General features: G+C 71.9%; 55 protein-coding genes and 2 tRNA genes (2 of these 57 running past the window's edge). 30 read left to right on the top strand and 27 right to left on the bottom strand.

All coding sequences use genetic code 11. The features are described 5' to 3' along the window. Positions 1-1,198, bottom strand: the 5' portion of a protein-coding gene (locus ABD999_RS21930) for an ATP-binding protein (protein ID WP_271275374.1). Its footprint begins 533 nt before the window's first position; the window shows 1,198 of its 1,731 coding nt (coding positions 1-1,198); the start codon lies at positions 1,196-1,198; its stop codon lies off the left edge, out of view. Between the two features lie 157 nt (positions 1,199-1,355). Here ABD999_RS21930 and ABD999_RS21925 point away from each other — a divergent pair, with 157 nt between their 5' ends. From ABD999_RS21925 to ABD999_RS21890, 8 genes are all read left to right on the top strand, one after another. Next, entirely contained in the window at positions 1,356-2,207 is an 852-nt protein-coding gene (locus ABD999_RS21925; RefSeq protein ID WP_271275375.1) for an alpha/beta fold hydrolase, read from the top strand. A gap of 32 nt (positions 2,208-2,239) precedes the next feature. After that, on the top strand, positions 2,240-3,127 hold the full coding sequence (locus ABD999_RS21920; RefSeq protein ID WP_148029604.1) for an SseB family protein: 888 nt from the start codon (positions 2,240-2,242) through the stop codon (positions 3,125-3,127). Next, the gene (locus tag ABD999_RS21915; protein ID WP_271275376.1) at positions 3,124-3,531 is read left to right on the top strand and encodes a hypothetical protein; all 408 of its coding nucleotides are present in this window, start codon (positions 3,124-3,126) and stop codon (positions 3,529-3,531) included. Before ABD999_RS21920 ends, ABD999_RS21915 begins: the two co-directional genes overlap by 4 nt. Positions 3,532-3,621: 90 nt before the next feature. Further along, positions 3,622-4,020, top strand: a complete 399-nt coding sequence (locus tag ABD999_RS21910) for a YbaB/EbfC family nucleoid-associated protein (RefSeq protein ID WP_261808343.1) — start codon at positions 3,622-3,624, stop codon at positions 4,018-4,020. Continuing rightward, positions 4,017-4,358 carry a hypothetical protein gene (locus tag ABD999_RS21905; protein ID WP_271275377.1) on the top strand — a complete coding sequence of 114 codons (342 nt, stop codon included), beginning with the start codon at positions 4,017-4,019 and terminating at the stop codon, positions 4,356-4,358. Before ABD999_RS21910 ends, ABD999_RS21905 begins: the two co-directional genes overlap by 4 nt. Before the next feature lie 10 nt (positions 4,359-4,368). Next, positions 4,369-13,842 (top strand): WXG100-like domain-containing protein, encoded by a 9,474-nt coding sequence (locus tag ABD999_RS21900; RefSeq protein WP_271275378.1) that lies wholly within the window; start codon positions 4,369-4,371, stop codon positions 13,840-13,842. A 54-nt stretch (positions 13,843-13,896) separates the two neighbouring features. Further along, positions 13,897-14,409 (top strand): hypothetical protein, encoded by a 513-nt coding sequence (locus tag ABD999_RS21895; protein WP_271275379.1) that lies wholly within the window; start codon positions 13,897-13,899, stop codon positions 14,407-14,409. Further along, positions 14,402-14,932, top strand: coding sequence for a hypothetical protein (locus ABD999_RS21890; protein ID WP_271275380.1), 531 nt, complete (start codon positions 14,402-14,404; stop codon positions 14,930-14,932). The genes ABD999_RS21895 and ABD999_RS21890 overlap by 8 nt, the downstream gene beginning before the upstream one ends. 80 nt (positions 14,933-15,012) lie before the next feature. On the opposite strand, the gene ABD999_RS21885 is transcribed toward ABD999_RS21890, so the two are convergent. Then, entirely contained in the window at positions 15,013-15,582 is a 570-nt protein-coding gene (locus ABD999_RS21885; RefSeq protein ID WP_271275381.1) for a TetR/AcrR family transcriptional regulator, read from the bottom strand. A gap of 114 nt (positions 15,583-15,696) precedes the next feature. On the opposite strand from ABD999_RS21885, the gene ABD999_RS21880 reads away from it, so the two are divergent. Then, positions 15,697-16,086 (top strand): VOC family protein, encoded by a 390-nt coding sequence (locus ABD999_RS21880; RefSeq protein ID WP_271275382.1) that lies wholly within the window; start codon positions 15,697-15,699, stop codon positions 16,084-16,086. A 244-nt stretch (positions 16,087-16,330) separates the two neighbouring features. Here the strand turns inward: ABD999_RS21880 and ABD999_RS21875 are convergent. Further along, a tRNA-Lys gene (locus ABD999_RS21875) sits at positions 16,331-16,407 on the bottom strand. Positions 16,408-16,507: 100 nt separating this feature from the next. Here ABD999_RS21875 and ABD999_RS21870 point away from each other — a divergent pair. Beyond that, positions 16,508-17,341, top strand: coding sequence for an AAA family ATPase (locus ABD999_RS21870; protein ID WP_148029597.1), 834 nt, complete (start codon positions 16,508-16,510; stop codon positions 17,339-17,341). Beyond that, on the top strand, positions 17,341-18,693 hold the full coding sequence (locus ABD999_RS21865; RefSeq protein WP_271275383.1) for a vWA domain-containing protein: 1,353 nt from the start codon (positions 17,341-17,343) through the stop codon (positions 18,691-18,693). The genes ABD999_RS21870 and ABD999_RS21865 overlap by 1 nt, the downstream gene beginning before the upstream one ends. Positions 18,694-18,712: 19 nt before the next feature. Here the strand turns inward: ABD999_RS21865 and ABD999_RS21860 are convergent, their stop codons facing one another. After that, positions 18,713-19,477: a nuclease-related domain-containing protein gene (locus tag ABD999_RS21860; protein WP_271275384.1), complete on the bottom strand. Its 765-nt coding sequence runs from the start codon at positions 19,475-19,477 to the stop codon at positions 18,713-18,715. Positions 19,478-19,649: 172 nt separating this feature from the next. Between ABD999_RS21860 and ABD999_RS21855 the strand changes: the two genes are divergently transcribed. Then, positions 19,650-20,240, top strand: coding sequence for a TetR/AcrR family transcriptional regulator (locus ABD999_RS21855; RefSeq protein WP_148029594.1), 591 nt, complete (start codon positions 19,650-19,652; stop codon positions 20,238-20,240). Here ABD999_RS21855 and ABD999_RS21850 read toward each other — a convergent pair. Genes ABD999_RS21850 through ABD999_RS21840 form a run of 3 tightly spaced genes read right to left on the bottom strand, consistent with a single transcriptional unit; the run spans position 20,211 to position 23,642 of the window. Further along, positions 20,211-21,257 (bottom strand): acyl-CoA dehydrogenase family protein, encoded by a 1,047-nt coding sequence (locus ABD999_RS21850; protein ID WP_148029593.1) that lies wholly within the window; start codon positions 21,255-21,257, stop codon positions 20,211-20,213. The two genes, ABD999_RS21855 and ABD999_RS21850, sit on opposite strands and share 30 nt — an antisense overlap. Beyond that, a complete protein-coding gene (locus tag ABD999_RS21845; protein WP_148029592.1) occupies positions 21,254-22,417 on the bottom strand; it encodes an acyl-CoA dehydrogenase family protein in 1,164 nt (387 codons plus the stop codon). Before ABD999_RS21845 ends, ABD999_RS21850 begins: the two co-directional genes overlap by 4 nt. Positions 22,418-22,439: 22 nt before the next feature. Continuing rightward, positions 22,440-23,642: an acyl-CoA dehydrogenase family protein gene (locus ABD999_RS21840; RefSeq protein ID WP_271275385.1), complete on the bottom strand. Its 1,203-nt coding sequence runs from the start codon at positions 23,640-23,642 to the stop codon at positions 22,440-22,442. A 106-nt stretch (positions 23,643-23,748) separates the two neighbouring features. On the opposite strand from ABD999_RS21840, the gene ABD999_RS21835 reads away from it, so the two are divergent. Beyond that, positions 23,749-24,327: a GNAT family N-acetyltransferase gene (locus ABD999_RS21835; RefSeq protein WP_219543764.1), complete on the top strand. Its 579-nt coding sequence runs from the start codon at positions 23,749-23,751 to the stop codon at positions 24,325-24,327. Positions 24,328-24,357: 30 nt separating this feature from the next. Here the strand turns inward: ABD999_RS21835 and ABD999_RS21830 are convergent, their stop codons facing one another. Continuing rightward, positions 24,358-24,963, bottom strand: coding sequence for a TetR/AcrR family transcriptional regulator (locus ABD999_RS21830; RefSeq protein ID WP_271275386.1), 606 nt, complete (start codon positions 24,961-24,963; stop codon positions 24,358-24,360). 76 nt (positions 24,964-25,039) lie between these two features. Between ABD999_RS21830 and ABD999_RS21825 the strand changes: the two genes are divergently transcribed. Continuing rightward, positions 25,040-26,200, top strand: coding sequence for an FAD-dependent monooxygenase (locus ABD999_RS21825; protein WP_271275387.1), 1,161 nt, complete (start codon positions 25,040-25,042; stop codon positions 26,198-26,200). Here ABD999_RS21825 and ABD999_RS21820 read toward each other — a convergent pair. From ABD999_RS21820 to ABD999_RS21800, 5 genes are all read right to left on the bottom strand, one after another. After that, positions 26,103-26,987, bottom strand: coding sequence for a DMT family transporter (locus ABD999_RS21820; protein ID WP_148029588.1), 885 nt, complete (start codon positions 26,985-26,987; stop codon positions 26,103-26,105). The genes ABD999_RS21825 and ABD999_RS21820 overlap by 98 nt on opposite strands. 123 nt (positions 26,988-27,110) lie before the next feature. Continuing rightward, positions 27,111-27,485 (bottom strand): VOC family protein, encoded by a 375-nt coding sequence (locus ABD999_RS21815; RefSeq protein ID WP_148029587.1) that lies wholly within the window; start codon positions 27,483-27,485, stop codon positions 27,111-27,113. Between the two features lie 36 nt (positions 27,486-27,521). Continuing rightward, positions 27,522-29,723: an accessory Sec system translocase SecA2 gene (secA2, locus tag ABD999_RS21810; protein WP_378525186.1), complete on the bottom strand. Its 2,202-nt coding sequence runs from the start codon at positions 29,721-29,723 to the stop codon at positions 27,522-27,524. A gap of 104 nt (positions 29,724-29,827) precedes the next feature. Beyond that, the gene (locus ABD999_RS21805) at positions 29,828-30,715 is read right to left on the bottom strand and encodes a DMT family transporter (RefSeq protein WP_148029586.1); all 888 of its coding nucleotides are present in this window, start codon (positions 30,713-30,715) and stop codon (positions 29,828-29,830) included. Between the two features lie 252 nt (positions 30,716-30,967). Then, positions 30,968-31,564, bottom strand: a complete 597-nt coding sequence (locus ABD999_RS21800; protein ID WP_271275388.1) for a nucleotidyltransferase — start codon at positions 31,562-31,564, stop codon at positions 30,968-30,970. A 79-nt stretch (positions 31,565-31,643) separates the two neighbouring features. Between ABD999_RS21800 and ABD999_RS21795 the strand changes: the two genes are divergently transcribed. Both ABD999_RS21795 and ABD999_RS21790 read left to right on the top strand, forming a co-directional pair. Continuing rightward, positions 31,644-32,129: a DUF1360 domain-containing protein gene (locus tag ABD999_RS21795; protein ID WP_148029584.1), complete on the top strand. Its 486-nt coding sequence runs from the start codon at positions 31,644-31,646 to the stop codon at positions 32,127-32,129. A gap of 64 nt (positions 32,130-32,193) precedes the next feature. Continuing rightward, complete coding sequence (locus tag ABD999_RS21790) at positions 32,194-32,343, top strand: GPGG-motif small membrane protein (protein WP_020543887.1); 150 nt, start codon at positions 32,194-32,196, stop codon at positions 32,341-32,343. Between the two features lie 137 nt (positions 32,344-32,480). On the opposite strand, the gene ABD999_RS21785 is transcribed toward ABD999_RS21790, so the two are convergent. Genes ABD999_RS21785 through ABD999_RS21775 form a run of 3 tightly spaced genes read right to left on the bottom strand, consistent with a single transcriptional unit; the run spans position 32,481 to position 34,491 of the window. Then, a complete protein-coding gene (locus ABD999_RS21785) occupies positions 32,481-33,203 on the bottom strand; it encodes a metallophosphoesterase family protein (protein ID WP_219543759.1) in 723 nt (240 codons plus the stop codon). Further along, complete coding sequence (locus ABD999_RS21780; protein ID WP_148029583.1) at positions 33,196-33,444, bottom strand: BON domain-containing protein; 249 nt, start codon at positions 33,442-33,444, stop codon at positions 33,196-33,198. Before ABD999_RS21780 ends, ABD999_RS21785 begins: the two co-directional genes overlap by 8 nt. 48 nt (positions 33,445-33,492) lie before the next feature. After that, the gene (locus tag ABD999_RS21775) at positions 33,493-34,491 is read right to left on the bottom strand and encodes a DNA topoisomerase IB (protein WP_271275389.1); all 999 of its coding nucleotides are present in this window, start codon (positions 34,489-34,491) and stop codon (positions 33,493-33,495) included. A 56-nt stretch (positions 34,492-34,547) separates the two neighbouring features. Between ABD999_RS21775 and ABD999_RS21770 the strand changes: the two genes are divergently transcribed. The 3 genes from ABD999_RS21770 to ABD999_RS21760 all read left to right on the top strand — a co-directional run bounded on the left by ABD999_RS21770 (position 34,548) and on the right by ABD999_RS21760 (position 37,767). Next, complete coding sequence (locus ABD999_RS21770; protein ID WP_271275390.1) at positions 34,548-34,805, top strand: hypothetical protein; 258 nt, start codon at positions 34,548-34,550, stop codon at positions 34,803-34,805. Positions 34,806-34,812: 7 nt separating this feature from the next. Continuing rightward, positions 34,813-35,826: an SDR family oxidoreductase gene (locus tag ABD999_RS21765; RefSeq protein ID WP_271275391.1), complete on the top strand. Its 1,014-nt coding sequence runs from the start codon at positions 34,813-34,815 to the stop codon at positions 35,824-35,826. A 114-nt stretch (positions 35,827-35,940) separates the two neighbouring features. Then, positions 35,941-37,767, top strand: coding sequence for a transketolase (locus ABD999_RS21760; protein WP_271275392.1), 1,827 nt, complete (start codon positions 35,941-35,943; stop codon positions 37,765-37,767). 105 nt (positions 37,768-37,872) lie between these two features. On the opposite strand, the gene ABD999_RS21755 is transcribed toward ABD999_RS21760, so the two are convergent. Further along, positions 37,873-38,259: a ChaB family protein gene (locus ABD999_RS21755; RefSeq protein WP_148029579.1), complete on the bottom strand. Its 387-nt coding sequence runs from the start codon at positions 38,257-38,259 to the stop codon at positions 37,873-37,875. A 14-nt stretch (positions 38,260-38,273) separates the two neighbouring features. Continuing rightward, complete coding sequence (locus ABD999_RS21750; RefSeq protein WP_148029578.1) at positions 38,274-38,555, bottom strand: DUF6458 family protein; 282 nt, start codon at positions 38,553-38,555, stop codon at positions 38,274-38,276. A gap of 37 nt (positions 38,556-38,592) precedes the next feature. Here ABD999_RS21750 and ABD999_RS21745 point away from each other — a divergent pair, with 37 nt between their 5' ends. The 5 genes from ABD999_RS21745 to ABD999_RS21725 all read left to right on the top strand — a co-directional run bounded on the left by ABD999_RS21745 (position 38,593) and on the right by ABD999_RS21725 (position 43,132). Next, positions 38,593-39,102: a shikimate kinase gene (locus ABD999_RS21745; protein ID WP_261808340.1), complete on the top strand. Its 510-nt coding sequence runs from the start codon at positions 38,593-38,595 to the stop codon at positions 39,100-39,102. A gap of 12 nt (positions 39,103-39,114) precedes the next feature. Further along, positions 39,115-39,666: a GNAT family N-acetyltransferase gene (locus ABD999_RS21740; protein WP_271275393.1), complete on the top strand. Its 552-nt coding sequence runs from the start codon at positions 39,115-39,117 to the stop codon at positions 39,664-39,666. 114 nt (positions 39,667-39,780) lie between these two features. Continuing rightward, positions 39,781-41,046, top strand: a complete 1,266-nt coding sequence (locus ABD999_RS21735; RefSeq protein WP_271275394.1) for a serine/threonine-protein kinase — start codon at positions 39,781-39,783, stop codon at positions 41,044-41,046. A 74-nt stretch (positions 41,047-41,120) separates the two neighbouring features. Then, a complete protein-coding gene (locus tag ABD999_RS21730) occupies positions 41,121-42,137 on the top strand; it encodes a sugar kinase (protein ID WP_271275395.1) in 1,017 nt (338 codons plus the stop codon). Positions 42,138-42,283: 146 nt separating this feature from the next. Then, complete coding sequence (locus ABD999_RS21725; protein WP_271275396.1) at positions 42,284-43,132, top strand: DUF4429 domain-containing protein; 849 nt, start codon at positions 42,284-42,286, stop codon at positions 43,130-43,132. A 19-nt stretch (positions 43,133-43,151) separates the two neighbouring features. On the opposite strand, the gene ABD999_RS21720 is transcribed toward ABD999_RS21725, so the two are convergent. The 4 genes from ABD999_RS21720 to ABD999_RS21705 form a co-directional block, all read right to left on the bottom strand. Further along, a complete protein-coding gene (locus ABD999_RS21720; RefSeq protein ID WP_271275397.1) occupies positions 43,152-44,813 on the bottom strand; it encodes a catalase in 1,662 nt (553 codons plus the stop codon). A gap of 180 nt (positions 44,814-44,993) precedes the next feature. Then, positions 44,994-45,070, bottom strand: a tRNA-Lys gene (locus tag ABD999_RS21715). A gap of 54 nt (positions 45,071-45,124) precedes the next feature. Further along, complete coding sequence (locus ABD999_RS21710) at positions 45,125-46,048, bottom strand: nucleoside hydrolase (protein ID WP_271275398.1); 924 nt, start codon at positions 46,046-46,048, stop codon at positions 45,125-45,127. A 311-nt stretch (positions 46,049-46,359) separates the two neighbouring features. Continuing rightward, entirely contained in the window at positions 46,360-46,749 is a 390-nt protein-coding gene (locus tag ABD999_RS21705; RefSeq protein WP_148029562.1) for an OsmC family protein, read from the bottom strand. A gap of 51 nt (positions 46,750-46,800) precedes the next feature. Between ABD999_RS21705 and ABD999_RS21700 the strand changes: the two genes are divergently transcribed. Together ABD999_RS21700 and ABD999_RS21695 are read left to right on the top strand one after the other, a co-directional pair. After that, on the top strand, positions 46,801-47,307 hold the full coding sequence (locus ABD999_RS21700; protein WP_271275399.1) for a ferredoxin reductase domain-containing protein: 507 nt from the start codon (positions 46,801-46,803) through the stop codon (positions 47,305-47,307). Between the two features lie 80 nt (positions 47,308-47,387). Then, the gene (locus tag ABD999_RS21695; protein ID WP_271275400.1) at positions 47,388-48,161 is read left to right on the top strand and encodes an FAD:protein FMN transferase; all 774 of its coding nucleotides are present in this window, start codon (positions 47,388-47,390) and stop codon (positions 48,159-48,161) included. A gap of 8 nt (positions 48,162-48,169) precedes the next feature. Here the strand turns inward: ABD999_RS21695 and ABD999_RS21690 are convergent, their stop codons facing one another. Then, positions 48,170-48,445, bottom strand: a complete 276-nt coding sequence (locus tag ABD999_RS21690; protein WP_148029559.1) for a hypothetical protein — start codon at positions 48,443-48,445, stop codon at positions 48,170-48,172. A 109-nt stretch (positions 48,446-48,554) separates the two neighbouring features. On the opposite strand from ABD999_RS21690, the gene ABD999_RS21685 reads away from it, so the two are divergent. After that, a complete protein-coding gene (locus tag ABD999_RS21685; protein WP_148029558.1) occupies positions 48,555-48,932 on the top strand; it encodes a phage holin family protein in 378 nt (125 codons plus the stop codon). Here the strand turns inward: ABD999_RS21685 and ABD999_RS21680 are convergent. The 3 genes from ABD999_RS21680 to ABD999_RS21670 all read right to left on the bottom strand — a co-directional run bounded on the left by ABD999_RS21680 (position 48,916) and on the right by ABD999_RS21670 (position 51,887). Further along, positions 48,916-49,914 (bottom strand): LacI family DNA-binding transcriptional regulator, encoded by a 999-nt coding sequence (locus ABD999_RS21680; RefSeq protein WP_148029557.1) that lies wholly within the window; start codon positions 49,912-49,914, stop codon positions 48,916-48,918. The two genes, ABD999_RS21685 and ABD999_RS21680, sit on opposite strands and share 17 nt — an antisense overlap. A gap of 128 nt (positions 49,915-50,042) precedes the next feature. After that, positions 50,043-50,699: a (2Fe-2S)-binding protein gene (locus ABD999_RS21675; RefSeq protein ID WP_271275401.1), complete on the bottom strand. Its 657-nt coding sequence runs from the start codon at positions 50,697-50,699 to the stop codon at positions 50,043-50,045. A 15-nt stretch (positions 50,700-50,714) separates the two neighbouring features. Then, positions 50,715-51,887: a CynX/NimT family MFS transporter gene (locus ABD999_RS21670; RefSeq protein WP_271275402.1), complete on the bottom strand. Its 1,173-nt coding sequence runs from the start codon at positions 51,885-51,887 to the stop codon at positions 50,715-50,717. Positions 51,888-51,958: 71 nt separating this feature from the next. Here ABD999_RS21670 and ABD999_RS21665 point away from each other — a divergent pair, with 71 nt between their 5' ends. Continuing rightward, complete coding sequence (locus ABD999_RS21665; RefSeq protein ID WP_378525188.1) at positions 51,959-52,936, top strand: LacI family DNA-binding transcriptional regulator; 978 nt, start codon at positions 51,959-51,961, stop codon at positions 52,934-52,936. Between the two features lie 250 nt (positions 52,937-53,186). Here the strand turns inward: ABD999_RS21665 and ABD999_RS21660 are convergent, their stop codons facing one another. Beyond that, positions 53,187-54,428 (bottom strand): MFS transporter, encoded by a 1,242-nt coding sequence (locus ABD999_RS21660; RefSeq protein ID WP_271275403.1) that lies wholly within the window; start codon positions 54,426-54,428, stop codon positions 53,187-53,189. A 124-nt stretch (positions 54,429-54,552) separates the two neighbouring features. On the opposite strand from ABD999_RS21660, the gene ABD999_RS21655 reads away from it, so the two are divergent. Both ABD999_RS21655 and ABD999_RS21650 read left to right on the top strand, forming a co-directional pair. Beyond that, positions 54,553-55,569 carry an ArsR/SmtB family transcription factor gene (locus tag ABD999_RS21655; protein WP_271275404.1) on the top strand — a complete coding sequence of 339 codons (1,017 nt, stop codon included), beginning with the start codon at positions 54,553-54,555 and terminating at the stop codon, positions 55,567-55,569. A gap of 82 nt (positions 55,570-55,651) precedes the next feature. Then, positions 55,652-56,356, top strand: partial view of a sugar-binding transcriptional regulator gene (locus ABD999_RS21650; protein ID WP_271275405.1) — the 5' portion only. Its footprint extends 246 nt past the window's final position; only the first 705 of its 951 coding nucleotides appear in the window; its start codon is at positions 55,652-55,654; the stop codon falls past the right edge of the window.

Here is a 56,356-nt window from a genome sequence, read left to right as displayed (position 1 = left end):
GGTCGACGATCGTCACCTGGGCGCTGGAGGTGCTGACCGAGTGGTTGCGGTAGAACGGCAGGTCGCCGCGGATGATCGGCGACAGCGCGCGGACGGCGCTCCTGAGCCGGCGCAGGAAGGCGTTGACGGTGCCGAGCGGGGTCTGCGCGCCGGTCCACTGAGGGCGGCTGCCCTCGTCCTGGAGCTGGTCGGACAGCAGCTCGACCAGGTCGGAGAAGGTGCGGCAGGAGGTGCCCTGGATCATCACGGCGCCGCCGTCGCCGACCGGCTCCGCCCACGCCTTGAGCCGGGCCGCCACCTGACCGACCAGCAGCGAGTAGCCGGCCCGCTCGTCGTCGGCGTCGGCGAACGCGAAGCGCAGCAGCTCGTCCTGGCAGAACTCGACGAGCGTCCAGTAGAAGGAGCTGACGCCGTGGGTGCGGGCGGAGACGTGGGGGACGCCGTTGGGGTCGCCGGGCCGGGGCGGCGCGAACACGTGGACGCTGCCGAACGGCTTGGCCGGCAGCCCGAGCCGGCCGTAGACGGCCTTGGCCGGCTCGTCGAGGCGGACGTTGTCCTGGTCGAGGAAGAGCAGGTCCTCGCCCTTGACCGAGAAGATCAGCGCCTTGGTGTTGGCCGCCTCGCCGCCCAGCACCCCCGAGTTGAAGATCGAGTAGAGCAGGAAGGTGGCGAACGAGGTCTTGGTGGCGACGCCGGAGACGCCGGAGATCGACACGTGGGCGCCGCGGGTGCCGTCGAGGAAGTCGAAGTTGACGTAGAGCGGCTGCCCGTCGCGGCCCACGCCGAGCGGCACCCGGCGCTCCATCACGTCGAAGTAGAGCGCCTGGTCGCGGTCGCCCGCCCCGGCGAGATAGACCGTGGCCCCGGGCAGCGGCGGCACGAACACCTCGGGCTCGACCCGGGTGACCCGCACCTCGGCCACCTCGACCACCGCCGCGGGCAGCGCCCCTTCGGCGATCAGGAACACGTCGGAGTCGTACGCCGCGCCTTCGTGACGCGCCTCCACGGCCGTCACCACGCCGGCCATCACCAGCGGCCCGTGGCCGGGCACCTCGCGCTTGGTCACCACCACGTCGTCGAGCTGCACCACCTTGCCCGGCTCCAGCCCGATCCAGAACGACAGCGGCGAGGCGGCCTGTGTGCCCAGCACCCGGCCGACCGCCCCCGCGGCCACGGAGGCCACATCGACGCTCGTCATCCCGTTGACCGTCACGAAGCCCTCCACCCCCATCAACGCCTCCAAGCAGGGTAATGGGCCAGGGTGACAGAAGTCCCCCGTCAAGGAGCACGCGACCGATGACTTCGCCGCCTCTCGTGGGTCTACATTCCAGGATGACTGGGAAGGAAGCGACGACATGACCCACACCCTTGAGGTGCCCGGCGCGACTCTCGCCTACGACGTGCACCAGGCCGAGGCGGACGACGCGCCGATCCTGCTGATGATCGGATGCCCGATGGACGCCACCGGGTTCACCGCCCTGGCCGGGCGGTTCCGGGACCGTACGGTGGTGACCTACGACCCGCGCGGGATCGGGCGCAGCGAGCGGGACGGCGACGGCGAGTCGACGCCCGAGCAGCACGCCGACGACGTGCACCGGCTGATCCGCGCGGTCGGCGGCGGGCCCGTGGACGTCTTCGCCAGCAGCGGGGGCGCCGTGAACGCGCTGGCGCTGGTGGCCCGGCACCCCGAGCGGGTGCGCACGCTCGTGGCGCACGAGCCGCCGGCCGCGCAGGCCCTGCCGGACCGGGAGCGGGCGCTGGCCTCGGTGGTGGACATCTGCCGGACGTACGATCGCGACGGTTTCGGCGCGGCGATGGCGAAGTTCATCGCGGTCTCCAGCCTGCGGGGCGAGGTTCCCGCCGGCTTCGCCGACCTGCCCGTGCAGAAGCCGGAGGAGCTCGGGTTCCCGGCGGAGGACGACGGCTCCCGCGACGACCCGATGTTCGCCCAGAATCTCATGACCTGCACGCATTACGAGCACGACTTCGAGGCGCTGCGCGCGGCGCCGACCCGGATCGTCATCGGCGTCGGCGCCGAGTCGGAAGGGGAGCTGGCGCACCGCGCGGGCGTGGCGGTCGCCGCGCGGCTCGGCACGGAGCCCGTCGTCTTCCCCAGCCACCACGGCGGATTCCTGGACGGCCAGTTCGGCATGGCGGGCGACCCCGACGGCTTCGCCGCCACGCTCCGCCGGGTCCTGTCCGCATAAGGAGGGCCGACGAACCGGGCAGACTGGGCAGAGTGACGTCGATCGATCATCAACCGGCCACGCCGTTCGAGGAGCGGCTGTGGGCCGCTCATCAGGACGGGCAGACGGCCCTGTGCCTGAGCCTGCTCCGCGACGCCGACCTGGCGCTGCCGATCACCGCCGGCGCGGCGGCCGGGACCGAGGCTCCGGCCTGGGCGACGGCCGCCGACGCCGAACGGACGTGGGTGCTGGCGTTCACCTCGGTGGCGGCGATGCGGCTGGCCACCGGCGGCGTGGCCGCGCACTGCCGGATCGCGTCGCCGGTCGAGCTGGCGGCCGGCTGGCCCGACCCGCGGTGGGGCCTGGCGGTCAATCCGGGGCTGCCCGCCTCCTTCCTGCTGGAGTCGGGCACGCTGGCCAGGCTGGCGGTGCCCACGCTGGCCCAGGACCTGCTGATCGCCCCCGGTTCCGGGGTCCCGGCGGTGCAGAAGCTGCTCTCCCCTGGCGGCGTGCACGACCTGCTCACCGGAGGCGAGCCGAGGATCTCCGGATACTGCCACCACGCGCTGGACGTCTCGCACATCGCGACGCCCGCGGTGCTCGCCGAGGCCCTGGGGCAGCCCGACATGCTGACCTCCGACGGCTCGCTCAACATCCTGCGCTGGCGCCCCGCCGGCCTCGGCCTCTACCGCACCCCGTACGGCGGGACCGACGAGGAGCGCAGGGCCGCGGTGGCCGGATGGGTGGTCGAGGAGCCGCCGTTCACCGGGCTGGGCCTGGCGCCGAACGTGGACCAGGTCATCCGCGAGTACAAGGTGTACGGGGTGATCCTGCCGCACGGCGCGGAGATCTGGGAGCTCACCGAGGCCGGGACCGAGCACCGGCGCGCTCTTTACCACGGCGACCTGCGGCGATGGCTGCTGATCGGGGCGCGGACGTGACAAGCCCTGCTCACTACCGTGCCCGCTGGCGAGGCGCCGACTACGTGGCCAGCCCCGAGCCGCACCCCCTCGAACTGTGGGTGCGGCTGCGCAGCCCCGATCCGGCGGACGGCTTCGAGGAGGTCGAGCCCGGCTGTCACGTGCGCACGGTGCCCGTGGCGGAGTGCGAGGCCCTGGACTTCGTGACGACGGTGTGCCACTGGCGGGGCGAGCGGTTCGACGTGCGCGACGAGCGTGACGGGCTGCTGCTGCTCGAGTATCTGGGCGGGTCCGCGCTCACCGGGCGGGAGCTGGGGCTGGAACGGATCGAGCGCGGCGTGTACCGCCTCTGGGTGCCCCGTGAAGAGGTGAACGATCCGCAGGAGCACGCCGTACCACTCAATGGGGAAGATTCACCACTTTGATGCACCTCTTGCCTTCTGATGTTCATGTGACGGAAACTGATCAGTAATACGGGTGTGTGATCAGATTCGCCGGGGATGGGGGAGGTGTCCGTGGAGTCCCTCCCTGACGTGGCGGCGATGCGCGCGTACGCCGACGAACTGCGCGACATGTTCCGCCAGATCCAGGACGCGAGCCTGGAGTTGCACGCGAAGGCGCGAGAGGTCCAGGTCACCGAGAAGTCGCGCGACGGCCTGGTGTCGGTGACGGTCGGGGCGCGCGGGGAGCTGGTCAGGCTCGATCTCGACCCGCGCATCTACCGGCGTCCCGACGCGCGGCACCTGGCCGACACGATCACCGAGACGACGCGGCGGGCGGTGGCCAGGGCCAGGGAACGCGTCACCGAGATCTTCGAGCCGGTGATCCCCCGCGCGGAGTTCGAGGCGCACCTCGACGGTGACCTCGAAGCCGCCATGAACCGGCTCGCCGACCGGATGGAGGGCCGGACGTGAGACTCTGGGACGGTACGGAGATCATGAAGCCGACCGTGGACCGCGGGCTGACCCAGTGGGACACAATGGCCGGGGACCTCGACGAGAAACTGTCCGACCGGGTCGCCAAGGTCAAGGCGGCCCTCGCCGCCGCGCCGTGGGGCACCGGCGCCGAGGGCGTGGCGTTCTGGAACGCCCACTTCCAGGGCAACGGCCCGAATCTCCTGCTCGACCAGTGCGCGCAGCTGTGTCAGGAGATCTCCGGCGAGCCGGGCAGGGTGCGCGCCGCCGTCGGCAACACCCTGCAGGTGAACACCGCCATGGAAGAGGATCTCTCCGCGATGATGCGGCAGGTCTGAGAGCTCCGGCGTGGCGGTCAACGGCGGCCCGACCAATCCCACCGCACCGGGCGGCGGTGGGCAGCCGAGCGTGTCGGCCCTGGTCACCATCAACAGCGACGTCCAGCCCGTGTGGGAGACCGAGGCACTGCCCGACTGGGTGGTCAACTGGCTGATCCCCATGCTGTCGGCCGGGCAGAAGTGGCCGGAGGCCAGCGAGAGCGGGCTGTCGAAGCTGGCTCACGCGTACGGTGACCTCGGCACGACCGCCGTCGGCAGCACGCAGGACGCGGGCACGGCCGCCCGCACGGTCGCCACCGGCTGGAACTCGCCCTCCACCGCGGAGTTCGTCTCCAGGGCCCAGGTCCTGTACGGCAACGAGGGCGGGCTCGCCGGGGTGTCGGCGAACGCACACGCGTACGGGCAGCAGGCCAACAACTTCGCCGTCGAGACCCAGTACTCGAAGCTCTCCATCAACGTCGCCTTCTGGGTGACGGTCGTGGCCATCGCCATCGCCCTCGTCGCCGCGTTCTTCAGCGCCGGGTCCACCACCGCCATCATCGGGCCGTACGCGGCGGCGGCCCGCGCGGCCATCAGCCGCATCCTCGTCAGGCTGGCCACCGTGGGCGGCCGGTCGCTGACCGCGTCCCGGCTGGCCAGGGTGACCACGCTCAGCGGCGCCACCGGCCGGGGCGTCATCGCCAGGCTGCTGGCCACCTCGCTCGGCCGGGAGCTCGTCGAGGAGATCGGCGAGGAGTTCTTCATCGACGCCGTCGCCCAGTACCAGCAGATCCGGATGGGCACCCGGCAGGAGTGGGACTGGAAGAAGTCCCAGGCCGCGGTCATCGGCGCGGGTGCGGGCGCGGTCATCGGCACCCGGCTGTCCGGGCCGGTGTCCCGGGTGACCGGCTCGGTGCCCGGCTTCGCGGGGCGCGCGCTGACCACCGGCGCGACGAACATGATCGCCTCCCCGGTCGGCAGTTTCTTCGCCAACGGCGCCGTCTACGGCCAGTGGCAGAACCCGTTCACGGCCGAATCCATGATGGGCGGGTTCCTCGGCGGCGCCGGGCGTGCGGGGTCGATCAGCCCGTTCAATCCCGACGTCTACTCCGCGCTGGCCAACCCGGTGTCCACGCTGGCCTCCGCGTACGACTCCGCCGCGCGCACCGACGCCGCCCGTTCCCCGGGTGGCGACCCTCCGGGCCCGGCGGCGGGGAACCCGTCGAACGGCACGCCCGACCCCGACGGGGCTCCGGGTTCCGCCCGTACGGCCGAGCCCGCGCGCGCCGGCGCCCCGGCGGCCAACGGCGGTACCACTAGGCCGGCCGGCAACCCCGACACCGGGCGCCCGGACACCGACCCGGCCACGCAGCGGCGCGCCTCCGCCCCGGCGGAGCCCGGCGACCGGAACCAGCCGGACGCGCGTACCGACCGCACCGCCAGAACCACCGCCACCAGCGATACGACCCCGGGGCAGGACAGCACGGCGGAACCCACGGGCGAGTCGGCCCCCACCGCGACGCCCGACGCCCAGCCCCAGGGCGAGCCCGCGCGAACCGCCGACCCGACCGCGCAGAACCCCAGCGGGACCACGCAGAACCCCGGAGAGGCGACGCAGAACCCCGGGGACACCAGCCAGACCACCCAAAATCCTGGAGAAACCAGCCAGACAGCCCAGAATCCCGGCGAGCCCGCCCAGAACCCCGAGAACCCCGCCGACCAGACCGCGCAGGGCGACGTCCGTGCGGACGGGATGCCCACCACCGAAGGCACGCCCGACACCACGACGCCGCGGGCCCCGGAAGACACCACGGTCACCGCCGACGGCGCGACCACCACGCCCGCGAACCCGGCCCAGGCGGCAGGCCCCGCCCCCACCGCCACCACCGGCCAGGACCCCGCCGCGGGCGCGTACACGAGCAAGCCCGGCACCGTCACGTCGAGACCCATCCCCGGCACCCGGTACGTGACCGACGGCCGCCAGGGCCCCGACCTGACCCTCGCCGAGGTGCGGGCGGCCACCGACGAGCTGCTCACCAAGTACTTCCTCGACGGGACCGTGACCGGCCTCACCTGGTCGCAGGACGGCACGACGCTGGCGGTGCACACCACCGACGGCACCCACTACTTCCGCCCCGTCGTGGACCGGAGAAGCAAACGCGACGAGATGGCCCGGACCAGGGTCAGGAACGACTCCGACGAGAACCGCCCCCACAAGGTCAGCTTCAACCCGCGCGTCGCCGGCGATCAGCTGTCCAGGGTCTGGCTGCACGAGATCACCGACACGCTGCAGCGGCTGCGCGCCGACCGGCTGCCGGTCCTCCGTCGCCCCGATCCCGAGCAGGCCAGGCGGGACGCGTGCGTGGACGCCCGGCTCAACGAGATGGCGATGCTGGCCGACAAGTGGGACAACGCTCCGACGATGCCGGAGAAGCGGCTGCTCGCCCTCGACATCGACGGCGTGGCCCGCGCGCTGCGCGACAGTAAGCACACCCCGCCCCTACCGCCGTGGGCGCCCAAACAGGGCACCCGGCGGCAGCACACGCCGCCGCTGCCGGAGGGACGACCGTCCGCCGAGGAGGTCGCGTCCATCATCGACACGCTGACCAAGGCCGAGCAGGATCTCCAGGTCCAGGTCACGGCGTTGCGGGCCAGCGCCGCCGAGGAGCGCGAGCAGGCGCTCAACTCCACCCAGGAAGCCCGGAAGGCGCTGCGGCAGCATGACTCGGGCCGGTTCGAACGAGCCAGGGCGGCGCGTAAGGAGCACGTGCTGCACCGGGCCGCGCAACGCCGGCACCTCCGCATCGCCAAGGCGTACGAGAGTGCTCTGACCCGGGCCACCGAGTCCAGGCAGTCGTACGAGCAGCTCCTGTCGGCGTTGCAGCAGGCGCCCAGGCCCAACCATCGCGGAGAGCCGGGCCCGGCCAAGAGCGCCCGGCGGATCGAAGCCTTGGCCCGGCGGCGCCACCTGAGCTACCTCAACACGATGACCATGGCGTTGCCGCAGCAGGCCGCCCTGGGCACCGCCATGCCGGCGGGCACGCTCGCCCACCTGACCGCCCTCACCACCACGGTCAACGAGCTCCTGGAACGCAACGGGGCGAGGCACCGGTTCACCCCGGACGAGCTGGAACGCGCCGTGCGGGCGGACTTCCACCGGATCGTCTCCCCCGACGGCCTGGTGCTGCGCCTGGGCCACGGCTCCACGGCGGCGGAGATCCGGCTCAAGCTCACGCTCTCCGACCTCTTCGAGGTGCTCGACTCCGGCGTCAAGGCGTCGGAGATGATGGTCGGCCTGTTCTTCCAGGCGGCCCGTACGGTCTCCGCGACCCAGTCGAGCAGCGGCGGCATGTCCGGCGGCTTCGACACCAGCGTGCTGGCGAAGCTCATGCCGGAGGGCGAGTGGTACCGGACGCTGACCCAGGTCCTGGGTGTCAGCATCGGGGGCGCCGGCGGGCGCGGCAACTCCACGACGGGTGGCGCCGGCATGTACGCGCAGGGGGGTTCCGTCGCCGACAACAGGAGCGAGTCCCTGCTCTTCGACGCCGCAGCCAGGTGGACCGTCGAGATCCGCACCGGGCGGGAGACCGCCTGGCGGGGCACCACCGTGGTGGACACCGGCGCACCCGGAGACCCGGGCTCGCAACGCCTGTGGATCTCGCACTCCTACGCCGACCAGCGGCCGAGCAAGCTGGTCCGGATCCCCGAGCATCAGCGCGACCCGAAGCTCCCCAACCTCGTGGTCAGCGAGATGACCGGTCTGGAGGACGCGTTCGACGCGATCGCGCAGGAACTCGGCGGCGACTACGCCAAGATCGGCGAGGTCTCCCGCGGGAATCTGCACGGTTTCGTCACCAGCGAGCTGCCCCACCGGTTGCGGGACGCGGTCAACACGGGGATCGAGCGCGTCTTCACCGTCGACGGCCGGCCGCACGCGCGGGTGCGCGCCGAGAGCAGGATCGTGCTGGTGACCGCCGAGCCACTGGGCGGCGCGACCTCCGAGGAGTGGGAGGAAGAGGTCCTCGTCGACTTCGTCTCCGCTCCCGGCGGGGTGTCGTCCAACAGGTCGCTCGGCGGAGATCTCTCGGCCGGGCTCCGGATCAACGCGCTGGAGGACGTCGACGGTCCAGGCGATTACGGCCCCACCATCGGGCCGAAGGTCAAGGGCGCCGTGGGCGGGTCGCGATCGTACTCGTCGACGGGCAACAAGCAGACGATCCACCCGGGCGTGCACAGGAAGACCAAGCGCAAGCAGGCCCACCAGTTCGCGGTGGAGACCACGTTCACCGTGGAGCGGTTCGGCAAGCCCCCGATCACGCTGCCCACGACGCGCAGCATGGTGACCGCGAGCATGCGGGAGTCGGCCGCCTACCGCTTCGGGCTGCCCGTCGACCGTCATGCGCTGAAGTACCGGAACGGCGAACCGGTCACCGACGCGGACGGGAACGCGGTGTTGCGGGGCGACCCGGATCCGGATCCCCCGCCTGGGCGCAAGGCCGAGCTGCCCTCGTTCCTCGGCGACGGTCCCGGGCAGATGCGCGGCGCGGGACCCGCCCTCGTCCAGGACATCGAGGGGCTGGACGCGTTCCGGCAGAAGGTGCTGGACCAGCTCGCCGAGCGCGGCCTCGTCCCGAAGACGGTCAACGGCAAGCCGAAGTACGCCTTCGGGGAACTCGCGCGTGCCGCCCAGATCCTCAACCTGCAGGAGGTCACCGAGCAGCTGTCCGAGCACCGGATCAGGAGCGCGTACGACTCGCTCGCGCAGGACGGCATCGTCTTCGACCTGGTGCAGCTGGGCGTCAACAGCGCACCCGAGCACTTCTCGCTGAAGATCTCCTTGAAGCAGGACTTCGCCGGCGGAGTGACCTACGTCGGCCACACGGACTCCGAGACGGTGGTCAATCTCGAGATCAGCTCCGACACCTCGGCCTGGGCCGCCGGCCGGTCCAGGAACGGCGGCGGCGGCCTGTCCGTCGGCGTGAGCGACGGTCCCCCGGAGGGACATGACGGGACGACGCACGAGGTCGCCGGCAAGTACGACTACCAGAACACTCTGACGATCGGCTCCAGCTCCGGCAACACGGACAACGAGGTGCTGCTCCACGAGACCAAGGGCCCTGTCTCGATCTTCCTGCTGGAAGGCGACCTGACGGCCGAGCTCCTGCACGGCAAGAAGTCGACGGTGCTGGCGTCCGATGAGATCACCGCCAAGCTGCTGTTCGCCGCCGACCTCCTGCCACCGGACACCGCGACGCCGCCCGCCCCGCTCGGCAAGGTGTCCGCGGAGGCCCAGGCCAAGATGAAGCTGCTGTATCTGGACGTGCCCGGCAGGATGGACGCGGCGCGCGAGGTGCTGCCCCGGGCGACGCGCAGGAGCTCCCCGGCGTTCCAGAAGATCTTCTCGATGCTCAACGTGCGCAACCTGATCTCGCACGTCAAGCTTCTGACCCGGCCCATCGTCACCGACACCGTCGTCCGCGCCGACGGGATTCCGCTGCGGTCGTCGCTGTCGGTGTCGGGGGAACTGGGCGAGTCCGAGGTCGTGGCGGTGGTCGACCAGGTGAGCGGCGACATCCTCTTCGGGCTCGGCAGCGCCGGCGTGTCCTGGGGCGGGTCGTCCGGCCACACCATCGGCGGCTCGGGAAAGCTCGGCGACCTCGACGACGCCGGGCAGACCGGCGACAGCGCCACGCTCGGCGCGCCCGCCCGCTTCCGTGGCAGTTCCACGTCGGCCTCGGTCCTCGACATCTGGGGCACGGAAGAGCTTCTGATCGAGTTCGGCCGCCAGTACATCATCAAGTCCTCGGTGGATCTCACGCTCACCGGCTCGGAGAGCGCCATGCCCGGGCTGCCGATCGCGGAGCAGATCGGGCTGGGCGGCACGAAGACCGCCGGCGCGGCGGGCACCGCGCTGTTCTCGATCCCCGAGTACGACGCGCTGGTCCTGTACTCGGCGGGCAAGCTGAACCTGCCGGCCCACCTGGTGAGCGACGCCATCGAGCGCCTGCTCAACGGCAGCCTGGACCTGGACGCCACGGTGGCCGTACCTCTCGCGCAGAAGTACCTGAAGGACGTCGCCCAGGCGCGGAACACCGGCCAGGACGTCGGCTACGCCGACCGGCACACGCCGGCCGCGCTGCTCGACAAGATGCACGAGCTGACCGGACTCGGCCCGGCCCCGGGCTCCCCGAGCAACGAAGCGGAGCAGCGGCTCCAGGACGTGCTGAGCGAGGCGGCCGACCTCATCGAGCGCTCCCGCAGCATCGTGGTGGCGCCGTCGTTCGAAGGGGCGACGGGCATGGGGCTGGTGGAGTCGGTCGTCATGACCGACGAGCAGGGCGAGGTGGTCCCCGCGGCCGACGCCGTGGTGGCCGCCATCCGGGCCCAGGCTCCCGACGTGCTGGCCCAGAGACCGAACATGCGGGACCAACTGGATACCGACTTCTCCGACAACGCCATCAGGATCCACATTGACGACGCGTGGTCGCCTCGTGGCTTCGAGAAGACCTACGGGCTGCATACGGACATCACGCAGACGAGGCCGGCCGAGGAACTGACGGTCAGGTACCGGCTGCTGCCCATGAACCCCGAGGGCCTCCGGCAGGCCGAGGCCCTCACGCACTCGTCACTCTCGGGGATCATCAAGCAGCACTACCTCTACAGCGAACACAACCGCTCACAGTCCCGGGCGGGTTCCCAAGCGGCCGGCCTGGATTACGGCGGCAGTGACCACGGCGACGGTCAGGGGGTCGGTCTCTCGTCCGACCGGGGCTATTCGTTCTCTCACTCCAACACCGAAACGGGCGTGCGGCTGAACCGGCTGGGCCTGTTCATCGGCAACGACCGAATCCGTCAGGGCATGATCGCCGTCGTCCAGGTCTCCCGGAACGCGGTGGGCGCCGAGCCGGTCTTCGGCCCGCCGGTCGTGCTCCCCGCCGCGGTCACCCGGCGCCTCCCGTCCGGCATGATCATGCCCGCCGACCAGGACCCGGGACCGGTCTCCACCGTGCGCGACCCCCGACTGGCCGAACTGCGGTCCGGACTCTTCCCGGAGGCGCTGTGGGAGGACCCGGTCAAGCCCGACCTGTTCCAGGTGATCAACCAGCAGCTGTCGAAGATGATCGGCGCCAAGGCCGTCCGGGAAAGCCGGGCGCAGCTGGTCAAGCGTCTGTCACGGTCGGCCCTGCTGCCCGCCTTCGAGCGGATGTCGGGACCGGTGGGCAACGTGATCCGGGTCGCCAGCATGCGGTTCAAGAACCAGGGCGCCCGCGTCACCATCCATGCCCGCACCTCGGACCTCACCGTTATCGCCGGACCCTTCGAGGCGGAGAAGGGCCAGGTCGACAGGAAGGCCGAGGCCCAGAACGTCTCGATCTCCCGCAGCCGGGTGCTGCCCGTCGGCGTGAGCGCCGGCGAGAGCGACGGCGACTCGGGCCTCAACGGCGGCGTGCGCGGCGGCGAGCAGGCGTCGGAGAGCGTGAACGACCATCACGGCGCCCGGCGCGAGCGCAGCAGCTTCGAGCAGGCCAAGCTGTTCATCGTCCGGCTCAGGGTGGACTACGACCTCACGTTCGAGAACGTCGCCCGGCGCCCGGACCAGGAGGAGCGTGCCGTCGGCGACCCCGTCCACATGACGGGCGCCGCGAGCGGCTGGGCGGACGTGGTCCTCACCCAGCAGGAGCTCGAGGAGATCATCTCCCGGATGGAGTCGAACGTACGGCTCGCTCCCGCCTCCGATCCGGGAACGAGGCCGTTCATGTTCGTCCCCGGCCCCGGCCGTCACGGGCTGATCCAGGTGGTGCAGGACGCTCGCCTCGCCGCCCGCGAGCGTGGCATCCCGGCACGTGTGCGGGTCCGGGACGCGGTGGGCATGCACGAGTACGTGGCGTCCCCCGACGGTTCGCTACGCAGCGCGAAGCCGGACGGCGGGTTCGCCGAGGCGTTCGCCACCCTGTCCCCCGCCCTGCTGGAGGCCGCCGACAACGTCCGCCTCGACCTGCGCGACGTGTTCATGAACTCCCCGGTGCCCGGCTCGTTCGTCCGGCAGGTCACCCACGCGCTGAACGAGCACGGCGTCTTCGCGGTGGACGTCGGGAAGCCGGTCTGGCCCGCCGACGTCCGTAAGTCGCACGCGCCGGTGGGCGGCAGCGTCGCCCAGGGCTGGTCCGGCGGCGGCGCGCCCTCTCCGGCCCTGGCGAACACGATCTTCGACAGGGCGGGGCGGCCCGACGGGGACCCGGATCTGGACCTGGCCGAGGTGCGTGCGCAGGACCTGTCCGCGGGCGACCTGGGCGGGGCCGCCGCGCACCTGTCCTGGACGTCCGGCGACCTGCTGACCGTCCAGTTCCCCGCCGCGCCCGACCAGCACGTCCGGGTGCTGATCGAGGATCCCGGCGCGGATCTCAACGGCGCCACCGAGGTGCGCGCGGGCACCCCCGAGGAGCCGCACCTGGTGCGCCTCTGGCAGCGGATCCACCCTGACGTGGTGTCGTCGGTCCTGGTGCACGAGCTCTCGCACGTCGCGCAGGCCGTCTCGGCGGCCGCGGCCGGTGCGCCGCAGGGCGTCATCAGACCGTCGCCGCAGGCTCACGAGGGCGACGACCTGTGCCTGGTCCCCCGCTTGGACGAGCACACCCACCTGGCGCGCAAGTGGCGTGCGGCCACCGACCCCGACACGCGTTCCGGCCTGGCCGACGCGATCGACGCCATCGCGGCCGACCTCGAACAGCGGGGCCACACACCACCGCCGCCCTGGGGCACCGGCTCGCGCACGGCCGCACCGGAGCAGCAGAGCAGGATCGCCAGGCTGCTCAACGGCGGCCCGGCCGTCGACCCGCTCGCGGCCGGGGGCCGGCCGGCCCTTCCGGAGGCGGCCGCCGCGGCCGCCGTCCAGCGCGCCGCCGCCCACCTGGGCGGTCGCGTCCACGCGCCCAGCCCCGGCGTCCTGGACATCCTGCTGCCCGGCCACCCGTCCGTCCGCGTCGAGGTGCGACCGGCCGCGGCCCCCTCCTCGGGGCAGCCCTCCGGACAGCACGTCGTCACGTACCAGGTGGACGGGAGGCTCACGATCGGGGCGAACGAGCGGGCCGCCGCCGCGACGACCGCGCGGGCGATCGCGCAGGCTCGCGGGCAGGCGGCGGCGGACCACGCGGCCCTGGCGGAGCTGAACGAGGCGGTCCGGCAGGTGCGGGCGGCCACCGCGGCGCAGCGGCCCGGCCGGCTGGGCACGCTGTTCGACCTGGTGTCCGCCACCCGCCCGGAGGTGTTGCGGCTCCTGTCCGCGCCGGTGGCCGCCGAGCTCGCCACGCTCGCGAACGGCGCCCGGCCCCGCGACTGGCCCGCACACCTGCAGCGGCTCCGGACACTCGCCAACGCCACCGGCTGGTACCCACCGGAGTGGGAGTGCCGCTGCCCGGAGGACGAGCCGTGCACCTGCGGCCGCGGCGCGGGAGCCCAGGCTCCGGCGGACGCACCCCGGGAGCCCGCCGGCGCGGTCCGGGCGTGATCGGGGTCGTGCATGATGGAAACCCCGGACGAGAGGACGGTTATGGCTTTCGCGGTGGCGAGGACGAGAGACGAGGCACACCTCTATCTCGATCTGCATCCGTGTGCCTGCGGGTCCGCCGACACCACCTGGGAGAGCGGGCTGGTCACCGTGGAAGGCGAGCTGGCCAACCGCTACTCCGGCGCGTGCCAGGAATGCGCGAGCCCGAGGGAATACCTGTTCGGCCTGCCTCAGCGCCCGGTGATGCCGGCCGGCTATCCGACGTTCGGCGGCCCCGAGCCGTCCGAGCTCCTCGACGCGGGCGAGTGGCTGTGGGTGTCCGACCTGTCGGCGGGCAACGTGCCGGTCGACGACCCGGCCGAGGCCGAGCGGGTGCTGCGGGTGGCGACCGCGGCCGTGGCCGAGGTGGTCAAGTTCGTGCCGCCGGGCGCGGACGCGGTGCCCGACGACGGGTTCTGGTCCGAGCGCGGGCAGCGGGTGCGCGCGGCCGAGCCGGGCCGGTTCGAGCTGGACCGGCTGCTGGTCGTCAGGGACGCCTACCAGGGGCTGGTGGGCCGGCATGCCTGAGCAGGGTCTCGCCCGTACGCTCGTGGAGGCGTACATCCACCTCGACCTGGCCGGCCGCTCGCGCGGGGCGTCGACCGAGGAGGTGGACGACGGCTGGCTGGTGCGTCTCGGCGACGCTGAGGTGTTCGTGCCCCAGGAGTCCGAGGCGTGGGCGCGGGAGCAGGGCCTGACCTTCGGCGCGGGCCTGTCGGAGCTGATCGACCCGGGCCAGTGGGTGCTCGTCGCGACCACGTACGCGCGCCGGGCGCTGGAGGGTTCGCTGTCCTTCGCCGCCGACCCGTCGGACGCCGGGAAGTTCGACGAGGTCGCGACCGGCTGGCGGTTCGCCGCCGACGCCGTGGCGGAGGCGCTGAAGTTCTTCCCCGACGGCGCGGCCGAGCTGACCGATGAGGACTTCTGGACCGAGGCGGGCAGGTCGCTGCGCGAGTCGGAGCCCGGCAGGCTCACCCGGGGCAAGCTGGAGCGCGATCTCGCCTTCTACCGCGGGAGCCTGGACGACTTCCTCCGCCTGCACGCCCGCTGACAGCCACCACGCTGACCGAGCCCGTCGGCTGTCTGCTCGACAATCCTCCCGCGCGGCCGGGCGCCGGCGCGCCCTGATCGTCAGGGAGACAGCAGGCCGTAGGAGAGCTGATCGGCGGCCCAGTCCTCCCACTGCGGCGTGGGCCAGCCGCATTCGCGCGTCATCACCAGGAACAGATCCGGCGACAGGATCCCCACGGTGATGTCGGTGGCCCGGCTCTCGGTCAAGCCGGGCCGCAGGGCCCCGAGGCCGGCCAGGATGGCGATGACCGTGCCGTGGGCGGTGTGCCGCTGCTCACTGTTGGCGGCCCATTGGGCGGCCATGCCGAGGTCGCCGCCCGCCGCGTCGCGGACCACCGCCAGGACGGGTGCGACCCGGTCGAGGATGACCCCGCTCTGATGGACCCATCCTCGTACGACCTCCGCCGGGTCCTTCGCCGCTCGCAAGGCCGCGAACCAGGGCCGTTGCAGGAGCGGCACGGGCTCGTCGTCCCCGGCGGAGGCGACGTCGACCACGTGCTTGAGCAACTCGCTCTTGGTCCCGTAATGGAAGTAGACCGTCTGCACCGACACCTCGGCCGCGTCGGCGACCAGCTGGAACGTCGTCCCGGCGTAGCCCCGCATGACGAACAGCTCTTGAGCGGCTTTCACGATGCGGCTTCTGGTCTGTGCCGAGCGACGCTTCGGGCTCTTGACGTCTTCCACGACTTTAGAGTATCACTTTAAAGTATGGCTTTAAAGTACGGCTACAAGGGGTGAGACACGATGCTCTTAGGTGGGTTCCACCACGTCAAGCTGCCGATCTCCAACGTCCACAAGAGCCTGGAGTGGTACCGCCGCGTGCTCGGCCTTGAGGTGGCGATCGAGTTCGTCGAGGACGGCGTGCTGCGCGGCGTGGCGTTGACCGACACGGGGCAGACGCTCATGATCGCGCTGCGCGAGGAGCCCCGGCGAGCCGCGGGGTGGAGCGGGTTCGATCCCCTCGCGCTGGCCGTGCCGACCCTGCAGGAGCTCCACGCCTGGTCCGACCACCTGAACGCCATCGAGGTGAGTCATTCCGGCATCACCGAAGGCAGCGTGGGATGGCTGCTCGGCGGCATCACCGACCCCGACGGCATCGAGATCCGGCTCTACACCCAGCAGAGGCGGCCATGAGCCCACTCCGCCTGCCCGTACTCGCCCTGCTCGCCGACTGAGGACCGCCGCCTGACAAAACGGCGGACGCGGCGGCCGACGCCCTCCAAGCGGGCTCCGATCCGGCGGCATCGCGTCCGGCCGCTGGTCCGCCAAGGTCCCGGTCCGCGTCGGCTGCTCCGTCTACTGAGCCGCCCAGCCGGAGAGCAGCCGCCCCACAACCAAGAAACCCCAGTTCAGCACAGTGAACTGGGGTTTCTCGCGGTGGTACGCCGCCAGGGACTCGAACCCCGGACCCGCTGATTAAGAGTCAGCTGCTCTGACCAACTGAGCTAGCGGCGCTTGCGGGGATGAATATACCGGCGATTCGCATGCTGGTCGAATCGGTTGGACGCGGACATCTCCGGCTAGAATAAAGTTCGGCCACCAGACAGGAGCATCGATGTTCGCATCCCCCGCCGACGTGACCGAGCGGCTCACCGCCGTCGACTATCTCTCCGACGACGCCATCTCCACCTCGGTGTTCCTGGCCGCCGCACTCGGCAAGCCGCTGCTCGTGGAGGGCCCCGCGGGCGTCGGCAAGACCCAGCTGGCCAAGGCCGTCGCCCAGGCCACCGGGTCAGCCCTGGTCAGGCTCCAGTGCTACGAGGGCCTGGACGAGGCGCGGGCGCTGTACGAGTGGAACTACAAGAAGCAACTGCTGCGCATCCAGGCCACCAGCGCCGACGACGACATCTTCACCGAGGAGTTCCTGCTGGAGCGGCCGCTGCTCAAGGCCATCAGGGCCGAGGAGCCGACCGTGCTGCTCATCGACGAGATGGACAAGGCCGACGTCGAGGTCGAGGGCCTGCTGCTGGAGCTGCTGTCCGACTTCCAGGTGACGATCCCGGAGCTGGGCACGATCGTCGCCAGGCGCAGGCCGTACGTGGTGCTGACCTCGAACGCCACCCGCGAGCTGTCGGAGGCGCTCAAGCGGCGCTGCCTCTACCTGCACATCGAGTACCCGACACCCGAACGCGAGCGCGACATCGTGCTCGCGCAGGTGCCGTCGCTGCCCGCCGGCGTGGCCGAGCAGCTCGCCCGCACGGTGGCGACGCTGCGCGCGCTGGAGTTGAAGAAGGCGCCGTCGGTGGCCGAGACCGTCGACTGGGCCCACACGCTGCTGGCGCTCGGGCGGGGCGACCTGGACGAGGAGACCGTGGCGGAGACCTTGGGCGTGGTGCTCAAGCACAACTCCGACCACGAGCGCGCCGTCAAGGAACTCGGGCTGGCCTGATGTCGCTCGTCGACAGGCACATCGGATTCGTGCATGCGCTGCGGGACGCCGGGCTGCCCGTGTCGCTGGCCGAAGGGCTGGACGCGGCGCGGGCGCTGCAGGTGATCGACCTGGTCGAGAGGGAGTCGCTGCGCGAGGCGTACGCGGCCACGCTGGTGAAGAAGCCGGCCAACCGGCCCGGCTTCGACGTGCTGTTCGACCTGTGGTTCCCGCCGGCGACGAGCGGCCTGCGACAGCGCGAGGACGTCGACCTGGACCAGGCCCCGGTCCCCGAGCTGCGCGAGCACCTGGCCGGGCTGCTGATGGACGGCACGGAGAGCGAGCTGCGCGCGTTCGCGCGGGCCATGGTGGGCCGTTTCGGCAGGCAGGAGGCGCGGCCGGGGCGGCAGAACTGGTTCTCCTACAGCGTGCTGCGCGCCCTGTCGCCCGAGACGCTCATGGCCGGCATCCTGCGCGAGGTGCTGGCCGGGCAGGAGCGCGGCGGGCTGGCCGAGAAGACCGCCCGGCAGCGGGTGAACTCGGGCATCAGGCGGTTCGAGGAGGCGGTCTCCGCCGACGTGCGCCGCCGCATCGCCGAGGACTCCGGGATCGAGAAGATCGCCCGCTCGGCCGTGCGGCCGCCGCTCGACCAGCTCGACTTCCTCCGCGTCACCAAGGCCGACCTGGCCCGGCTGCGCCGCGAGGTCCATCCGCTGGCCCGCAGGCTGGCCGCGCGGCTGACGATCAAGCACAGGAAGGGCAGGCGCGGGCGGCTGGACTTCCGCCGCACCGTGCGGGCCTCGCTGCAGAGCGGCGGCGTGCCGATGGACACCCACTTCAAGCCGCCCCGGCCGCACAAGCCCGAGCTGGTCATCCTCTGCGACACCAGCGACTCGGTGTCGTCGTTCGCGCACTTCACGCTGCTGCTCACGTACGCGCTGCGGGAGCAGTTCACGAAGGTGCGGGCGTTCGGGTTCGTGGACACCGTGGACGAGATCACCCGGTTCTTCCAGCCCGGCGCCGACGTGCTGGACGCGATGAGCCGGCTGGCGACCGAGGCCGACATGGTGCGCTTCGGCCGCACCAACTACGGGCACGCGCTGGAGACGTTCGCCGAGCGTTACGGCGACGCGATCGGCCCGAAGAGCTCCCTGCTCATCCTGGGCGACGCCCGCTCCAACTACCAGCCGCCCGCCCTGGAGGTGCTGAAGTCGCTGGCCGGCAAGGCCCGCCACGCGTACTGGCTGAACCCGGAGCCGCGCCGCCAGTGGGACACCGGCGACTCGATCGCCACCGACTACGGCACGGTGGTGCCGATGCACGAGTGCAGGAACGTGGCCCAGCTGACCGCGTTCATCGAGGACATCGCCTGACCCGTCGCCGGGCGGCGGGTCAGACGCGCTGCAGCTCGCGGGCGGCGGTGCGGGCCAGCAGCTCGATCTGCGCGGCGTCCAGCAGGGCCTTCTGGTTGGCCTTGATGTGCCTGGCCACCAGGCGCGGCTTGAGGAAGGTGACGCCCTCGGCCGTGAGCGAGCCGCCGCGCGGCAGCATGCCGCAGTGGACGGCCATCAGCGGGCTGATGGAGATCTGGATGCCGGTCTCGCGGCCGAGCAGCTCGGCGAACGCCTGCGCGGCGTCGCACAGCGGCTTGGCCGTTTTCGTGCCGTACTTCTCGCCGAAGAACAGCCGCCCGTTGTAGGAGGCGATCTCGGTGTCCGGGCTCCACGACTCGTTGTCGACGATCCACACCCCGCCCGGCCCGATCACCAGGTGGTCGATGGACGCCTGGTCCCTGATGGCGCGGCCGTCGAGCACGCGATAGCCCTGCCTGCCGAGGGAGCGCCGCAGCAGCCGGCCCGTGATGGCCTCGCCGCGCCGCCTGCCCCGCCAGACCGCGGTGGCCCGGAACGCGCGCCAGTCGAGCCACCAGTCGATGCCCGCGACGACGCCGCCGAGCGCGACGGCGTAGAGGACGGGCGCCGGAAGGGTGAACCGGAGCGCGATCGCGAACCCGGCGACGGCTCCCACCGCCGCCTTGACCATGCGGGAGCGGCGCCTGCTCTGGGCTCCCTCCCGCCAGAACTTCTCGTACCACCACTGCGGAGACGATCCTGTGAATTTCTCGTCCTGCTGCACGTAGATAGAGCCACCGGGCACGGCAAACTCCCCGAATGAAGATGTCGTGAAACCACAGGATCTGCTACGCCGAAGATCCCTCGCCGAACTAAGAGATACCCCATGCCGAAGCAAGGCGAGCCTAAGGTGACGTAATTGGTACCTCCAGGGCCACAATCAAGACGCTCAACCGACCAGTCGGTATGCTTGCCCCGTGAAAGATGAACCGGTACGCCAGCGGCTCCTCGGCGAGGCCACCAGGCTCTTCGCCGAGCAGGGCTTCGAGAGCACCTCGGTGCAGGAGATCGTCGTCGCGGCGGGCGTCACCAAGGGCGCCATGTACCACTACTTCGACTCCAAGGACGACCTGCTGCACGAGATCTACGCCAGGGTCCTGCGCATGCAGATGCAGCGCCTGACGCAGATCGCCGACAGCGGCGGCACGGTCGTGGAGCGGCTGCACCGGGCGGCCGCCGACGTGGTGGAGACCACGACGGACAACCTCGACGACTCCAAGATCTTCTTCCGCTCGATGCACCTGCTCGCCCCCGAGACCCGCAAGACCGTGCGGGCCGAGCGCCGCCGCTACCACGAGCGCTTCCGCGACCTGGTGCTGGAGGGCCAGCGCGAGGGCGTGTTCAGCGACCGGGTGCCGGCCGAGCTGGTCGTCGACTACTTCTTCGGCTCGGTGCACCACCTGGGCACCTGGTTCCACGCGGACGGGCCGCTGACCGGTGCCCAGGTGGGCGAGCACTTCGCCGACCTGCTGCTCACCTCACTCGGGGCCGGGCACCCCGGCGAGTGAGGCCAGCGCCTCCCGGTGGTCGCCCGGCGTGCCGAGCGCGACCTCCGCGGACTTGGCGCGCTTGAGATACAGGTGCAGCGGGTGCTCCCAGGTCATGCCGATCCCGCCGTGCAACTGCAGCGCCTCCTCCGCGGCGCGTACGGCCACGCCCGCGTTCCACGCCTGGGCCACGGCGGCCGCGACCGGCGTGTCCTCGGTGACGGCGTTGCGGGCGGCGGCGCGGGCGCGCACCACGTCCAACCACAGGTCGGCCAGCCGGTGCTTGATCGACTGGAAGGAGCCGACCGGCCGGGCGAACTGGTGACGCTCCTTGACGTAGGCCAGCGTGGTGTCCAGGCACCACTGCGCGACCCCGTACTGCTCGGAGGCCAGCAGCCCGGCGCCGAACCGCAGGACGGCCACCAGGTCCACGTCGCCCACGCGGGTGGCGCCCGCGCCGTCGAACGTGACGGTGGAGACCGGCCGGGTGAGGTCGAACGAGGTCTCCGCCCGCACCTCGGCGCCCTCCACGTGATACAGGTCGCCCTCGACCGGGACGAGCAGCACGTCGGCCACGTCGGCCCCGGCGACGCCGGTGACCGTGCCGGACAGCGTCCCGCCCGAGTGCCGCACCGACGCGCCGCGGTCGGGCCGGTACGGGGACGCGGCGAACGACACCGCCAGCGCGGCCGTCGAGCGCCCGTCGGCCAGCCGTTCGAGCAGCTCGCCCGCCCCCGCCTGGACGAGCGCGCGGGTGGCCAGCACCGAGCTGGTGAAGAACGGCACCGGCGCGATGCCGCGGCCCAGCTCCTCCAGCACGACGGCGGCCTCGCTGGCGGACGCGCCCGCGCCGCCGTACTCCTCGGGGACGATCAGCCCGGCCACGCCGATCTCCCCGGCCAGCGTCTTCCACAGGTCCGGGTCGTACGGCCGCGACTCGGCGCGCTTGAGCACCGCCGACGGCGGGCAGCGGTCGGCGAGCAGGTCGCGCACGGCGGCCCGGAGCTCCTCCTCGACCTCGGAATACAGCAGGCTCATCGCGGCAGGTCCTTCCAGGGCACGTCCTTGTCGATGCGGGGTTCCGAGGGCAGGCCGAGCACCCGTTCGGAGATGATGTTGCGCAGGATCTCCGAGGTGCCGCCCTCGATCGAGTTGCCCTTGGCGCGCAGGTAGCGGTAGCCGGGGCCGCGGCCGTAGAAGTCGACGGTCTCGGAGCGGCGGAAGGCGTAGTCGTCGTAGCCGAGGTCGCGCAGGAACTCCATCTCCAGGCCGGTCAGCGCCTGGTTGAGCTTGGCGAACGACAGCTTCATGCCGGACCCCTCTGGCCCCGGCTGGCCGGCGGCGAGCTGCTCGCGCAGCCTGGCGCCCGACAGGCGGGTCACCTCGGCCTCCACCCAGAGCGACAGCAGCCGCTGGTGCAGGTCGTGGGTGCGCAGCTCGGGGTGCTCCCGCCAGGAGCGCAGCACGCCGCCCACCATGCCGCCGCCGCGGGCGCCACCGCCGCCGCCGATGGCCACCCGCTCGTTCATCAGCGTCGTCTGCGCGACCCGCCAGCCGTCGCCGACCGCGCCCAGCCGCAGGTCGTCGGCGAGCCGGACGCCGGTCAGGAAGACCTCGTTGAACTCGGCCTCGCCGGTGATCTGCCGCAGCGGCCGGACGTCGACGCCGGGCGCCTGCATGTCGCAGACGAAGTACGTCAGGCCGCGGTGCTTGGGCACGCCGGGGTCGGTGCGGGTGACCAGGATGGCCCAGCGGGCGTGGTGGGCGCCCGACGTCCACACCTTCTGCCCGTCGACCACCCACTCGTCGCCGTCCCGGACCGCCCGGGTGGCGAGCGTGGCCAGGTCGGAGCCGGCGCCGGGCTCGCTGAAGAGCTGGCACCAGATCTCCTCGCCGGTCCACAGCGGCCGCAGGAAGCGCCGCTTCTGCTCCTCGGTGCCGAAGGCGAGGATGGTGGGCGCGGCCATGCCCAGGCCGATGCCCTGCACGCCGCCGTCGATCTGCGGGGTGCCGGCCAGCTCCCGCTCCACGACCGCCTGCATGTCACGGGAGAGCCCGAGACCGCCGAGCCCTTCGGGGAACCAGACCCAGGCCAGGCCGGCGTCGAACCTGGCGCGCAGGAACTCCAGCCGGTCGCCTGCCGGGTCGTTCTCACTCAGGAACGCGGCGACGCGTTCCTTGAGCCGTGCTTCGTCCACTCCAGCTCCTGTCGTCGGGGGATCACATGTGCTTCTTGAGCTCGCGGTAGGCCAGCGACCGCTTGTGCACCTCGTCCGGCCCGTCGGCCAGGCGCAGCGACCGGGCCCCGGCCCAGAGCCCGGCCAGCGGGAAGTCCTGGGAGACGCCGCCCGCGCCGTGCACCTGGATGGCCTTGTCGAGGATCCACTCCACGGTGATCGGGGTGGAGATCTTGATGGCCTGGATCTCGGTGTGGGCGCCCTGGTTGCCGACGGTGTCCATGAGCCAGGCGGTCTTCAGCACGAGCAGGCGCAGTTGCTCGATCTTGATGCGGGACTCGGCGATCCAGTCCTGCACCACGCCCTGCCGGGCGATCGGCTTGCCGAACGCGGTCCTGGCCAGCGCCCTGCCGCACATCAGCTCGACGGCCCGCTCGGCCATGCCGATCAGGCGCATGCAGTGGTGGATCCGGCCGGGGCCGAGCCTGGCCTGGGCGATGGCGAAGCCGCCGCCCTCCTCCCCGACGAGGTTCTCCGCCGGGACGCGGACGTCCTCGAAGAGGATCTCGGCGTGCCCGCCGTGGTCGGCGTCGTCGTAGCCGAAGACGCTCATGCCGCGCCGGATGTCCATGCCGGGGGTGTCGCGGGGCACCAGGATCATGCTCTGCTGGCGGTGCTTGGGCGCCTCGGGGTCGGTCTTGCCCATCACGATGAAGATCTTGCAGTTCGGGTTCATCGCGCCGGAGGTGAACCACTTGCGGCCGTTGATGACGTACTCGCCGCCGTCACGGACGATCGAGGTGGCGATGTTGGTGGCGTCGGAGGAGGCCACGTCGGGCTCGGTCATCGCGAACGCCGAGCGGATCTCGCCGTCGAGCAGCGGGCGCAGCCACTCCTTGCGCTGCCACTCGCTGCCGAACATGGAGAGCACCTCCATGTTGCCGGTGTCGGGCGCGGCGCAGTTGGTCGCCACGGGCGCCAGCCGCGGGCTGCGGCCCATGATCTCCGCGAGCGGCGCGTACTGGAGGTTGGTCAGCCCGGCGCCGTGGTCACCGGGCAGGAACAGGTTCCACAGGCCACGCTTCCTCGCCTCGTCCTTCAGGTCCTCGACGAGCGGCGGGACGCCCCAGCCGCTGGCCTTGGCCTGCTCCTCGAAGGCGGGCTCGGCCGGGTAGACGCACTCGTCCATGAACTGCAGCAGGCGCCGGCGAAGGTCTTCGGTGACGCTGTCGAAAGCGAAGTCCATGCCGGGAGCCTACCGACCGGCCGGTATGGCTGTCGACAGTGGTCTCCGCCAAAACCCGCCAGGTGGCTCTCTCCCGTACGGACCGGTCCCCCGTAAGGTCACCGCCATGACCGCACACCTTCCCGCACCCGTGACGCTGGAGAACGACGTCGTCCGGCTGGAACCCCTCTCCCCCGGCCACGTGCCGGACCTGTTCGCCGCGGGCGGCGGTGACGACGAGGTGTGGCGGTGGATGCCGATCGCCACCCCGCGCGCCGAGGAGGAGCTGGCGGCGGCCGCCCGGGCGCTGATCGAGGACGACAGGCATGTGCCGCTGGCCGTGTTGCTCAAGGAGACCGGGCGGGCGGTCGGCTGGACCGCCTACTGCGACGTGCCGGGGTTCGACGAGAGCGTCGAGATCGGCTGGACCTGGTACGGCCGCGCCCACTGGCGCTCGGCCGTGAACACCTCCTGCAAGCTCCTGCTCCTCGACCATGCCTTCGACAAGCTCGGCCACAACCGGGTGCTGCTCAAGACCGACGCGCTCAACCTGCGCTCCCAGGCCGCCATCAAGCGGATCGGCGGGCTGCACGAGGGCACGCTCCGCCGCCACCGCCGCAGGCCGGACGGCACCTGGCGCGACACGGCCTGCTTCGGCATCCTCGACGACGAATGGCCGTCCCACCGCGCCCGCCTCACCGGCTGACGCCCGGCCCGCCCCGCCGCCGTCCCGGTGTCAGCCCTGCCGCCGCCGGCTCCGGCCGGCGGCGCTCCGGCCGTCGCCCTGGTCGGCGAGCATGCCTCTCAGCAGATCCCGCACGCCGGCCCGCAGGTCGTCCGGCGACGGCTCGGCGCCCGCGCCGGCGATGACGTCGAACATGACGCCCTCGGCGAACGCCACGAGCTGGCGGCCGTGCCGTACCGGATCACGCGAGCCCGCGGCGGCGAGCAGGGCGACGGCGGGATCGCGGAACCGGCGGCCCGCCCGGTCGTAGATCTCCCGCAGCTCCGGCCGCCTGGTCGCCTCCAGCGCCAGCTCGTAGCGGGCCAGCGTGCGCCGCCGGTCGCGCAGCTGGGCCGTCAGCACTCCGGCGAGCAGCTCGGTCAGGTCGGCGCCCGGCGGCGGCCCGTCGCCCATCGCCCCGGAGAACAGCCGCTCCTCCAGGTCGGTGAGCCGCGACAGGGTGAGCTCCAGGAGCGCGGCGCGGGTGCGGGCCACGTTGGACGTGGACCCGGGCGGCAGCCCGGCGGCCTCGTCGACCGCCCGATGGGTCAGCCCGCGCATGCCCCGCTCGGCCAGCAGGGTGATCGCCGCTTCCGCCACGGCCTCGGATCGCTTCACGGACCCCGATACTACGCTTGTAGTCCAAACTACGGGCGTAGTATGTTGCCACTACAGGAGTAGTGAGGGGATGGACATGAAAGCGATCGTCATCGGTGGCGGCATCGGAGGGCTGACCGCGGGTGTCGCCCTGGACCGCAAGGGATGGGACGTCACCGTCCTGGAGCGGACGCCGAAGCTCGAACCGGTCGGCTCCGGGCTGGCCATAGCGGTCAACGCGCTGCGCGCCCTCGACACCGTAGGGCTCGGCGACCCGGTGCGGGCGCGCGCCAGGATGCAGGGGCAGATCGGGATCCGCAGGCCCGACGGCCGCTGGCTCACCCACACCAGCGGCAGCGCGGCCGAGGAGCGCTACGGCGACCGGACGGCCGTGGTGCTGCTCCGCGCCCAGCTGGTGGACCTGCTGGCCGAGGCCCTCGGGCCCGACCGGCTACGCCTCGGCACCACGGTCACCGGCGTGGACGCCGCCACGGGCACCGTGCGGACGGACGCCGGCGAGTTCACCGGCGACCTGGTCGTGGCGGCCGACGGCATCCACTCCCCGACCCGCCGGGCGCTCTTCCCCGGCCATCCCGGGCCGGTCTACTCGGGGGTGACGGCCTGGCGCGGCCTGGCGCCCATGCCGGCCGCGCCTCCGCGCAACAGCGAGACCTGGGGCCGGGGGCTGGTGTTCGGCGCGCACCCGCTGGACGAGAAGACGGTGTACTTCTACGCCACCGACGTCGCGCCCGCAGGCGGCGCCGCCGGTGACGAGAGGGCGGAGCTGGTGCGCAGGTTCGGCGGCTGGCACGAGCCGATCCCCGAGCTGCTGCGCACCGCCGACCCGGCCCACGTCCTGCGCAACGACCTCTACTACCTGCGCGAGCCGCTGCCCGCGATGCACGCGGGGCGGGTGGCGCTGGTGGGCGACGCGGCCCATGCGATGACGCCCCACCTGGGCCAGGGCGCCTGCCAGTCGATCGAGGACGCGGTCGTGCTCGCCCACCTCGCCGGGGGCGACCTGGCCGCCTACACCGAGGCCAGGCTGAGCCGCACCGCCGGGATCGTGCGCAAGGCCATGAGCATCTGCCGGACGACCAAGCTGCGCAACCCGCTCGCCGTGGCCCTGCGCGACCTGGGCATGTCGCTGGCCACGCGGGTCACGCCAGATCTGATGCTGCGGCAAATGGACGGGGTTCTGCGGTGGCGGCCACCGGCGCCGGCCGGGAGTGATCGGGTGCGAGACGGCCGAGCGTGATCGTGCCGGCGATGGTCAGCGCCGCCGCGCACACGGCGGGGATCGCGGTGGACGGGCTGGTCGGCAACGACTCGCCGAGCAGCAGCGCGCCGGCCATCACCGACGTGATCGGGTCGACCACCTGCACGCCCGCGTAGGCGATGCCGAAGTAGCCGACCGCGTAGGAGCGCTGCAGCAGCACCACCGCGAAGATCAGCAGCACCGGGATGGCCAGCGTGAACCAGTGGACCAGCCGCCCGAGGTCGCCCTCCAGGCCGCCCCCCACCACCCGGACGAACGTCGAGACGCTGGCCGTGACCGCGCCCGCGCCGATCGCCAGCAGCATCGCCCTGACCGGCCCGCGCACCCGGGCGGCGGCGACCTGCGTGGCCAGCGCGATCAGCGTGATCACGCCGATGAACCCGAGCGCGGCCCCGTCGCTCAGCCGGGGCGTGACGTCCTGGTGGGGCACCAGCATCATCAGCCAGAGCAGGCCCACCGCCACCGCGATCGAGCCGAAGATCTCCGCCTTGTACGGTTTGCGACCGTACATGAAGGCGGCCAGCGGCACCGCGAACACCAGCGTCGCCACGCTGATCGGCTGGACCGCCACCAGCGGCGCGAAGCTCAGCGCGACCGCGTGGAGGCACGCGCCGGTGAACCCGATGACGCCGCCGATCCACCATCGGGGGCGCCGCATCAGCCTGAGCGACGCACCCTCGGCCACGGCTTCGTACTGCTGCAGCGCCGCCCCCAGCGCGTATCCGAGAGCGCCCGCCAGCGCGATGAGCACGCCGATCCAGGTCATGGGCGTGCTCGGAGGGGAGGAGATCCTTGGAGCATTGCCCCAGCTTAGAGGGTACGCGCCAGCCCCGAATCATCCTTTAGGCCATTCTTCCCCTTAAGGGGGCCGTGATCTGGCCCTCCGGGTTCAGGACTTCTCTGGGCAGACGCAGAACGCGTGGCCCTCCGGGTCCTGCATCACGATCCAGCCCACGCCCTCGTCGGTGACGCCCGGCTGGAACTCCGGCCTGGTGGCGCCGAGCGCGACGTACTCCTCGACGGCCTTCTCCACGTCGGGCACCCGGAAGTCGAAGTGGAACTGCTTGGCGGGGCTGGGCCACGGGACGGGCTCGCGGTCGGGCACCCTGCCGAAGTAGATGTTGGTCGTGCCGTCGCCCACGGCGGCGTACTCGTCCTCCGAGTACTGGATGGGCAGGCCGGTCAGCTGGTGGTAGAACTCCGCCAGCTTCTTCGGCTCCGCGCAGTCGATGGTCGTGGCGAGGAGCTTCGCTTTCGTCGTCATGCTCCGCAGCCTGCCAGGCATACCTGCCAACTACTGTCAGGTACGGGCGGGGCCGCCCTTGATCCGCTTGAGGATGCGGTCCCACTCGGTGCCGAACGGGTTGTCCTGCACCAGGTAGGTCCAGGTGGCCTCGGGACGCTTCAGGTCGGGCTCGGGGGCCTGGAACGCCTCCAGCGACCGTCGCTCGATCTCCGCCTGGAGCGTCTTGTATTCGGCCACCGCCTCCCGCTGGAACTCGTCGATCGGGCTCATCCGGCCCAGCGCCCGCAGGTGGATGCCCTCGCGCAGGTCGTGCAGGAACGCGAGGTGCTCGGTCCAGCAGGTGTCGATGGCGTGCAGCACGATCTGACGGGCCGTCTCCTCGCGGGTGTCCTCCGGCGCCGCCGCCCACTCCTCGGGGTGGGCCGCGGCCAGCGCGCGGGCCGCCGAGTCGGTGTGGAGCACCTTGTCGCGCCACTCCAGGATGAGCTCGCGCTGCTGCTCGAGCAGCCGGGTGTATCGCCAGGTGTTGCGGTGGATCTGCAGGTTGACGCCCTCGGCGATGCGCTGGGCGTGACCGACGATGTAGGCGGCGCGGCGGTGGCGCACCAGGCCGTCGGGGTCGGCGGCGGGCGGCCGCTCGTCGGGCGCGAACTGGGTGACCAGCTCGTCCTCCAGGCCGACGAAGAACACCGAGCCGCCCGGGTCGCCCTGCCGGCCCGCCCGGCCGCGGAGCTGGTCGTCCAGGCGGCTGCTGGCGTGGCGGCCGGAGCCGATCACGTACAGGCCGCCCAGCTCAGCGACGCCCTCGCCGAGACGGATGTCGGTGCCGCGGCCGGCCATCTGGGTGGACACGGTGATCGCGTCGCGCTCGCCCGCCCTGGCGATGATGGCGGCCTCTTCCGCGTCGTTCTTGGCGTTGAGCACCACCGGTTCGAGGCCGCGGCGGCGCAGCAGGTCGGCGAGGTTCTCCGACTCGGCCACGTCGAGCGTGCCGATGAGGATGGGCCTGCCGGTTTCGTGCACCCGCTGGATCTCCTCGACCAGCGCCGACTCCTTCTCCGGCACCGTCGGGTAGATCCGGTCGGGCTCGTCCTCCCTGACGCACGGCCGGTTCGGCGGGATCACCGCGACCTTCAGCCCGTAGAACTCGCCGAGCTGCTCGTGCACCGCGACGGCGGTGCCGGTCATGCCGCACACCCGCGGGTAGCGCCTGATCAGGCCCTGGATGGTGATCGAGTCGAGGATCTCGCCCTTGTCGCTGGCGGGCAGCGCCTCCTTGGCCTCGACCGCCGCCTGCAGACCGTTCGGCCAGCGCTGCAGCACCGCCACCCGGCCGCGCGACGGGTTGATGAGCTGCACCTTGCCGTCGCGCACGATGTAGTCGACGTCGCGGGTGAGCAGGGCGTGGGCGTGCAGGGCGAGGTTGAGCTCGATCAGCGTGCCGGGCTCGTCCTGGTCGTAGAGCTCGACGTCCAGCCGCTTCTCGACGGTCTCGGCGCCTTTGGGCGTCAGGTAGACGTTGCGGGCCTGCTCGTCGATCTCGTAGTGGTAGCCGCGGACGAGTGTGCGGACCAGCACCGCCATCTCGGGCACGGTGTTGCCGGCGTCGGACGAGCCGGCCATCACCAGCGGCACCCTGGCCTCGTCGACCAGGACCGAGTCGGCCTCGTCGACCAGCGCCACGTCCGGCTCCGGCACGATCAGCTCGCTCGCGTCGGTGCGCAGCCGGTCGCGCAGCACGTCGAAGCCGATCTCGCTGACCGGCCCGTAGGTGATGTCCTTCGCGTACGCCTCGCGCCGCTCGGCGGGCGTGGAGTTCTGGTCGAGCCAGCCGACGGTGACCCCCATGGCCTCGTAGAAGGGGGCCATCCACTCGGCGTCGCGCCTGGCGAGGTAGTCGTTGACGGACATGACGTGCACCCGCCTGCCCTTCAGGGCGTAGCCCGCGGCCGCCATGGCGCCGGAGAGCGTCTTGCCCTCGCCGGTGGCCATCTCCGCGACCTTGCCGTCGAGCAGCGCGAGCGTGCCGAGCAACTGCACGTCGTACGGGCGGAGCCCGAGGGTGCGGTCGGCCGCCTCCCTGGCGACGGCGCAGAACGCGGCCAGGTCGCTCATGTCGGGCCGGGGCAGCTCGTCGAGCGTCTTGAGGCGGTCGGCGTGCCCGGCGGCGGCCTTGACGACCTTCCGGTAGGGGCTCAGGTTCGCCCCTCCGGGGCGGTCCAGAAGGTTCCTGACGATTCCTGTTATCGAGGCCACAGTTCCTCCAACGCGCGCTTCGCCGGCGCCGTTCCCTCGCGCCGGGGCGCAGCGGTCCGCCGTACGGACCTTAACCCATACGACGGACCGCACTCGCCCGTCCGCTAGCCCCGTGCCCGCCGGGCCGGGAACACCCCGGCCAGCAGCAGCAACGCGCATCCGGCCCAGCCCGCGGGGCCGGGTCGCTCACCGAGCAACGCCACCCCGATCAGGGCAGCGAAGGCGGCCTCGCCCAGGGAGACGATGGCGACGGTGGTGGCGCTCAGCGCGGTGAGCGCGCGGAAGAACAGCCCGTAGGCCAGCGCGGTGGGCACCGCGCCGAGGAACGCGAGCAGCGCCGCGCTCTCCCAGCTCAGCCGGGGCAGCACCCCGCCGGCCAGCGCGAACGGCAGCACGCACGCGGCCCCCACGAGGAACCCGGCCGCGGCGGTGGCCAGCGGGTCCCCCGGCTCCTCCGCCGTGCCGAGCCGCCGTGACAACAACGTCACCCCGGCGTAACCGAACGCCGACAGCAGCGCGAACCCGGCCCCGCCGAGCGCGCCCCCCGCCCCGGAGCCGCCCGGCGCCTCCGGGGAGCCCGCCATCAGGAGGGCGAGTCCCGTCAGGGCGGCCAGGAGTGCGGCGAGGCCGGACCGGCCGAGCCGCTCGCCGAGGAGAAGACGCCCGCCGAGGGCGGTGAACACGGGCGTCGCGCCCATGGTGATCACGGTGGCCACCGCGACCCCCGAGCGCGCGATGGCCGCGAAGTAGGCGGCCTGGTAGACGGCCATGCCCGCGCCGACGACCAGCACGTGGCGGTCCAGCCGCCAGGACGCCCCGCCGAGCAGGGGCAGGAGGAACGCGGCGCCGAGGAGGAAGCGCCAGAAGGTGACGTCGAGGGCGTCGAAGCCGCCCGCGGCGAACAGCAGGGATCCCGCCGCGCCGCCGGTGCCCCACGCAGCCGCGGCCGTGACGACGTACCCGGTGGCACGCCGGATGGACAGTTGGGTCATGACAGATCGCTCCGGATGGGAGTGGTGGAGAAGGGCCCGGATGCGGGCAGCAGCCACCCCCGGATCGGTCAGACCCGGAAAATCAGGAAATGCCGCCCGCTAGCGGGCGGGAGGAGGGGAGCAGATCAATCGCGGCACGGGCTCACCTTAGCCGGGACGGAAAGCAGCGTTCATCCCGATATCGGCGAGCTCGCCCGGGGACATCGAAAAGGCCACGCCCGACGACGCGGCCCACGGCGGTTCCCCCGTGGCTCACGGCCAGGAGGTGTCACCCGCGGGCTCGACCGGCTTCTCCAGCACGGCCAGCCGTTCGAGCAGGGTCAGGAACGTGGCCGCGTACGGGGAGGACCCGGTCACCGCCGCGACCCTGGACCAGTCCACCTGCTCCCGCAGCGCCCTGACCTGGGGCAGCAGCGCGCCGTAGTCGCAGGCGTGCTCCGACAGCGGCATCAGCCAGGAGATCACCAGGTCCGTGGCCTCCAGGACCGGCACGATCACCGCCGACGCCTTCATCGGCTCGGCCCGGTCCAGCAACTCGTCAGTGACCGGGCGGTCGGACACCTTGAAGATCAGATCCACCAGCTTGCCGTCGTCGTACGCCTTGACCAGCCAGTCCTCGGGCGGCTTGGCCGTCCGGAAACCGATGCCCCGCAGCGCTTCCAGAGCCGCGGGCACGTCGTGCTCGGTGACCACGAAGTCCACGTCGTGCAGGGACGGCGCCGCGCCGCGCGCGTACGCAGCGCACCCTCCCGCCAAGGCGAATTTCACGCCCGCGTCCTTCAAACCGGAGCTCGCCCGTTTGAGCGTGTCAAGGATGGCGTCAGTGACCTCATGACTATGACTGCTCATGAGAGCGGGCTACCCTCAGGCCCTTCGAATAGGCCTGTCCCGGCGCGTGAACCGACGGCCGAAGGGTAGCCGCGACCCCATGACGGAGTACCTGGAAAAGACCGGGCAGGAGTACGAAGGCGAGCATGATCGTCCCCTGGGCACCTACGCCCGCATCATCGGCGTGTACGGGACGGTCGTGGCGGCGGCGGCCGTCGCGGCGAAGCTCACCGGCAGGCGGCCGCCGGAGCGGATCGGGCCGATGGACGTGGCCCTGATGGCGGCCTGCACGCACAAGCTCGCCCGCCTCCTGGCCAAGGATCCGGTCACCAGCCCGATCAGGGCGCCGTTCACCCGGTTCGAGGGCGTGAGCGGGCCGTCGGAGTTGAAGGAGGAGCCGCGCAACACGGTCGGCGAGCTGGTGAGCTGCCCGTTCTGCATCGCCCAGTGGGCGGCCACGGGTTACGCCATCGGCCTGGTGTTCGCGCCGCGCGCGACCAGGCTGGTGGGAGCGGCGATGACGGCGGTGGCCGCCTCCGACTGGCTGCAGTTCGCGTACGCCAAGCTCGCCAGGTCCGCCTCATGAAAGAGGAAAATATCGGCGGCACATCGAATGTTAAAGGTCCCGCCACGAGGGCAGTGGCTGTGTCATGGCTACTTTGCTCTGGATCATCGCGGTAATTCTCGTCATCGCCGGCATCTATGTGATTCTGGCCCGTCGCGATCTCCTCTGGGGGATCGTCCTGATCGTTCTCGGGTTCCTGGTCGGCCCCGGTGGGGTCAGCATCTTCAATGTGTAGGGCGTGTTCTGACGCCCCACACGCTCGTTCGTCGGGCCGGTGTTTATCACCGGCCCGATGAATTGCCATAAATGAAGAAGGAGTTGTACGCCGAAGAAGCCCTTCCCGGTCTCCGGGAAGGGTTTCACCATGAACGGCTACTCGTCGGCCAGGCAGTAGACCGCGTAAGCGGCGCCGAGCACCGGCAGGGCGACGTTGCGCACGCGGATGCCGCCGGAGGTCATGCCCTTCTCGGTGCCCCTGTGCGCGTGGCCGTGCAGGATCAGGTCGGCACCCGCCGTGTCGACCGCCTCGGCGAGCAGGTAACTGCCCAGGAACGGGTAGATCTCCAGCGGCTCGCCCTCCAGCGTCTCCTTGATCGGAGAGTAGTGCGACAGCACCACCCGGCGGTCGGCGTCGATCTCCTTCAGCGCGTGCTGCCAGGACTCGGCGATCAGCCGGGTGTGGCGGACGAAGTTCTTGGTCTCGCGCTCGCCGAACTCGCTCGCGCACTTGCCCGCGAACCCGCCGCCGAAGCCCTTGCCGCCGACCACGCCGAGCCGCGTGCCGTCGCACTCGATGACCGCGCTGTCGTCGTTCAGCACGATGACGCCGGCGTCGCGCAGCTCACTGGCGATCTCGTGCTGCATGTCGGAGTGGTAGTCGTGGTTGCCGAGCACGGCCACGACCGGGATCGGCAGGTCGCGCAGCTCGTCGGCCACCACCCTGCCCTCCTCCAGCGTGCCGTGCCGGGTCAGGTCGCCGGCCACCATGAGGATGTCGGCGCGGTCCCCGATGCCGTCCAGGCTCTTGCGGTACTGGCCGCGCACGTCCTCACCCAGGTGGATGTCTCCCACGGCCGCGATGCGCAGTTCAGTCAAGATGCTCTACCTCCCCTGGCCTGCCGACCTCGACGACGTTGATCTCGTTGTGCACGTGAAGGTCGGGAGCGGCCTCCCTGGCCACCTCGCCGAGCCGTTCACGTTGCTCGGCCCCGCTCACCTGGCCGCGCAGGAAAAGCTGATCGCCTCTCACGTCGACACGGATGCCGAGCTCATGCGTGCGGCGGTCCTCAGCCAGCGCCGCCTGGACGCGGGCCGCGACGTACTGCGGAGCTTCCATCGCTTCCCTCCCTATACTCCCTGCCGCGCATGCCCGGCAAAGAACCGCTCAAACGGTGCGAAGGAGGTTGATGACGGCTCGTTCCACCTTGCCGTGCGTGGCCAGCTTCCCCGGGTCCACGCCGGCTCCCAGCTCGGTCAGCGCGTGACCGATCGTCTTGTCCTCCTCGTACGCGCTGATCACCCGCGGATCCACGTACGAGGCCCGCGCCACGGCGGGGGTGTTGCCGAGATACTCGGCGACCTCCCGCATGACCCGGGTGACGGCCCGCTTCCTGGCCGTGTCGCTCTCGGCCATGCGGGAGACGGCCAGCCCGACGGCGGCCAGCACCGTGGCGTGCCAGGTGCGGAAGTCCTTGGCGGTGAACTCGCCGATGGTCTCGCGCAGGTAGTCGTTGATGTCCTCGCTGCGCACGTCCACCCAGCCGTTCTCGCCCCGGTAGCGGAGCAGCTCCCCCTCGGCGCTCAGGGACTTCAGCGACCGGACCACCCGGCAGGCGCCGGGGTCGGCCACCCGGATCTCACGCGGCACGTCGCCCTTGGCCGGGTACGAGCAGGTGATCGTGTTGCGCGAGCAGACGACGTGCTCCATCCGGAGCGTGGCCAGGCCGTAGGAGTCGTAGCTCTCGCCGCCGACGCGGAAGAAGCCGATGTCGAGCAGCCGCGCGGCGGCGGCCAGCACCCGTTCCTTGGTCAGCCCGCGGCCCCTGAGCTGCTCGTCGACGCTCTTCCTGAACGCGGGCAGCCGGTCGGCCAGCTCCAGCACCCGGTCGAACTTGGCCTCGTCCTGCTGCTGCCGCCACAGGTCGTGGTAGCGGTACTGGCGGCGCCCGGCCGCGTCGGTGCCGACCGCCTGCAGGTGCCCGTGGGGCGAGGCGCAGATCCACACGTCGGTCCAGGCCGGCGGGATCGTCAGCGCCCTGATCCTGGCCAGCGTCGCATGGTCGCGGACGGTCTCTCCGCCGGGTCCGTGATAGCTGAACCCGCGGCCTCGACGGCGCCGGGTGATCCCGGGTTCGTTCTGGTCGCTGGGATGCAGCTCGGGCACGTCTGCCGCGCTACCCGGCGTGTTAGGCGGCAAACGGCTCGGGCAGGTGCAGCTACATGAGCGACAACAAGGATTGGGTCGAGACAAGGGACAAGAAGGGCCATGCGATGGTCCCCGCCACGCCGCGGGACGTGGTCCACATCAGGGTGGGCTCGTTCATCCTGGTGTTCCTGTTCGCGATGTGCGTGCTCAGCCTCATCGCGAAGGCCTGGGTCATGACCGGGATCACCATCGTCCTGGCGATTCTCACGGTGATCAACATCTGGCGGGCCGTACGCAAGCAGAAGGACAGTGACGTCGGAGAGATCGGCTGACTCGCCCATGGCTCCCCACATCCTCCAGGACAGGGTGGTCGTCGTCACGGGCGCGAGCGGCGGGGTAGGCAGGGCGGTGGTGCGCGAGCTCGGCGCGAAGGGCGCCAAGGTGGCGCTCATCGCCCGGGGCACCACGGGCCTCGGCGCGGCGGCGGTCGACGTCGGCGCGGCCGGCGGCGTCGGCCAGGTCTACGAGGCGGACGTCGCCGACTACGAGCAGGTCAGGAAGGCCGCCGAGCGGATCGAGGCCGAGCTGGGCCCCATCGACGTATGGATCAACTCGGCGTTCTCCTCGGTGTTCGCCCGGTTCGCCGACATCTCCCCCGAGGAGTACGAGCGCGCGACCGCGGTCACCTACCTGGGCTACGTCTGGGGCACCAAGGTCGCCCTGGACCTGATGCGCCCCCGGAACCGGGGCACGATCGTGCAGACGGGTTCGGCCCTGGCGCACCGGGCCGTCCCCCTGCAGTCGGCGTACTGCGGCGCCAAGCACGCCATCAGGGGCTTCACCGAGTCCCTGCGCACCGAGCTGCTCGCGGAAGGGAGCGATGTCCGGGTCACGATGGTCCAGCTCCCGGCGGTGAACACGCCGCAGTTCGACTGGGTGCTGTCCAAGCTGCGCCGCCATCCCCAGCCGGTGCCCCCGATCTACCAGCCCGAGGTGGCCGCCCGGGGCGTCGTGTACGCGGCCGCGCACCCGGAACGCAAGGAGTACTGGGTCGGCGGCACCACCGCGGCCGCCCTCCTGGCCCAGCGCGCCGCCCCCGCGCTGGTGGACCGCTACCTGGCCAGGACCGGCGTCCAGGCGCAGCAGACCGACGGGCAGCCCTCGAGCGGCGCCGCGAACCTGTGGGAGCCGGCCGACGAGCATCAGGACCACGGCGCGCACGGCGGCTTCGACGACCGCGGCCACCACCGCAGCCCGCAGCTCTGGCTCTCCCAGCACCGCCGGTCGGTCATGCTCACCCTGGCGGCCGCGGCGGCGGCGGGCGCGGCGGCCCTGATGCGGAAATCCCGCTGAGCGGTCCCTTCTCGGCCGTTCCGGATGGGCCGGAACAAGCGGCCCATCCGGGAATCGCAGCACGATTCGCCCGATCCCCCACGGGTAGGCGCCCGGAAACGATCGGAGGGAATCATGGCTGAACGAGATCTGCGGTTTCTCGGAGAGCTGGCCGCGCAGCTCCGCGTCGACTCGGTGAGAGCCTCCGCCGAGGCGGGCTCCGGCCACCCCACGTCGTCGATGTCCGCCGCCGATCTGATGGCGGTGCTCTTCGCCCACCATCTGCGTTACGACTTCGAGGACCCGGGCAACCCGGCGAACGACCACCTCATCTTCTCCAAGGGCCACGCGTCGCCCCTGCTGTACTCACTGTTCAAGGCGGCCGGCGCGGTCACCGACAGGGAACTGCTCAGGTTCAGGAAGCGCGGCAGCCGGATGGAGGGCCATCCGACGCCCAGGCTGCCCTGGGTCGACGTCGCCACCGGCTCGCTCGGCCAGGGGCTGCCTGTCGGGGTCGGCGTGGCGATGGCCGGCCGGCTGGAGCGCATGCCGTACCGCGTGTGGGTGTTGTGCGGCGACAGCGAGCTGGCCGAAGGCTCCATCTGGGAGGCGGCCGAGCAGGCCGGCGACACGGGGCTGGACAACCTGACCCTGGTCGTGGACGTCAACCGCCTGGGCCAGCGCGGCCCCACCCGCCACGGCTGGGACACCGGGGCGTACGCGCGCAGGTTCGGCGCCTTCGGCTGGCACACGATCGAGGTCGACGGGCACGACCCCGGCGCGATCGACGACGCGTTCCAGGAGGCGCACGGCGTCCGCGGGCGGCCCACCGCCATCCTGGCCAGGACCCGCAAGGGCGAGGGCGTGCGGGCCGTGGCCGACCGCGAGGGCGCGCACGGCAAGCCGCTGAAGGAGCCGGAGCCCGCCGTCGCGGAGCTCGGCGGCGAACGCGACCTGCGGGTGGAGGTGCGGTCTCCGGACCGCGCGGGCGAGCCGTACCGGTTCGAGGGCGGCGAGCTGGTGCTGCCCGAGTACAAGGTCGGCGACCAGGTGGCGACCAGGAGCGCGTTCGGGGAGGCCCTGGCCGCGCTGGGCGCCGCCCGCGGCGACGTGGTGGCGCTCGACGGCGAGGTGGCCGACTCGACCAAGACTGAGGAGTTCGGCCGGGCGTTCCCCGAGCGGTTCTTCGAGATGTACATCGCCGAGCAGCAGCTCGTCGCCGCCGCCATGGGCCTGGCCGTGCGCGGCTGGGTCCCGTACGCGGCCACCTTCGCCGCCTTCCTCACCAGGGCGTACGACTTCATCCGGATGGCGGGCGTGAGCCGGTCGCCGATCCGGCTGGTCGGCTCGCACGCGGGGGTGTCGATCGGCGAGGACGGCCCGTCGCAGATGGGGCTGGAGGACCTGGCCATGATGCGGGCCGTGTACGACAGCACCGTGCTCTACCCGTGCGACGCCAACCAGGCCGCGGCCCTGACCGTGGAGATGGCGGACCTGACCGGGGTGTCCTACCTGCGCACCACGCGCGGCGCGACGCCGGTCATCCACCAGCAGGGCGAGCGTTTCCCCATCGGCGGCTCGTGCGTGCTGCGCCGTTCGCCGTCGGACCGGGCCACGATCGTGGCCGCAGGGATCACCGTGCACGAGGCGCTGGCCGCCGCCGAGACGCTGGCCGCCGAGGGCGTCCAGGTCGGCGTGGTGGACATGTACTCGATCAAGCCGATCGACACGGCGGTGCTGGTCGAGGCGGCGACCACGACCGGCAACCTCATCACGGTGGAGGACCACCGGCCGGAGGGCGGCCTGGGCGACGCCGTGCTGGACGCGGTGTCCGAGCTGGGGCCGCGGGTGGTGAAGCTGGCCGTGCACGGCATGCCCGGCTCGGCCACGCCCGGGGAGCAGCTCGCCGACGCGCGCATCGACCGCCACGCCATCGTCGCGGCGGTCAACAGACTGGTGTGAGCACCGAGAAGGCCGGCCGCCGTCTCCCGGGTGACCGCCCTCACGACACGTACGGGCCGGCCGCCGTCTCCGGTGGCCGGCCCGTACCGCCGCGGCGAGCGCGGATCAGCCGCGGGCCTTCGCGGTCGCTTTCCTGTTCGCCTTCTTGATGGCGTCCACGAGCTCCTGCTTGCTCATCTTCGAACGGCCGCTGATGTCCAGGTCGGCGGCCACGCCGCGCAGGTGCTCCTTGCTGGCGTTGGCGTCGACGCCCTCGGCCGTGCGTCCAGAACGGTCCGTCGCGCCCTTGTCCGACGGCCCCTTCTTCGACTTGGGCTCCCAGTGGTCTCCCACCTTCTCGAAGGAGTGCTTCAGCGCGGCGAAGGCCGTCATGTGGGCGCGCCTGCCCTCGCCGTACGTCTCGACGGCCGAGTCGTGCGCCTTCATCCACGTGTCCTGCGCCTTCTTCGGGGAGCGGCGGATGGTGGACGGGAGTTCCTCTCTGGCCGGCATGTCCGGCTCACCTCCTAGAGCGGCGGCTCGTCGTAGTGTCGACGCTCCTCGTACACGGTCGTCCTGCGCGCCTCGGGCTCCTCGTAGATCTCGTGCCGGTGGACCGGCTCCTCGATCGGGCCGACCGCCCTGCGCGTGACGTTGATCCGGTAGAGGGCGAACAGCAATCCGACCAGTCCGCCGAGCATGATGATCACGCCGACGACGTTGATGTCCACACCGGCGAGATCGAATTCGACGGCCCACGTGAGGATCGCACCGAGCATGATGAGGATGATGCTTCCGGCGATGGTCATTTGATTTACCTCCTTGACACGAGGAACCTCTATCCACATGAAGAAAAACAAACCAATCGTGTTAATCGGGCTGATGGGCAGCGGTAAGAGCACGACAGGTCGCCTCGTCGCCGAGGCTCTCGGCCTTCCGTTCAGCGACAGCGACTCCTTTCTGCGGTCGAGATACGGAGGCCCGTCCGCGGAGATCGCCGCCCGAGAGGGAGCCGACGTGCTGCACGAGCGGGAGGCCGAGCACCTGATCGAGGAGCTCGCCGGCGAGCCCAAGGTGATCGCCGCGGCGGCCAGCACGCTCGACGACGAGCGGGCCCGCGAGGCGATGCGCGCCGCCACGGTGATCTGGCTGGACGCCGACGACGAGGTGCTCACCCAGCGGATGCGCACCAGCGACCACCGGCCCGAATTCGCCCCGGCCGCCCTGCGCGCCCGGCGCGAGCCGTACTTCCGTGAAGTGGCGGACCTGAAGTACGACGTGGGCGTGCTCAAACCGGAGGAGGTGCTGGCGGCCGTGCTGCGCGATTCGGGTTTGCCCGCGCCCGGCCGGGACTGATAACCAGGGGCGATGTTCTCCGACAAACCCGTGCTGACCGGCGAGCGGGTGACGCTGCGGCCGGTGGGGGCCGAGCACGCCGACGGCCTGTTCGCGCTGGTCTCCGATCCCGAGGTGCGGCGGCTGACCGGCTCCCACGCCGCCTTCGAGCTGGAGGCGTGCCGGCGCTGGTGCGCCACGCGGGCCGGCCAGGCGGACCGCCTCGACCTGGCCATCGAGGCCGGCGGCGACTACGTGGGCGAGGTCGTGCTCAACGAGCTCGACGAGCCCAACCTGTCGTGCAACCTGCGCATCGCGCTCATCGGCGACCGGGCCTTCGGCAGGGGCTACGGCACCGAGGCCATCACGCTCGCCCTCGACCACGCCTTCCGCACCACGCCGCTGCACCGGGTGGGCCTGGAGGTGTTCGCGTTCAACGACCGGGCCCGCCACGTCTACGAGAAGCTCGGCTTCGTGGAGGAGGGCCGGCTCCGCGACGCGCTGCGCTGGGACGGCGAGTGGTACGACTCCCTCGTCATGTCCGTGCTGCGGCCCGATTGGCAAGCAAGATCCGGATTGCTGTAATAATGATCTTTACCCACGGGCTCCCCGAGGCGCGCGGGGGGCCTGTGGCGTTCTGGGAGCCGTGCGCAACAAATTCTCGTCGTGGTGCGTCTAAGCCTTTCGATGATGCGCTCGGTGCCTGGTGATCCCGAGAGGCTCGGCGGCTACTGGCTGGCGGGGCGGCTCGGCGCGGGCCGCCACGGCGTGGTCTACGACGCCTACGACGACGAGGGGCGCAGGTTCGCGGTCAGGGTGCCGCGCGGTCCCCTCCCCCGCGTCCGGCCCGTGACCCACCCGCATCTCGCGAGCGTCCTCGAAGTCCGGTCCGGCGGCACGCCCGCCTACGTGGTGAGCGAGTTCGCGAGCGGGCCGTCCCTGCGGGAGGCGATCTCCCTGCACGGCCCGTACGCGGGTGAGGAGCTGGTCGCGCTGGCCACGGCGGTGGCGTCGGCGCTCGCCTGTCTCCACGGCGCCGGGCTCGCCCACGGCGACCTGCGGCCGGGCAAGGTGCTGCTCACCGGCGACGGCCCGAAGGTGATCTGCCCCGGCGTGCCCGGCTCGATCGGCGGCACCCGCACCTACCTCGCCCCCGAGGTCGTCACGGGGCAGCCGGGCGGCGCGGCGGGCGACGTGTTCGCCTGGGGCGCGCTGGTGCTGTTCGCGGCCACGGGCGACGACCCGTTCCGCGGCGGCTCCATGGGCGAGGTCATGCACCGGCTGCTGTCCTGCGACCCCGACCTGACGGCGCTCCCGCCGCGGCTGCGCGACCGGGTGGCGCGCGCCCTGTCCAAGGACCCGTCGTCCCGGCCCCCGGCCTCCGCCCTGCCGCTCCCGACGTCGGCCCGGGTGCCGTCCCTGCCGGGGCCGCCCGCGCTGGGCGAGGTGGCCGAGGAGCTGTACGCGTCCTTGACCGCCGTCGAGCGGGACCGGCTGAGGGACCTCCTGGTCGAGCTGGCCCCCGGCGCGCCACCGGCCGCCGCCCCCTCCCTCGACGAGCCCGTCCTGTCCCGGCTGCTGGAGTCGGGGCTGCTGGTCCGGCCCAGCGTCGCCGTCCCGCCCGCCCGCACCGACGCCGGCACCCTGGTGGCCGTCACCGGCGACCGCCTCGTGCCCGCCACCGCCGCCCTCTTCCACGCCTGGCCGCGCCTGCGCGGCTGGCTCGACCGGCCGCGCGAGGAGACCCGCTCGTGGGCGCTGGCCTGCCTGCCGTCGTCCCGGCCCAGACGGCTCGGGCTCCTGTCGCCCGCGCTGGCGCTGGTCGCCGCCGTCGCCCTGGCCGTCAGCGTGGCCACCGTCGTCAAGGACGCCCGCCGCACGCTCGAATGGCTCGGCGACGCCACCTCCGGAGTCGCCCCCCTCCTCCCCGTCCCCGCACCGGAACCACCACCGAGCCGCCGCTGACGGGTCGCCCCCGGCCGGAGCCCTCAGATCCTGACGATTGGCATACGGGCGCGCGCCGAAATAGGTTTTCATGCGTGCCCGAACTCAATCCGATGACAGACCTGGTGACCTTCGGCGAGACGATGGCCCTGTTCGCGGCCCGCCGCACCGGCCCGCTGCGCTTCGCCCGCGACTTCGACCTGGGGCTCGGCGGCGCCGAGTCCAACGTGGCGATCGGCGTCGCCCGGCTGGGCCGCACGGCCTGCTGGGCGGGCCGGGTGGGCGCCGACGACTTCGGCGACCTGATCCGCTCGGCCCTCGCGGGCGAGGGCGTGGACGTGCGTGCCGTCCCCGACCTGGAGGCGCCGACCGGCCTGATGATCAAGGGCCGCCGCACGGCCGACCACATCGACGTCCGCTACTACCGCGCGGGCAGCGCCGGCTCGCGCATCCGTCCGGAGGACCTGGACCCGGACCTGATCAGAGGCGCCCGCGTGCTGCACGTCACCGCGATCACCCCGGCCCTGTCGGAGTCCGCCCGCGCGACCGTACGGCACGCCGTCGAGGTGGCGCGGAGCGCGGGAGTCCCGGTGTCCCTGGACGTCAACTACCGCAAGGCCCTGTGGTCCCCGGCGGAGGCGGGCGCCTGGCTGCGCGAGGTGATCGGCCAGGTGGACATGCTGTTCGCCACGGAGGAAGAGGCCCGCCTGCTCCTCCCGGACACCTTCCCGGCCCCGCCGCACGAGCCGCGGGAGGACGCGGAGGGAGCCGTCCCGGAAGGGCCGGTCGCGGTGGCGGAGGCGCTGGCCGCGCTGGGCCCGCGCCACGTGCTGGTCAAGCTGGGCTCGCGGGGTGCTGTCGAACTGTCCGACGGCGTCGCGTACCGGGCGCCCGCCTACCAGGTCACCGAGGTGGACCCGGTGGGCGCGGGCGACGCGTTCGCCGCCGGATGGCTGGCCGACTGGCTGGAGGGCGCCGAGCCCGAGCACCGGCTGCGCACCGCCTGCGCCGCAGGGGCGTTCGCGGTCACCTCCCAGGGCGACTGGGAGAGCCTCCCCCGCCGCGCCGACCTGGCACTCCTCGACCGCACCACCGACGGAGTCAGCCGATGACGACGGCGAACTCCAGCGCCTCCACCAGGTGCTCCGGGTACGGCAAGCCGGTCGGTCGCCGCTGGGCGCCACCTCCCGCCCCATGAGACGGGTCTCGCTACTTAAGTCGCGCTACCGGACGGTTTCCCGCTACTAGGCTGGAACGCATGGCTGAGATCGCGCTTGCCGACGGCGTGTGGACCTTCGACGGCGAGACGCTGCGGATCGTGCCGGGCAGCGGGCGCGACGTGCACGAGATCCGCAAGGCGCTGGGAGAGCTGGTCATCCCGCTGGAGGCGATCGCGGGGGCCACGTTCGAGCCCGCGCGCAAGGGCGGCCATCTCAGGCTGCGGCTGCGCAAGGGGGCCGACCCGCTGACCGACGCGGTGGCGGGCTCGCTCACCGCGCCCGCCGACCCGTACCGGTTGCAGATCCCGAAGGACCGCACCGGCGCGGCCGAGTACTTCGCCGACGAGATCCGCGACAGCCTCGCGGTGTGGCAGACGGCTGCGGGGCCGTGCGAGGACTTCGTGCTGCCCGGCCCGGAGGTGCCGATCACGGCGACCGCGGGCGACGGCACGGTGAGCTTCGACGGCGAGCGCGTGCGCGTCGAGTGGACCGGTTTCGCCTCGACGGCCAAGGACGAGGCGGGCCCGCAGGAGTTCGCGGTGGCCGACCTGACCGGCGTGGAGTGGAAGCCGCAGAGCGGCATGGGCTACGGCGTCCTGCGTTTCCATCCCAAGGACGAGGGCCCGCTCAGGCCGCCGCAGAAGGACCCGCGCTGCCTGTCGTGGGGGGTGCAGCGGTTCGGCGGGACGACCTGCCTGGTCGCGGCGGCCGTCCTGGCCCGCATCCCGCGCGGGCCCGCCGAGCTGCCCCCGCCGCCGAGCACGACGGCGGAGACGCAGACGATCCTGGGCCAGTTGTCCGAGCTCGGCGAGCTGCACCGCCAGGGCGTGCTGACGGACGAGGAGTTCAGCGCGGCGAAGCAGGCCCTGCTCCGCCGCCTGGGGTGACTTCCGGGACTGTCCGGGACTACTGCTCGGCGCGCGCGGCGCGCTCGTTCGGCACGCAGTGCGTCATCTTCAGGCCCTGCACGTCGCGCGGCCCGTTCCTGCCGAGGTTCGCCATGCGCTCCCGCTCCTCCTTGGTGAGGTCCTGGGTCGCGAGCGGCTCCAGGTGCGCCACGTCGTCGGGCGTGATGCCGAGCCCCTCGCCGACGCGCAGGCCCAGCTCGTCCTCGGCCATGAGGAAGTGCCAGACCATGCGCTCGGCGATGCGCCGGTCGCACTGCTTGAGGTTCGCCGTGAAGTTGGCCACCAGGTCGTCGCGTTCCCATTCCTCCATGAGCAGGTAACGCTGCCCCGCCTGGGTGTAGTCGTTGGTCCTCGGGATGCGCTTGCGGGTCAGCCGCCCGGAGATGACCGGCCCCTCCTCGTCCACGGTGGGGTACTCGGCCTCGCGCAGCCCGTCGATCAGCGACGGCTCGTAGTTGATGTGCGGCGACTCGCCGGCGGTGTCGACGAAGTACGTCATCTGACCGTCGCGCTGGTTCGTCCGGATCTCCGCGTTCTTCGCCTGGTTGACCGGGAGCTGCAGGTAGTTCGGGCCGACCCGGTAGCGCTGGGTGTCGCTGTACGAGAACGTCCGGCCGACGAGCATCTTGTCGTCGGAGAAGTCCAGGCCGTCGACCAGCACGCCGGTGCCGAAGGAGATCTGCTCGTTCTCGGCGAAGTTGTTCGACACGTTGCGGTTGAGCACCAGCCGCCCGACCGGCCTGGCCGGGAACTCGTTCTCCGGCCACACCTTGGTGTCGTCGAGCGGGTCGAAGTCGAGCTCGGGGTGCTCGTCGTCGCTCATCATCTGCACGAGCAGCTCCCACTCGGGGTAGTCGCCCCGGTCGATCGCCTCGTGCAGGTCACGGGTGGCGTGCCCCAGGTCCTGGGCCTGGACGACGGCGGCGTCCAGCTCGGTCATGCTGCGCACGCCCTGCTTGGGCATCCAGTGGTACTTGACCAGCACGGTCTCGCCCTGCTGGTTGACCCACTTGTAGGTGTTGACGCCGAACCCCTGCATGTGGCGGTAGTCGGACGGGATGCCGCGCGGGCTGAACAGGTTGACCAGCATGTGCAGGCACTCGGGCGTCTGCGACATGAAATCGAAGATCCGGTTCGGCTCCTGCCGGAACGTCACCGGGTCGGGCTTGAGCGAGTGGATCACGTCGGGGAACTTGATCGCGTCCCGGATGAAGAACACGGCCAGGTTGTTGCCGACCAGGTCCCAGTTGCCGTCCTCGGTGTAGAACTTGACCGCGAACCCCCGAGGGTCGCGGGCCGTCTCCGCCGAGTCCCGGCCGCCGATGACCGTGGAGAACCGCAGCGCCACGTCGGTCCGCTTGCCCGCCTCCTGGAACAGCTTCGCGCGGGTGTAGCGGCTGATCGGCTCGTCGCCGATCTTCCCGTACGCTTCGAAGAAGCCGAACGCGGTCGCGCCGCGGGCGTGCACCACCCGCTCCGGGATGCGCTCCCGGTCGAAGTGGCTGATCTTCTCCAGGAACTGGTAGTTCTCCAGCGTCGCGGGGCCTCTGGCGCCGACCGTGCGCTGGTTCTGGTTGTCGTATACGGGGTGGCCTTGCCGGTTCGTCAGAATCTGCCGCTGGTCACCGGTGCCGGACCCCTGTCCGGAAACATCTGTCATGTCACCGTTCCTCTCCTCCGTTGGCCTCTTCCCCCCATGCCCTCAACCCTCGACAGCTCACAGGCAAAGACTCACTCCTGCCCTGTCGCGGGCTGAGGTGGGTGGAGGAGGACTCGTCACGGAAACCGGTCCGGACATGAAACAACCCCGACCCGGCTGAACCGAATCGGGGTTTCTTGATGGTGCGCCGCCAGGGACTCGAACCCCGGACCCGCTGATTAAGAGTCAGCTGCTCTGACCAACTGAGCTAGCGGCGCCCGCAACACGTGTAACTGTATCAGCCGCCGAACACTCCCCGCACCACGCGCGCGTCAGCCCAGACGCTCCGCCAGCCTGCCGTACGCGTCCAGCATCGTGTCCCAGAAGCGGTCCACGTCCAGGTGGGTGCCGACGAGCGCGTTGGGGACACGGTCCATCGGCCGGAAGTCCACGACGGTCATGCCCCGGGTGTGCTCGCCCCTGATCTCCACGTCGACCACGGCCGGCGTCATCGTGACCAGGGCCGGGTCCAGCACGTACGCCACCGCGCACGCGTCGTGGATGGTGGGGCCGCCGTCGGCGGTGACCACGCCGTAGGAGGTGGCGGCGGGGATCAGGAACTCGGCCAGGCGGCCGAGTGGCCGCATGCGGTCGAGCACCGCGGAGGTGACGACGGCGGTGAGCGTCACGTCCAGGCCCAGCATCTTCACCGTCCAGCCGGACCTGAAGACGATGGCGGCGGCCTCCGGGTCGGCGAGCATGTTGAACTCGGCGGCCGGGTTGTGGTTGCCGCGCGTGGCGGAGCCGCCCATGATGACCAGGTCGCGGGCCCACTCCACGACGCGCGGCTCCTTGCGGACGGCGAGCGCGATGTTGGTGAGCGGGCCGATCGCGACGAGGGTGACCTCGCCGGGGGCGGCGCGCAGGGTGTCGATGATGACGTCGACCGCGTGCCCGTCCGCCGCGGCGCGCACCGGTTCGGGGAGCACGGCGGCGCCGAGGCCGGTGGGTCCGTGCACGTGATCGGCGCGGACGACGGGGTGCAGGAGGGCGCCGGGGCTTCCCGGGGCGACCGGGATGTCGCCCAGGTCCAGGAACTCCCGCAGCGCCAGCGCGTTCCTGGTGGTCACGGCCAGGTCGGCGTTGCCGCCCACGGTGGTGACGGCGACGACCTCCAGACCGGGCGCGCCGGCCGCGAGGGCCAGGGCCATGGCGTCGTCGATGCCGGGATCGCAGTCAATGAGGATCTTCGTCACGGAACCGTACGATACGCAAAGATCAAAAAGTCGGAGCCGGGCGGTCTGCCGCCCGGCTCCGGTGGGTATGAGACCGGGGCCGGGCAGTTCCCCCAAATCTGCCCGACCCCGGTCCGGTGGCGGTCCAGGCCGGTCGGCTTTCCCCCAAAAGCCCCGGCGGTCCCGCGCTGCAGACGAGCGGTCCCCCTCCGCTGCCTGCTTTTCGGTGTAGGTCTCTCGGCCGGTCACCATGCTTCCGACCTGTCTACGACGCTACCGGGGCCTATGCAACGACCGCGTCATAACGCAGTCGAATATCCGTTTAATCAGGGCTACGGGATCTCCAAACGGACCTCGGTGCCCTCTTCGAGCGAGCGGCCGACGGTGCAGTACTTCTCGTGCACCCGGTGCGCCACCGCCCTGAACACCTCGTCGGCCTCCTCCGAGGGCAGCTCGACGTCGTAGCGGACGGTGACGGGACCCAGACGGTTCGGCTCGACCTTGTCGGCCGAGACCTCCATGGCCAGGCGCACCAGCCGCTGGCCGCGCTTGGCGGTCAGCGGCTCGACGGTGACGATGTGACACCCGCCCAGCGCCGCGAGCAACAACTCGACAGGCGTGAACACGCCGTCCTCCGCACCACCCATCCGCACCTGGGCGCCCCTGGCATTGGTCGCCAGGAATCCGCCGTCCTCGGTCCGCTCTACCCGCACGTTAGCCATGTTTTAGACCTTACTCAGACGCTTCTCATCTTCGAGACGCATCGTTCAATCATGGCTAGTGAGCGGAAATTCCTCGGTTCCCTCCTCTTCTGTCTGGGAGCGGGTGCGGCGCCGGCCGCGTACCTGCTCGGTCACGCGTCCCCGGTCACGGGCGCGGCTCTGGCCGTGTACGCGGTGGCGGCCGTCATGGCGGTACGCGTCCACGGCCGGCACACGAAGGGCACCGTGCTCATCGCCACCGGGCTCGAGCCCGGCGCGCTGCGGCGGCTGCTGGCCGGCAAGGGCGCGGACACCGTCGCCGTCTACCGCACCGAGCGGGTCGACGCCGAACTGCTCGACCTTCACCAGCGGTACGGCCTGGTGCTGGTGGTCGGCGCGGAGCACGACCCGCGGACGAAGGAGCGGCTGAGCGCCTCCGGCCTGAGCAGGCAGGTTCCGGACATCGTCGAGCGCGAGGTGATCCTCGCCGGCCCCCGGCACTTCCAGCGGTACGTGCGCGGCGCGCTCTCCCGGCTGGCCGTCCCCGGCGCCCAGGTGCGGACGGCCAGGACACGGTAAAAGGCCGGTAAAGCTGCGGCATACCCTTAACCCGACATTACGGACGTTATGAGAGTGTTACTGGGGACAAGGAGGCGAAGGTGACGACTTTCCCCGGAACGGCCCGTGTCGGGAACTTCATGGGCACACACGTCAGTGTCGACATCCGTACCGCCCTGCCGACGCGGGAGCTCACTCCCGTGCTCGACCACGCGTTCAGGTGGCTGCGGTGGGTGGAAGAGACGTTCGACCCGGACGACGAGGACAGCCAGATCTTCCGCCTCAACCGCGGGCAGACCCTGCGTCAGGTGCCGGAGCTCGTCGAGGTGCTCCACCGGTGCGACGAACTGAGCAAAGCGACCGACGGCTGGTTCGAGGCCCGGATCGACGGCAGGGTCGACCCGTCCGGCTACATCAAAGGCTGGGCGCTGGAGCGGCTGTCACGGGCGCTGACGCAGTCGGGAGCGGTCGACCACCTCATCGACGCCGGCGGCGACATCCGGGTGCGCGGCTCGGCCTCGCCGGGCAAGCGCTGGCGGATCGGCGTCCGCGACCCGAAGACCGGGGTGGTGCGCAGGGTCCTGTTCGCCCACGACCTGGCCGTCGCGACCTCCGGCCGCGCCGAGATCGTGAACCCCCGTACGGGCGAGCGGCAGGAGGCCCTGTCGTCCGTCACCGTGCTCGGCCCCGACCTGGGAGTGGCGGACGCCTACGCCACCGCCATGTACGCGATGGGACCGGTGCTCGCCAGGCGCTTCGGGATCGAGCTGGGCGAGGGCCCGTACCAGAGCCTGATCGTGACCCGTGACGGCCAGGAGTTCGGCACCCCCGGCCTGGCCGCCTACAGCGGGGCGGGCACCCTGCTGGCCGGCTAGCTGGCCGGCTAGGCGTCGGGATGCTCGCGTAGATACTCAAGGTAGACGGGGCGCAGCGCCGCCCCCAGGTTGCCCTCGCCCGCGGTCATCGCGTCGCTCAGCAGCGCCGAGACGCGGGTGAGGTCGGCCGTCGTCTCGCTCGCGTGGCCGGTGGCCGCCTCGGCCGCGGGGATCACCTTGAGCAGGTTCCACAGGAACCCGAGGTCCCCATGGCGGACGGCGTAGCGCACGGCGCGTTCGTGCAGCTCGCTGTCCGACAGCGTTTCGAGTCCGGTGGCGTCCATCTCGCTCCTCCCTGGTAACCTCCCCCTTTCCCGGGCGAGCGGGGCGGTAACGCATCGGGATCCGCTCCGGCCTATCCGTATGGCGACGGCAGTGGGAGGATCAAGCAGCGTGAGATTCATCATCAGAACCCTCGCGGCCGCGGTCGCGCTCTGGGTGGCGGTCCAGTTCCTCGACGGCATCGACGTGACGGCGCCGGAGTATTCGGCGAGCTACTGGGGCACGCTCCTCGTCGTCGCGCTGATCTTCGGCCTCATCAACGCCATCGTCAAACCCATCGTGAAAGGCCTCGGGTGCGCGCTGATCGTGCTCACCCTCGGGTTGTTCCTGCTGGTCATCAACGCCGCCATGCTGCTGCTGACCAGCTGGGTGGCCGGCCAGCTGAGCATCCCCTTCCATGTCGACTCCTTCTGGCCCGACGCGTTCTTCGGCGCGATCATCATCAGCGTGGTGACCTGGCTGCTCAGCTGGCTCATCCCCGACGACTGAGGTCGGCCACCGACTCGCGCTCGCGCAGGGTGGGCAGCTGGACGACGCGCCGGCGCTCGCCCTGGCCGTCGGCCGCGTCGGTCATGAGGCGGACGGCCGCGCCGACGATGCCGTCGATGTTCCAGTCGACGGTGGACAGCTCGGGAGTGAGCAGGCCGGACATCGGGTGGTCGTCGTAGCCCATCACCGAGACGTCGCCGGGGATCGACAGCCCCAGCTCGCGGGCGGCGGCGTAGACGCCGTAGGCGATGGAGTCGGCGAAGCAGAAGACGGCGCTCGGCCGGGCGCCGCCGAGCAGGTCGCGGGCGGCCCGCGTGGCGGCGATCGGGCCGTGCGCGGCGCTCGCCACCTCGATGTCGAGGCCCAGCCGCTCGGCCTCGGCCAGGACGTGCACGTCGGCGGGACGGTCGGGGGTGCTGGGCCGGGTGGGGGTGAGCACGCCGACGCGGCGGTGGCCGAGCGCCCGCAGGTGCTCCAGCGCGAGCGTGACGCCGCGCCGGTTGTCGAAGACGACCTCGGCGGCGGTGCCGCGCAGCGAGTCGCCGACCGCGACCACCGGCAGCGACGCGCACAGCTCGGGCCAGAACGGCGCGGCGGGATCGAGCGGCTGCACGATGAGGCCGTCGACGCGCTGGTCACGCAGCTGGCCGGCGAGCGCCCGCTCGCGCGCGGGGTCGCCGGCGGCGTCGAGGATGAGCGCGTAGCGGTCGCGTTCGCGCAGGCCCCTGCTGATGCCCACGGCCAGCGACTGCTGCCAGAGGTCCTCCAGCGAGGCGCAGAGCACCCCGATCATGCCGGTGCGGCCGCTGGCCAGGGCGCGGGCGATCGGGTCGGCCTCGTAGCCGAGCTCGGCCGCGGCGGCGCGGACCCGCTCGACGGTCTCGGGCGCGACCTGCACGCCGCGCAGCGCGTAGGAGACGGCGGCCTGGGACAGGCCCGTGGCGCGCGCCACCTCCCGGATCGTCGCTCGCTTGCGGGGCATCCCGCCACGATAAACGCCGCCACCGACATTCCGGTGACCGCGTGGTAACGCCCCGGTCACGCCGCGCGTTCAGGCACTCCACGCCCCGCGATCAGACGCCATCCAAGCCGCCGTCCCCGGGTCCGTGTTCAGGCGGCGGGCTTCCTCAGCACGCAGCAGCTCCCGCACGGCTCGGCGTCCGGCAGCGTCACCCACAGGCAGCAGGTACGGCGGAAGTATCCGTCGCCGGACGGCTCGATCAGTCCGTCGACCGGCTCGCCGACGCGCCTGAGCAGGTCCATGTAGTCGCCGGGCACCATCGAGATCAGAGGGTGCGCGAACGCCTCGGCCGTCGAGCCCCACAAGGTCCGCTTGCCCACCCTGGCCATCGAGCCGATCGCCTTGACCAGGGGCCGCTGCGACTCCGCCAGCGCCTCCCGGATCGCGCCGGCGCCCTCCGTCCAGCTCACCCGGCTCGCCGCGATCGTCACCCCGGCGTCGGAGCGCCTGACGTACGTGTCGGCCAGCTTCATGATCGGCACGCGCCCGTCCAGCGCCCAGCCGAGCGCCATCGGCAGCGTGTGCCAGTAGCCGTAGGTCTTCCAGAACAGCGCCGCGCCGACGTGGCGTGGCGCGTTCCAGCGCGCCGCCGTCTCGTCGACCAGCTCGCCCAGCACCGTGTACGGCTCCCGCACCAGACCGGCGACGGCCGTCCAGCTCTCGTCGGGCTCGATGACCAGGCCCGGCTCCACGCCCAGCACGCCACCGCGCTCGGCGGCGACGCGTTCCAGCACCTCGGTCAGCACCCCGGAACCCCTTCGTTAAAGGTTAGCCTTGCCTAAGGTAGCAGGGCGTCCCGCGAACCATCCGGTGACCAGCTGCGCGCCCACCACGCCCAGCCCGGCCGCCAGCGGCACGGACCAGCCACCGGACACCTGCCCCAGATACCCGAACAGCAGCGGGCCGAGCGCCGCAATCACGTACCCGAGCGACTGCGCCACCGCGGACAGCGCCGTCACCGCCGCCGGGTCGGCCGGGCGCAGCGCGATGATCAGCAGCGCCAGCGCGAACGACGCGCCCTGCCCGATGCCCAGCACGATCATCCACAGCCACGGCACCGTCGTCGGCGCCACCAGCACCCCCAGGTAGCCGAGGCCGGTCAGCACACCCGCCGCCATCACGTACGGCACCTGCGACGCCCGCCGCCCGGCCACGACCGGCACCCCCAGCGTGGCGGCCACCTGGACCAGGGTCGTCAGCCCGAGCAGGTAACCGGCCTGGCCGGCGGGCAGCCCGGCGTCCAGGAAGATCTTCGGCAGCCACGTCAGCATGATGTAGAACGTCGCCGACTGCAGCCCCATCCAGGCCGTCACCTGCCAGGTCACCCGGCTGCGCAGGACCGCCCGGATGGGCCGCGGCCCCTGCGGGGGGAGCACCTGCCTGCCGAACACCTGCGGCAGCCAGAGCAGGGCGGCGGCCAGGGCGGGCACGGCCATCAGCGCCGACACGCCGCGCCAGTCGTGACCGGTGGCGTTCTCCAACGGGATGACCAGGGCCGAGGCGCCCGCCGCGCCGCCCACGATGGCCGAGGAGTAGACGCCGGTCAGCAGGTTCAGCCGGTGGGGGAAGTGCTGCTTGACGATGGCGGGCATGATCACGTTCATCACGGCGATGGCCGTCGCCGCGACGGCCGAGCCCACGTACAGGACAGGGGCGCCGTCGAGGACCCGCAGCACCACCCCGAGCGCGAGCAGCAGCAGGCCGGCCAGGAGCGTGCGGTCCAGCCCGATGCGGCGGGCGAGCAGCGGCGCCAACGGCCCGAACACGCCCAGGCAGATCACCATGACCGTGGAGATGCCGCCGGCCCCTGCGGGGCTGAGCCCGACGTCGGTCATGATTTCGTCGAGGAGCGGTGAGACCCCGGCGATGGCGGGCCGGAGGTTCAGCCCGGCCAGCACGATGCCGGCGACGAGCAGTGCGGATCTGAACGACATCGGGTTCCTCCTGTCGCACAGTGCTTTTGACAACGTTGTCCGGCACTGCGAGGTGAGAAAGGATCCTAGACGTGAGACCGACGATGAAGGACGTCGCCTCGGCCGCGGGCGTCGCGCTCAAGACCGTGTCCCGCGTGGTCAACGGCGAGCCCGGCGTGCATCCGGCGACCGCCGACCGGGTGCGCGCCGCCATCGACCGGCTCGGCTACAGCCGCAACGAGAGCGCCCGCGTGCTGCGCCGGGGCCGCACCGCCACCATCGGCCTGGTCATCGAGGACGTCGCCGACCCCTTCTACGCCGGGCTGAGCCGGGCCGTGGAGTCCGTGGCCGCCGCCCACGGGTGCCTGCTGCTCAGCGGGTCGTCGAGCGAGGACCCGGAGCGCGAGCGGGAGCTGGTTCTCACGTTCTGCGCGCGGCGGGTCGACGGGCTGATCGTGGTGCCCGCCGGCGAGGACCACTCCTACCTGCGGCCCGAGCTCGACGCGGGCACCCCGGCCGTGTTCGTGGACCGGCCGCCGGGGCCGGGGATCGACGTCGACACGGTGCTCGCCGACAACGCGGGCGGCGCGGCCCTGGCCACCCGGCACCTCGTCGCGCACGGGCACAGCAGGATCGCGTTCCTCGGCGACGAGCCGTCGATCTTCACGGCCGCGCGGCGGCTGCACGGCTTCCGGACCGCGCTGGGTCACCTCTACGACGAGCGGCTGGTGTGCATGCGGTCCCCCGCGCTCGACACCGTACGGGCGGCGCTCGACCGGATGCTGGCCCTGGACCGGCCGCCGACGGCGGTGTTCACCGGCAACGGGCGGCTCACCGTGACGGCCCTGCGCGCGCTGGCGGGGCGGCGCGGGCCGGCGGTGGTCGGGTTCGACGACTTCGAGCTGTCGGACCTGCTCGGCGTGACGGTGGTGGCGCAGGATCCGGCGCGCATGGGGCGGGTGGCGGCCGAGCTGCTGTTCCGCAGGCTCTCAGGCGACACCGGACCCGCCGAGCACCCGGTGCTGCCGGTCGGCCTCGTCCCCCGCGGCTCCGGCGAGCTGCCCCCGTGAGACCCGCGGAGATCGACGCGCCGCAGCCGAGAGCTTCGGCCGACCGATTCCCCTCCCTGACGCGGGCGGCCCCGTCAGCGGACGCGGTCCCGAACCCGGACCTACGGCGGGCTGAGCGGGCCGTCAGGCACGCATGACGGCGCCGAGCCCGAGGGGTTTCCCAAAAGGTCGTGATTTTTCTGAACTTACGGCAGGGCCGACGGGCCTCAGGCACCCGTTGCGGCGCCCTGCCCGAGAGGGGATCAACGGATCAGGGGGTTCGGGTGGGGGTCTGTTCGGCGGTGATTCTCCCCGGGGCGGGCTCCGGGCGGAGGGGCCGCCACAGGGCCAGGGCGGCGAGGACGCCGGCGGCGCCCGCGACCACGATCCCGAGCCGGGGCGAGAACACCTCCCCCACGACGCCGATGAGCGCCGCGCCCACCGCCTGCCCGGTCATCAGCCCCGTCGACAGCAGCCCGAACGCCTGCCCGCGCACGTCCTCGGGCACCGCGTCGACGAACCGGCGCTGCAGCCCGAGCTGGTAGGCGAGGCCCGCGGCCGCGACGGCGGCGAGGGCGGCGGCCCACCCGACGCCGGGCGCGGCCAGGAACCCCAGCCACGGCACCCCGAGCAGCACCGCCAGCGGCAGCGAGAGCCGCTCCCGCAGCGCCGGCGCGGCGAACCGGCCGACGGCGAACTCCCCCACCGCCATCCCGGCGGCGGCCGCGGCCAGCACCACGCCGGCCTTGCCCTGCCCGCCCAGGTACGGCACGATCATCGCCTCGCCCCCGGCAAGGAACAGCGGCGGCACCCACGACGCCAGCAGCAGCCCGCGCACCCGCCGGTCGGCGAGCAGCACTCTGTTGACCCGCAGCGTGGTCCGCACCGCTCCGGAAGCGGAGCCCCGCCGGTCAGTCTGGCGGGGCGGACTGGGCGGAAGGCCGAGGCGGAGGATCAGGGCGCCGAAGGCGGAGAGCGCGGCGGTGGCCGCGAGGGCGCCCTGGGGGCCGGTGGCGGCCAGGAAGGCGCCCCCCACGGCCAGGCCGCCGATCTGGGCTCCGGCCGAGGTGACGCCCAGGAGCGACCGTCCCAGGACGAACGCGTCACCGGGCAGCACGTCCGGCAGCATGGCGCTGCGCGCGGCGCCGAAGACGGGCGAGAACAGCCCCGTGACCAGCACCAGCGCCAGCATCGCCCAGACCGGCAGCCCCGCGTACGCCAGCAGCAGGCACACCACCACCCTGACCAGCTCGCCCACCACCATGAGCCCCCGCGCGGGCAGCCGGTCGGCCAGCGACAGCAGGAACATGCCACCGACGATGTACGGCAGCCAGCCCACCATGTAGGCGGCCGCGGCCAGCCCGGGCGAGCCGCTCTCCGCGTACACCAGCACCGACAGCGCCAGCATCTTGATCGAGTCGCCGGACACCAGCAGCGCGAAGCTGCCGAACAGCACCCGGAACTCGCGGACGGCGAACACCTCGCCGTAGGTCGCCGCGCGTTCGGTGGACAAGGCGGATCTCCTCAGGAGGGATGGGAGGGGCGGCCCCGGAGGGAGGGCCGGGGCCGCCCCGTCTGTTCATCCGATGGTGGCCGGGGTCCGAGCTCGCGGCGAAGCTTTCGGATATAACCGAAAGATGGTGTACAAGATCGAGGTCACCCCACAGGACGTGGCCGCCAGCCGGTTCGCCATCTCGCCGCTGATCGAGACCATGCACGCGCAGTGGCTGCTCGACGGCCGCGGACCGGCGGGCGTGCACCGGCAGTGGGTGGACCGGTGGCGGCCGGCGTACCGGGAGCTGACGCGCCGCCACCCGGCGCTGCGCGCCACGGCCGTGATCTCCGGCAACCGGGGCGACGCGAACGTGGACTTCATCGCGCCCCCGCCCACCGGTGTGGGCGTGCCGTTCGAGGCGGAGCTGTCCGCCGTCAGGGAGACCCCCATCGAGCAGGCGCACGCCGAGATCGCCGCGGTGCTGGCCCGCCGCCCGCCGGCCGCCGAGGAGGCCAGGGCCCTGCTGCTCGGCGCCGACGTGGTGCGGCTCATCGCCGACGCGTACGAGGCGCTCTGGACGGAGATCGTGTCCAGGGAGTGGCCGCACTTCCAGGCGATCCTGGAGCGGGACGTGGTGCACCGGGCAGGGCGGCTGGCGGCCTACGGGTGGGCGGCGGCGCTCGACGGCCTGAGCGAGCAGGTGCGCTGGAACGGCGCCGGCCACATCGAGATCGCGATGGGCACGCAGGACGAGTGGTACCGGCTGGGCGGCAAGGGGCTGCTGTTCCTGCCGTCGGCGTTCATCGGCAACCTGGGCGCGTACCTGGAGGAGGCGTGGCCGTCCGCGCTGGTCTACCCCGCCCGCGGGATCGCGGCCGGGCGGCGCCGGGCGGGGGCCGGTCTGGCGCGGCTGATCGGGCGCACCCGCGCCCGCGTCCTGGAGGAGCTGGCCGCGCCGGCCACGACCACCCACCTGGCCGCGCTGCTCGGGCAGAGCCTCGGCACCACGGGCGGCCACCTGGCTGCGCTGCGCGAGGCGGGGCTGATCAGCGGCACCCGGACCGGCCGCAGCGTCCTGTACGCGCGCACCCCGCTGGGCGACGCCCTCGTCACGGGCGCGATCCGGTCAGGCATCCCGGATTCACGCCAGGGTCGCTAGCCTTTCTTCCGGGCGGCGCGAAGGTATAGTCGAGCGCATACGTTCAGCACAATTGTTCAGAGAATCCCCAGGGAGCGCGCGCATGAATGTCGACGCCGCACAGGAAGCCCGCTTCCCCCAGGAGCTGATGTACGCCGCGGCGTCGCAGTACTACCTCCACGACGCCACCCAGGCCGACATCGCCAAGCGGCTGGGCGTCAGCAGGGCGACCGTGAGCCGGCTGCTGACCGAGGCGCGCAGGCAGGGCATCGTCGAGATCAAGGTGCACCGCCCCGAACGGCTGGCCGGAGGCCACCTGGCGAGCGAGGTCGCCGCCGCGCTGAACCTCCACGACGTCCACCTCGTCCCCAAGGTCAGCGGCCCCGCGCTGGGCCCGTGGCTGGCCCCCGGCCTGGCCAAGGCGCTGGCGGCGGTGGGGCTGGAGTCGGGCGACGTGGTGCTGGTGTCGTCGGGCAGCACCGTGTACGAGTGCGCGCGCGAAGGGCTCGGCCGCTTCCCCGGCGTGCGGATCGCCCCGGCGGTCGGCGGGCAGCAGGACCCGCAGCCCTGGTTCCAGACCAACGAGACCACCCGCCTGCTGGCCGACCAGGTCGGCGGCGTGCCCCACTACCTGTACGCGCCCGCGCTGCCTGGCCCCGAGCTGTTCTACTCGCTGCAGCACGAGCCGTCGGTGCGCCGGGTGATGGACCTGTGGGCGCAGGCCAGGTGCGCGGTCGTGGGCGTCGGCTCGCCGCCGCTGACGCGCCAGGTCGTGCCCGCGTTCGTGCCGCGCGACGAGCCCAGCCTG

The organism is Nonomuraea ferruginea (assembly GCF_039540635.1).
In the GTDB taxonomy this organism is placed as follows: Bacteria; Actinomycetota; Actinomycetes; order Streptosporangiales; family Streptosporangiaceae; genus Nonomuraea; species Nonomuraea ferruginea.
The sequence above is the reverse complement of the archived record's forward strand: the minus strand, read 5'-3'. Positions and strand labels throughout refer to the sequence as shown.

Coding starts and splice junctions, on each gene's coding strand:
- ABD999_RS21870 (WP_148029597.1), top strand. CDS start 16,508: ATGTTCGCATCCCCCGCCGACGTGACCGAGCGGCTCACCGCCGTCGAC.
- ABD999_RS21790 (WP_020543887.1), top strand. CDS start 32,194: ATGGCTACTTTGCTCTGGATCATCGCGGTAATTCTCGTCATCGCCGGC.
- ABD999_RS21770 (WP_271275390.1), top strand. CDS start 34,548: ATGAGCGACAACAAGGATTGGGTCGAGACAAGGGACAAGAAGGGCCAT.
- ABD999_RS21880 (WP_271275382.1), top strand. CDS start 15,697: ATGCTCTTAGGTGGGTTCCACCACGTCAAGCTGCCGATCTCCAACGTC.
- ABD999_RS21740 (WP_271275393.1), top strand. CDS start 39,115: ATGTTCTCCGACAAACCCGTGCTGACCGGCGAGCGGGTGACGCTGCGG.
- ABD999_RS21835 (WP_219543764.1), top strand. CDS start 23,749: ATGACCGCACACCTTCCCGCACCCGTGACGCTGGAGAACGACGTCGTC.
- ABD999_RS21705 (WP_148029562.1), bottom strand. CDS start 46,749: ATGGCTAACGTGCGGGTAGAGCGGACCGAGGACGGCGGATTCCTGGCG.
- ABD999_RS21815 (WP_148029587.1), bottom strand. CDS start 27,485: ATGACGACGAAAGCGAAGCTCCTCGCCACGACCATCGACTGCGCGGAG.
- ABD999_RS21680 (WP_148029557.1), bottom strand. CDS start 49,914: ATGCCCCGCAAGCGAGCGACGATCCGGGAGGTGGCGCGCGCCACGGGC.
- ABD999_RS21760 (WP_271275392.1), top strand. CDS start 35,941: ATGGCTGAACGAGATCTGCGGTTTCTCGGAGAGCTGGCCGCGCAGCTC.
- ABD999_RS21750 (WP_148029578.1), bottom strand. CDS start 38,555: ATGACCATCGCCGGAAGCATCATCCTCATCATGCTCGGTGCGATCCTC.
- ABD999_RS21795 (WP_148029584.1), top strand. CDS start 31,644: ATGACGGAGTACCTGGAAAAGACCGGGCAGGAGTACGAAGGCGAGCAT.
- ABD999_RS21800 (WP_271275388.1), bottom strand. CDS start 31,564: ATGAGCAGTCATAGTCATGAGGTCACTGACGCCATCCTTGACACGCTC.
- ABD999_RS21780 (WP_148029583.1), bottom strand. CDS start 33,444: ATGGAAGCTCCGCAGTACGTCGCGGCCCGCGTCCAGGCGGCGCTGGCT.
- ABD999_RS21820 (WP_148029588.1), bottom strand. CDS start 26,987: ATGACCTGGATCGGCGTGCTCATCGCGCTGGCGGGCGCTCTCGGATAC.
- ABD999_RS21670 (WP_271275402.1), bottom strand. CDS start 51,887: ATGTCGTTCAGATCCGCACTGCTCGTCGCCGGCATCGTGCTGGCCGGG.
- ABD999_RS21755 (WP_148029579.1), bottom strand. CDS start 38,259: ATGCCGGCCAGAGAGGAACTCCCGTCCACCATCCGCCGCTCCCCGAAG.
- ABD999_RS21890 (WP_271275380.1), top strand. CDS start 14,402: ATGCCTGAGCAGGGTCTCGCCCGTACGCTCGTGGAGGCGTACATCCAC.
- ABD999_RS21850 (WP_148029593.1), bottom strand. CDS start 21,257: ATGAGCCTGCTGTATTCCGAGGTCGAGGAGGAGCTCCGGGCCGCCGTG.
- ABD999_RS21825 (WP_271275387.1), top strand. CDS start 25,040: ATGAAAGCGATCGTCATCGGTGGCGGCATCGGAGGGCTGACCGCGGGT.
- ABD999_RS21865 (WP_271275383.1), top strand. CDS start 17,341: ATGTCGCTCGTCGACAGGCACATCGGATTCGTGCATGCGCTGCGGGAC.
- ABD999_RS21655 (WP_271275404.1), top strand. CDS start 54,553: ATGGTGTACAAGATCGAGGTCACCCCACAGGACGTGGCCGCCAGCCGG.
- ABD999_RS21925 (WP_271275375.1), top strand. CDS start 1,356: ATGACCCACACCCTTGAGGTGCCCGGCGCGACTCTCGCCTACGACGTG.
- ABD999_RS21840 (WP_271275385.1), bottom strand. CDS start 23,642: ATGGACTTCGCTTTCGACAGCGTCACCGAAGACCTTCGCCGGCGCCTG.
- ABD999_RS21745 (WP_261808340.1), top strand. CDS start 38,593: ATGAAGAAAAACAAACCAATCGTGTTAATCGGGCTGATGGGCAGCGGT.
- ABD999_RS21720 (WP_271275397.1), bottom strand. CDS start 44,813: ATGACAGATGTTTCCGGACAGGGGTCCGGCACCGGTGACCAGCGGCAG.
- ABD999_RS21700 (WP_271275399.1), top strand. CDS start 46,801: ATGGCTAGTGAGCGGAAATTCCTCGGTTCCCTCCTCTTCTGTCTGGGA.
- ABD999_RS21805 (WP_148029586.1), bottom strand. CDS start 30,715: ATGACCCAACTGTCCATCCGGCGTGCCACCGGGTACGTCGTCACGGCC.
- ABD999_RS21725 (WP_271275396.1), top strand. CDS start 42,284: ATGGCTGAGATCGCGCTTGCCGACGGCGTGTGGACCTTCGACGGCGAG.
- ABD999_RS21765 (WP_271275391.1), top strand. CDS start 34,813: ATGGCTCCCCACATCCTCCAGGACAGGGTGGTCGTCGTCACGGGCGCG.
- ABD999_RS21690 (WP_148029559.1), bottom strand. CDS start 48,445: ATGGACGCCACCGGACTCGAAACGCTGTCGGACAGCGAGCTGCACGAA.